Origin of the sequence: Exiguobacterium sp. ERU653 (genome assembly GCF_018617775.1) — a bacterium.
Classification (GTDB): domain Bacteria; phylum Bacillota; class Bacilli; order Exiguobacteriales; family Exiguobacteriaceae; genus Exiguobacterium; species Exiguobacterium marinum.
The window spans coordinates 1,840,824-1,895,618 of record NZ_JACSKV010000001.1; the positions used below are offsets into that span (position 1 = coordinate 1,840,824).

Sequence of the window (54,795 nt, forward strand, 5' to 3'; positions counted from 1 at the left end):
TTCTGTCGCCCCGTCCACATGGTCGAGCGTCCGCGCCGTTCCTTTGAGTGTCCGTTCCGGACCGTTGAACATGTAGCGGCTATAATACGTACTAAAATTCCCTTTCACGTCCACATAGAGCGTATTCGGCGCGAACGGACCTTTCGTATAATATAAATGAATATGTTCCGTGATGATTTGAAGTTCCGTCTCATCTTCAACCACTCGGAAATTTGGCACATCAAATTCCCGATTCCACGCAACTTGGGTGGCGCGGTCTTCAAAGACACCGTCTTCCGCGTACTCCATTCGAATCAACTGACTCGTCAACACGGTAAAGCGATAGCAGCTTCCCTGCACGATCGCCTCTCTTTTTGCTTTTGGTTTCATCCATGACTGATACACATGATTTTCTTCAAATAGGCGCATACATACGAGCGTTTCCGCTCTCCGTCACTTCCTTCCTGAAATAAGTGCAAACGTTTACACTAAATATGATAGCAATCTCATTTTTGGCATACAACTTTCCTTCCCCTTGAATCTGGACAGAAAACAAAAAGTCGCAAACGTTTCACGTTTGCGACACATTCTTATTGTTGAAGAGAAGGGGCCAAGCGGACACGCGTACCGGCATCCCCATATATGGCCGCTAATGCTTGATCGAGCGAGGTGATAATGGCGACCCGGTTCGTACCCGACTCCGCGAACTGCAGGGCCGCTCTTACTTTTGGCAACATGCTACCCGGAGCGAACTGTCCTTCCGCGATGTATGTTTCTATTTGTTCCTTCGACGCCTCTTGGAGCGCCATCTCACTCGGCTTCCCAAAGTTGACATATACATGTTCGACCGCAGTCAGGATGAGAAGCACGTCTGCATTGACGAGATCGGCTAGTTTCGCAGCGGCGAAATCTTTATCAATAACCGCCTCGATGCCGACATATCCTTCAGGCGTCTCCATGACGGGAATGCCACCGCCACCGGAAGCGACGACGATGTGACCTGATTCGACGAGTGTTCGAATGACCGTGTGTTCAGCGATTTTCATCGGTACCGGACTCGGAACGACCCGGCGATACCCTCGTCCTGCATCCTCTTTAAACACGTATCCTGTCGTTCGTTCAAGGTGAAGTGCCTCTTCCTCTGTATAGAACGGACCGATTGGTTTAGTCGGATGGTGGAACGCACTATCGTTTGGGTCGACAACACTACGCGTGACGAGAGAGGCCACTTCGCGTTCAAGGCCACGTGCACGTAGCGCTTTCGTCAATGCATTTTCAAACCAATATCCAATCATCCCTTGCGTCATCGCTCCACAAACGTCAAGGGGCATCGCTGGCGTTGCTGGACTATCTGAGGCAGCTTGTTGCAACATCAGATTCCCGACTTGCGGACCGTTCCCATGCGTGATGATGACGTCGACTCCTTCTGCGATGAGTGAGGCAAGAGATTCCGCTGTTGCCTCCACCGCTCGCATCTGTGCTTCAGCTGTAGCATCTTTCCCTTGTTGAATCGCATTACCACCCAAGGCGATGACCACACGTTTCTTTTTCATATCTATACCCCCCGATCAGATGACTGAGATATTACCCGATAGTATGCGAATGACTGCGAAGATGGCAAGTGCGGTCAAAACCCCAGCGACCATCCACTCTATTTTCGTGAGTGATTTAATTCCATTTTCACGCTGCGCTTTCATGTAGAGAAGAGTGCCCGGTGCATATAAAAGTGTTGTGAGAAGCAAATAGTCAATTCCTGCGGCATAGATGAGCCACAGTCCGTAAATGGACGCGACCAAACCAATCGTCAAATCGCGCATTCTCCGCTCACCTGCACTGTAGCCAATTCTATTTTTCGATACTTTTACTTGGTAAAATGCTGAGAACACGTACGGGATCAAAATAGCACTTGAAGCGAGTGAGAAGGCAAAGTTATACGCTGCATCTGAAATTAAGAACGTGAAGAGGAAAAGTTGGATCAATCCATTCGTCAACCAAAGTGCGTTGACTGGAGCCTGATTTTTGTTCTCTTTCGTGAACCATTTCGGGAAGACACCGTCTTTCGCAGCGACGAATGGGATTTCAGCCGCTAAAAGGGTCCACCCAAGCCACGCTCCTAGTACAGAGATAACTAGCCCTCCGTTGATGAGCATGGCTCCCCACGGCCCGACTGCAGACTCTAGCAGATAAGCCATCGCCGGTTGCGAGGCATTCGCCACGTTTTCGGGCGTCATGAGCCCAAGTGACATGACGGAAACAAGTAAATAGATGACGAGCGTTCCGAGTAACCCAATCACGGTTGCTTTCCCGACATCGGAACGTTTTCGAGCACGACCGGAAAGGACGACAGCCCCCTCGACACCGATGAATACCCATAAAGTCACAAGCATCGTTGAGACGACCTGGTCGCGGACGCTTCCCCATGAGAAGCCGCCTTGTCCCCAAAAATCGAAGGTGAAGTTTTCGAGATTGAAGAAGAACAAGCTAATCGTAATGAATGCAAAAATCGGAACGAGCTTGGCGATCGTCGTAACAATATTAATCATCGACGCCTCATGCACCCCTCGCAAGATGAGCGTATGCACAAGCCACAACATAATTGAAGCTCCGACAATCGAGGCAATGTTTTGCCCGCCTTCAAAAATCGGGAAGAAATAACCGACCGAACTGAACAGCAGTGTGGCATACGCCACGTTGCCGAGCCAAGCAGATAACCAATATCCCCATGCCGAGTTAAATCCGACGAATGATCCGAATCCGGCTCGTGCATAGCTGTAAACACCGCCATCCAAGTCAGGACGACGATTCGTCAAATTTTGAAAACTGAGACCAAGCGCAATAATCCCGATTCCGGTGATAACCCACCCGATCAAAATGGCACCCGCGTTCGCACCTCGAGCCAAATCTGCTGCCAGGTTAAAGGCACCACCGCCAATCATCGATCCGACGACAAGTGCCGTCAACGCTCCAAGACCTAACCGCTTATCTTGCTTGTCAGGATGTACTCCAGCCGAACCACCTGAGTCATGCTCCACTTTCGTAGACATTCTACTCATCCCTTTCGCTTATTATGAAACGGGAGGGGGATTTCCCCTCACCGTCCGTCAACGTTCAAGCCATTCGCGTGTCTCTGTGAGCGTTGCTGCCATCACCGCCTTGATCGTATGCATTCGGTTTTCAGCTTCATCAAATACGAACGAGTGACGACTCCGGAACACCTCATCTGTCACTTCCATCTCCGTCAATCCATACTGTTCATGAATCGCCCGACCAACTTCTGTTTCTAAGTCGTGGAATGCCGGAAGACAATGCAAGAACATGATATCTGGATTGCCACTCGTTTGAAGCATGTCCATGTTCACTTGATACGGTCGTAACAGCTCAATTCGTTCAGCGAAGGCCGCTTCCTCGCCCATCGATACCCATACATCCGTATAGACGACGTCCGCGTGATCCATCGCTTCCTCGATACTCTCCGTTAAAGTAATCACAGCACCTGTTTCAGCTGCGACTGATTTGGCATAATCGACAATTTCGTCAGACGGCCAAAGTGATTTCGGTGCGCAAATACGCATATCCATCCCTACTTTTGCGCCGCCGATCAAGAGAGTGTTGCCCATGTTATTTCGTCCGTCACCGACATACACAAACTTGATTCCGGCCAATTCTCCTTTTTGCTCTTTCACTGTCAAAAAGTCAGCTAAGATTTGTGTCGGATGATAAAGATCGGTCAAACCGTTCCAAACAGGTACACCCGCATCTTTAGCAAGACCCTTGACCGTCTCATGGGCAAACCCACGAAACTGAATCCCGTCAAACATACGACCGAGAACAATGGCCGTATCACGTACTGATTCTTTCTTCCCGAACTGGATGTCGTTCTTTCCTAAATATTCCGGATGCATCCCTAAGTCAATTGCGGCGACTGTGAAGGCACACCGTGTCCGAGTCGATGGTTTTTCAAAGAGAAGGGCGATATTTTTACCTTCACATATCCGATGTGGGATACCTTGTTTTTTTTGACGCTTGAATGCAGCAGACAAATCGATCAAATAATTGATTTCTTCACCAGAAAATTCGTTTAGCGATAAAAAGTGACGACCTTTCAAATCAAAATTGAACGTTGTAGACATACTGCTTCCTCCTTATCAAATTTAGATGTCTTGTCGAATAATTGGACAACTCATGCAACGTGGACCTCCACGTCCACGTGATAGTTCACTCGACATGATTTCGATTACTTCAACGCCTTCTTTACGGAGCAGTTCATTTGAAACGTAGTTTCGGTCGTATGTGACCACGACACCTGGAGCAATCGCGAGCGTGTTTGACCCATCGTTCCACTGTTCACGTGCTGCCGCAATCGGGTCGCCTCCCCCACAAGGAATCAAGGTTACTTCCTGTAATCCGAGGACGTCTTTTAATACTTTTAACAAATCAGTGTGTTGTGCGATTTGAAGTTCACCTTCTGCATTTAAGGAAAGTTCAAAAATATTCATTTTGCCTTCCGGACCTTGGATGAACGGATGGATGGTGAACTTATCATGATCGACCATTGTAAAGACGGTATCTAAGTGCATAAACGCACGTGATTTTGGAATTTCGATGGCGATTACTTTTTTGAAGCTGTCTCCATGCTTGAGTAAGTTGAGGGCGACACGTTCAATTCCTTGTGCGGTCGTACGTTCAGAGATTCCGATAGCGACAACTTCTTTCGACAAGACGAGTTCGTCTCCGCCTTCCATCGCAAATCGATAGTCGCGGTCCGACCAAATCGGAACATCATGTTTCGCAAAGCGTGGGTGATAGCGCATAATATACTGCGTGAAGAGTGATTCACGGCGACGTGCCGGCTCTTTCATTCGGTTAATAGAAAGTCCATGTCCGATCGCTGCGGCAGGATCTCGTGTGAAATAGAGGTTTGGCATTGGATCCAAAAAGAAGGGATACGTATCTTCAATCATTTCGTGCAAGTGGCGGCGTTTTTCCGGCTTGATTTCTGATTTCCGGATACCGGCCATCACCGTTTCAATCAGCATTTCGTTATCAAAATCCAGTAAATATTCTTTTAATGTTTCGTAAGAGCCGTTGATATTTGATTTAGACTCGGATAAGATGTCCGCGACAAACTTTTCGCGCACACCAGGGAGCGATAGCGTCTCAGCCATTAGTTTTTCAAGATAGAGAACTTCCACACCACGGTTTTGGAGCGCACTCGCAAAATAGTCGTGCTCTTTTTGAATGACCGGCAAATGGGGAATATCATCGAACAAGAGTCGCTCTAAATATTCTGGTGTGAGATTTTCTAATTCTCGACCTGGCCTTTTCAGTAATACCGTTTTTAATTCTCCAATTTCTGAATACACATGAATCGGATGTTTCAGCGTCGTATCTTGTGAAATCGGTTGATTTGTCATTGAGATCATCTCGCTTCCTCCTTGTGATTCGGGTGTTTAACTACCCTTACCTTATCACTTTACCAAATTTGTGAATGTCTAATCCGGCACTTCACCTGTTATTGATTCCACATATGTATGAATAAATCTTCATATTTGTGAATGAACAAACAATGCATAAAAAATCATTGTTATGGCAATGGGAAATATGATGTATGGACGATGTATATAATCGCTCTAAAAATGTTGAAAAAATTATTCAAAGAAAAATAGTCTAAAAAATGTTAAAGATCAGGATGTGACGACATGAAGGTAGAAGAAACGGAACAAAAGCAACATCAAGCAGAGCTTCGTGTATTGATTCAGAAGGGGGACCCAATCGACTTTCGGGATTTATTCCTCTCCCTTCACCCTGGTGAACAAGCCGACCTTTTTATCGAACTCGACCAGAATGAACGTACATTCGTGTATCGGGCCATTTCCCCCGAAGTTTTCACCGACTTATTCGAAAAGTTGACGTTAGATGAGCAGTGCATGTTCATCCAAGAAACACCCCAACCGTATGCTGTTCGTATCTTAAATAAGATGTATTCAGATAACGCAGCCGATTTGATGCATGAACTACCCGATTCATTCATGGATACGCTCTTTGAACAGATGGATGATATTGAGGAGCAAGAAGTAAGAGATTTGATGCAATATCCGGAAGAGACGGCTGGTTCTATTATGACGACTGAGTTTGTCGTTCTCCAAGCCGACAAGACGGTCGGACAGACACTTGCAGAGTTACGTGAACTCGGACCTGACGCCGAGACGATTTATTATCTATACGTCGTCGACCACACGCATCAACTTGTTGGCGTCGTCTCATTACGAGATTTGATCGTTGCGCCGCTCGATGCAAAAATTGAGGATATCATGGGTTTTCGTGTCATCTCGGCAAACGTCATGACAGACCAGGAACACTTGGCCCGTATCGTACAGAAGTATGATTTGTTGGCACTCCCGGTCATCGACGACCACCAGAAACTACTCGGCATCATCACGGTAGATGATGTATTAGACGTCATCGAGCGTGAAACGACGGAAGACTTTGAAGAACTATCCGCGGCGAAAGGGTCTTCTGATATCAACATGAGTCCGTTTGAGGCAGCAAAAAAACGCGCCCCGTGGATTGTCAGTCTCATGTTTCTTGGCATGATTACCGCCTCGACAATCGGCAGCTTTGAAGATACGCTCGAGACGATCGTGTTACTTGCCGTCTTCATGCCACTTGTCATGGGATCCGCCGGGAACGCGGCTACCCAGTCGCTTGTCGTCGCTGTTCGGTCGATTGCGCTCGGTACGATTAATCGTAAGAACGTCATGAAGATGATTCGACGCGAGTTCGGGACCGGCATCCTGTTAGGAATCGCTTGTATGATTGTCATCTTCGGGGTCATCACAGTCCTTTATGGCAACATGCTCATCGGCTTTATTGTTGGGATTTCGATTTTCGCCGCGCTCAGTGTCGCTACGATGATTGGTACAATCGTTCCACTTCTGATTAACCGATTGAAATTAGATCCCGCTGTCGCATCTGGACCATTCATTACGACGTTGATGGACAATCTAGGGCTCATCATCTATTTCACGGTCGCGACATCTATGCTTCAGTTTTTATAACGCTCGATTCCTCGAGCGTTTTTTTGATTTCGTCAAAACTAGATGACTAATTTCCAACTCGTTCGGGTATCCCTTACAAATACATATAAACAAAAGTAAAGATTGAGGGGATTCTATGACGTTTCAACAAGTACTCTACATACTCGTGACCGGCGCCTTGTTCATGGGGCTCGTCGCCTACGTCTCATATCGAATGACGAAAGGAAAAGTCGAAAGTGTCGATGATTACTTTTTGGCCGGTCGTGGACTGACAGGCGTCTTCATCGCGGGATCGCTCCTCTTGACCAACCTGTCAGCAGAACAATTGATTGGCTTGAATGGTCAATCCTTTGCCGGCAACATGTCTGCGATGGCATGGGAAGTCACAGCTGGAATCGCCGCCATCATCATGGCGCTCTTTTTGTTACCACGATTTCTCGGCATCGGAATTTCGACAATACCTGAATTTTTAAGTCAACGCTACGACGAGGATGTTCGTCGATTAACCGTGCTCTTGTTTTTATTAGGCTATATGTGCGTGACAATTCCATCTATGCTATATTCCGGTGGATTGGCAGTTCTCCAACTGTTCGATGTACCTACTCTGCTCGGTGTCAGCTTTGAACAGTCCCTTTGGTTAGTCATTTGGTTCATCGGCATCATCGGAGGCATCTATGCTATTTTTGGAGGACTTCGAGCGGTCGCTGTATCCGATACGTTGAACGGGATCGGTCTCATCATCATTGGTTTCCTCGTCCCGACGCTCGGTTTTCTCGCGTTAGGTGACGGAAATTTATTAGACGGAATGAAGACGATTGTCACGACGAATCCTGAAAAGTTGAACGCGATTGGTTCAGCCAATGATTCGGTACCTTTTCTCTCCATATTCACAGGAATGATTTTTGCGAACTTGTTCTACTGGGCACTCAATCAATATGTCATTCAACGAGCGCTTGGCGCAAAAAACTTGGCTGAAGGTCAAAAAGGAGTACTTTTTACCGGGTATCTGAAGTTACTTGTTCCAATCTTCATGCTGCTACCTGGCGTCATTGCATTTCATCTGTACGGAACAAACATCGAAAAGGTCGATCTTGCTTATCCGAGCTTGATTGCCGAGCTGTTGCCAATGTGGCTCATGGGCTTTTTCCTTGCCGTCTTGCTTGGAGCCGTATTCAGCTCGTTTAACTCGCTCTTGAATAGTATTGCGACGCTCTTTGTCCTCGATATTTATAAACCAAAATTTAAACCGGATGCCTCTGACCAAGATTTGATTCGCGTCAGTAAATGGTTCGGGACGTTCGTAGCACTTGTTTCTTTCTTTGTCGCCCCGAACCTCATGTATGCGCCAGACGGCTTGTGGGACTTGATCCGTCGCTTCACCGGCTTCTTCAATATCCCGATTCTCGTCATCGTTTTAATCGGGATGCTCGTTAAACGTGTTCCTCCAATCGCTGCGAAGACCGTCGTCTTTTTCCACGTCATCGCTTACTATTTCCTCGTGTGGGGAACGAAGCAATGGTTCGGTGTTGAAATCGGCATCAACTTCATCCACATTTACGGAATCCTCTTCGTCATCGAGACGGGAATCATGCTCGTATTTGCGCGTGTACGACCAATGCTTCAAGCGAATCCAATTCGAATCGAACTCGGTCGCGTCAAACCGTGGCGTCACACATTGTCGACATCTATTTTGCTTGTCGCTTCAATGGTATTCGTCTATCTCGTTTTCTCACCGGTTGGTCTCGCATATGCAGACGGGATTGTGTCAGGATGGTTCGCCCCGTTGACGATTGGACTCGTTATCCTGACTACGATTCTCGTTTGGGCTTCTTACCGATACGGAAATTCTCGTTATGAACGCTATTTGAACAAGCTAAGTGAAGAACCGGCTGAGATAGAAGAAGCCAGCAGCTAAAAAACAGACCTTCTTGAACTAAACGTCAAGAAGGTCTGTTTTTTGTTGTCGCTTCTGTTCATACATCGCATCATCCGCACGTTGCCAAAGTCCTTCGATTGATGCCGGATGAGATGCCCAAGCCAATCCGATTGCAACGGAAATCGATTCTTTTTGACAAGCCGCTTCAATTTGGCAAACCATTCGTTCACATGCGTCTTCAGGCATCATCTCAAGAAACAAGACGAACTCATCTCCTCCTAAACGGTAAACGGATGATTCAATTTCCTGAAGAATCATACCGACCCGTTTTAACAAACGGTCACCAGCAGAATGCCCTTCTTCGTCGTTCACGATTTTTAAATCGTTCACATCTAGCACGATGATTCCGACGTCACACGCTTTTCCATCTTGATCAATCGTCTCTTCAAACGCCCGACGATTGAAGACGCCGGTCAAACTATCGTGGCGACTTTCATACAGCAGACGTTCACGCTCCGTCATGGCTGCTTCGATGTTTCGAATCACACCTTGAACCGCTACGATTTCTCCATTTTCATAGATTGGGGTCGTGTATTCCTCGAACCACACGTAAGAACCGTCATTCGTGCGCCATCGTTGAAGAATCGCTTCTTCATAGTTGACGCGTCCCGCCACTTTATCGAGCAACAGTCGCCGATCGTCCGGATGGATTCTGCGAAAACATTCCCGTGCGTCGGAGTAACTCTGCATGACGGTCCCTTCCCCAAGATACAAATCTAGTGAAGGGCTGATGTAGCGAAAGCGCCATGCGGGTTTCGTTTCAAAAATATAAATGACATCTTTCGTTTGATTCCCGAAATGCATAAACGAAAGAGTCTGTGAGTATGGCTGTTGACGTTTATATAGCCACAATGCGATCAAAAATCCAACGAGTATCCCCCAAAAGAATAGCGTCATTGAATTCACTTCCTCTCTATTCGCCAATATCGTACCACGTTCGAAGTCAGACACCTGTATCAATTCCTGTTATTTGGTAAATGTTTTTTTGAATATTGAGTAAATTCATAAGAGGATTTGATACTCGTGCTATAGTCGAACTATACAAAACGACTCAACACTTGGAGGTTCCTTTGCAAAATTTCACGCATCTATCGTTGAACGAAACATTTTCTGGTGTCTATTCTGTCACGAGTCCGACAGAATCCATTCATCACTCTTTCGGCTACGCCAACCGCTCAGAACAGATTCAAAATGAAGTGACGACACGATTCGGGATTGCTTCTGGCTGTAAGTTGTTTACGGCAATCGCCATTTGTCAGTTGGTCGAACAAGGTCAACTGTCTTTTTCCACTTCACTTGATTCGTTTCAAACATTCGACTTACCAAACATATTGCCACAAGTCACCATTCATCAACTGTTGACTCATACGTCGGGTATCCCTGACTATTTTGATGAGTCCATCTCTGATTTCGAAGCATTATGGCGCGATGTTCCGATGTATCGTCTTCAACAGTTACGTGATTTTTTACCACTATTTCAACAAAAATTCATGAAAGATGAACCGGGGTCTCGATTCTCCTACAACAATGCGGGGTATATCCTGTTAGGGTTGATTGTGGAAGACGTGACCGGGCAATCTTTCACCGACTATATCGAACAATCGATTTTTCAGCCTGCCGGTATGATTGATTCCGGATACTTCTCGCTTGATGCCTTACCTGCCCAGACGGCGCTCGGTTATATCGACCACTCGAACGGCACGTGGCGCACAAACCAATATGCGATTCCAATCAAGGGCAGCGCAGATGGTGGCGCATATGTCACCGTTCAAGATATGGGCCGGTTTTGGGAAGCTCTTTTCTCACATCGTCTTCTTGACTCGTCTTCAACGTCCGTCCTCCTCACTCCGCATGTGACCGTCAATGACCGTGGCGAGTGTTATGGATACGGTGTTTGGATTCAACGTCATGCGACGGAAGAGATTTATAAGTATCATGTGATGGGGTATGATCCCGGCGTCAGTTTCCATTCTGGATACTACCCGAAAACCGCTACCATCTCGGTTGTTTGTTCAAATCAATCAGATGGTTCGTTTGACGTGATGAAACAAATTGAAGCACAGATTGGAGAGCGGATTGAATGAACATTCGTGCATATGTCTCGTCAGATTTTGAACACATCCAGCAACTCAATCGTGATGAAGGTTGGACCCAACTCGTCGAGCGGAATGAACTGACCCGTGAGGCATGGAAACAATCAAACGTCACCTATGTCATGGAATCTGAGAACGGGGAGATTGTCGCTTATTTGCGTGGATTGACCGATACGACAGTCACCTTGTTCGTCTGCGAATTATTGGTCGCTCCCGCACGTGGGCTCGGCGAACAGTTGCTCCAACATATCCATGCACTACACCCAACAACGCGCATCGAACTGTTGGCGAATCAACTCTCTCACACATATTACGAAAAGTTACGGTTCCGACCGTTTTATGGTTTTCGGAAAACCATTCACGAATAGGAGGAATGTATATGAAACTTGCTCTCGTCACGGGTGCATCGCGTGGTCTCGGCCGTGCCATCTCCCAAGAACTCCAATCTCGAGGTTATGAAGTTGTCGGTCTCTCGCGTTCACAGGCAGAAGAGGTTACGTATCAACAGCTGTCAGTCGACCTTTCAAACGTCTCTGGAATCAATTCAGCCATCGAAGAAATCACTCCGCTGCTAGAAACGGCTGATTCAATCCTTCTTGTTCAAAATGCAGCATGGATCGAACCGATTCATCGCGTCGGACAATTAGATGGTGATAAAGTGACCGCTCATGTCCATGCCAATTTGCTTGCGCCGATGCTATTGGCGAATGCGGTCCTCGCTTTCGATAAGCCGACTGAGTTAATTCATGTGACGTCTGGCGCCGCTAAACGTCCGATTTCAGGCTGGAGCGCTTACTGTGGCACGAAAGCAGCCCTCGACCATTTTACGAATACGTTAGCACTAGAACTGGAAGGAACACCGCATTGCGCAGCTCTATTCAATCCAGGTGTGATGGATACATCGATGCAGACCGAAATTCGTTCTTCTTCAGAAGACGCATTCGCCGACCTTGAACAATTCCGTTCATACGAGACGGAAGGGCGACTCCGATCTCCGGAGACGGTTGCTCGCGTTTTCGCAGAACAATTGATTGACCGCTCTCTTGAGAACGGCAAAACCTATTCGATTTATGACTTAATTAAATAATTTACCAGGTTAAAAATAGAGCCACCCCTCTCTAGTTAAACCGTCTACACTACATGCATAGACACGTGAAAGGGTGGAGCGTATGAAAACAATTGCCGGAGGATTACTGCTATTTGGTCTGTTCAGCTTAGCGATGTCGTTCACAATGATTGGGGATACCGCAATCGTTGGAGCGATGGTAAGCGGGGTTTCTATTTTATGCAGCGTCGGGTTATTATTCGGAGCAACCGAATTAAGTCGTATTCGTCATGACTTGCTTCACGACAAAAAAACGTCTTTCCCATCTGAATGAGGGAAAGACGTTTTTGATTCAATCTTCTTCGTATTCATCTAATAAATCATCGACATCGTATTCTTCGAAGTCGTCTTCGTCGATAAAGATATCGCGATCGTTCACAACGTGAATTGGGCCATTGGCCACGTCGATGCGAATCGTCCACGCCCAAGGAATGCGTAACCGGTTATAGACCCCTGTCCAGAATTCCATCGATTCTTGCTCATACTGTTCAAATTCTGTCAGGAGTTCTTTGAACGAAACACCCGATAACTGGAAGTTTGAATCCTGGAGCCGTTGAAGCGCATGATGTTTCGCTTCTAACTCGGCTGCCCGAACCATTTCTTCAGCGGTCGCCATCTCTAGGATCGTCCCGTCTGGTGGGAGAATATCGTATACGTTAAACAATTCGCCTTCTTCTACTTCTACATCATCAAACTCATAGTCATCGTGCCGCATACTACATTCCTCCTTACGCAATTTGAATCTTCTTTATTGTACCACTCTCTACCCGATTCCCCCTAAAGAATCGTGCATATATTTTATTTCGCACGGGAAAGATAGGTAGAGTGAAGATATCCAAAGGAAAAGAGGTTACACAGATGAATGAATCATTCCAAGCACTCGTGCTCGACCAACAGGATAACCACCTTCATGCCGAAGTAAAAGATGTCAAATCCGACGTGCTCCCAAAAGAAGAAGATGGGAACGTCTTAGTCGAAGTCCACTATTCTGCGTTGAACTATAAAGACGCACTCGGATTAACGGATTCAGGTAAAATCGTGAACCATTACCCATTCATCCCTGGATGTGAATTCGTCGGGAAAGTAGTCGAATCGGACCATCTCGACATTAAAGTCGGAGATGAAGTCATCGCCACTGGTTTTGGAATTGGAGAACGTCACTTCGGTGGTTTCAGTCAATATGCCCAAGTCCCGGGAAACTGGCTCGTCAAATTACCGAAGGGGATGACTATGCGCGATGCCATCGTTATCGGGACACCAGGGCTGACGGCGATGTTATCGATTGATGCACTCGAGCACGCCGGTGTCCGTCCTGGGGAAGAGGTACTCGTCACGGGGGCGACAGGTGGTGTCGGGAGTTTCGCCATTACGTTACTTCGCCGTCTTGGCTATCACGTCGTCGCCTCGACTGGTAAAACAGATTCACCTTACTTGCGTTCACTTGGTGTCGAGACCATCATCAATCGTAGCGAATTAGAAGGATCTGTTCGTCCACTCGCCAAACAGCGTTTTGATGCCGCCATCGATTCAGTTGGCGGAAATACACTCGCTAATATCTTGAGTCAAACCAGGTATGAAGGTGCTGTTGCCGCATGTGGTCTCGTGGGAGGAACCGATTTGCCGACGAGCGTTTACCCGTTCATCTTACGAGGGGTGAAACTAATTGGAATCGATTCAGTCATGCAACCAATGGCACGCCGTATGAACGCATGGGAACGTCTTGAAGAACTCATCGACACGAAAATGTTGAACGACATGATTCATGAGATTCCGCTACACGATGTCCCACGTCACGCCGAAGCGATGATGCGAGGAGAGTTGAGCGGTCGCACCGTCGTCCGCCTTCGTTAATCGAACAAAAAAGAGGCTGAATCGATCGTGTCGATTCAGCCTCTTTTCTCTCTATTCTCAATGGTAGTGGAATCAGATGGTAAATCCGGCCGGTGCATCTTTCACGACGACGAGCACTTTCCCTTTGTCTAATTTCTCTTCTAGTCGTTCTGACTCTTCTTTCGAAAAGCCAAGTTCTTGAAACTGTGCACGAAGTTCGTCCCCTTTTTTACGGAACACGTTTTTGGCGGCTGTCCCCAAACCGACGTCACTTGCCGAGACGGTGTTCGCATCAGCATTGTCCGCAACGCGTTTGCTTCGGTCATCGTCATGTGTAATGACGTAGATGTTGGATTCATCCACCCCATTTGATTTCATCGATTGAATGGCGGTAACGACTTCTTCATCGTTTGTAAATTCTTTGTACAAAACTGACATGTCTATTCTCCTCCTTCAATTCTACTACATTACTAGTGATTGCCTTCCTTACCGTTCTTCACACATTAAAAAACGATGACGTTTGTCATCGTTTTGTTAAACGGCAGGTTCCTGCCCTTTTCGCTTTTTCAATTCTTCTAATAAAATATCTGATTCGTTGAAAGGAATCGACTGGCGGCCGATTCGTTCGATGTGATCATGCCCTTTACCGACGACAACGACGCGCTTCCCTTCTAACGCTTGCATCACTGCGTGACGAAGTGCATCTTTCCTCGCTTCAAACGTCACATAGTTCGCATTCGGCTGAATCCCTTTGACTAAATCGCGAATGATGTGTTTTGGATTTTCCATACGAACATCATGCACGGTGACAATCACTTCGTTTGAATACTGACTTGCGATGCGTCCCATATCTTGGCGCTTCGTCGGGTCCCGATCTCCTGCTGCACTTAAGACGACGACGAGATCACGGTTGTCTTGTTGCAATGTAGACAAACATTTCTCTAGACCGTCTGGTGTATGGGCATAGTCAATATAAATCTCAGCATCCTCTGTAGCTAAACGTTCCAAACGCCCTTTTGGCAAGGTAAGTCCTGGAACATTTGAAACAATGGTCCGCAGCGCCATATCAGAAGTCGAAACGAGTCCAATGGCCGCTGCTAAGTTCGCTGCATTGAACGCCCCCATGAATCGAACGGGCACTTCGAGTTTGAAATCCTTCATACTGACGAGTACCGTCTCTTCACGCCAAATGACTTGAATGTCGGCATCTATCTCCTCTTTTGTACTATACATAATGGCTTGACGTGTCGGCGCAAACTCAGCCATGACATGACTAGCCGAGTCTTCTGCGTTTAACACGATTGCCTCACCGTTCGTCACTTCTACCTGTTCAAACAATCGCGCTTTCGCTCGGGCATACTCATCCATCGACCGATGATAATCTAAATGATCATGCGTCAAATTCGTAAACGCGGCCGCATGAAAATGAATCCCAGCCACGCGACCTTCCATCAATGCATGCGATGATACTTCGAGTACACAATCCGTGACGTCCGCATCAACCATATCCGCTAAAATGCGATGCAAGACGACAGCTTCTGGGGTCGTATTGGCCGTTTCAATCGTCTGATGATGAAAGTGCGCACCTATCGTACTAACGATTCCGGCACGTTGTCCTGAGAGACGCAATAAATCATATGTCAACGTCGCTGTTGTTGTTTTTCCATTCGTTCCCGTCACACCATATATGCGCATTCGATGAGAGGGGTGGTCATAAAAAGCACTCGCAACCGCTCCTGCCGTCTGCTTCGTATCAGCAACAACCACATTCGGTACGTCGAGATCGAGTGGATATTCTGAGATGACCGCACTCGCACCATTGACCACGGCGTCTTCTGCAAACTTGTGTCCGTCAACCGTGTAGCCGCGAATGCAAATAAAGACGTTCCCTGAACTGACCTTTCTGGAATCCGTTTCGACTCCGGTCACCCATGGATCAAAAATGTCATCCATCTCATTTATTAAAATGGCGGATAAACGTTTCGTTCTCATGCTGTGTACGTCCTTTCTCATGGGTGTCGCTAGGTTGATTAACCTTATCGTCATGGTACTAGATTTAAACGGCAATTGAGATGACAAATATATTACTTCCCTTTTTCAATGAAAAACAATCACTTCACGAAAAAAACCTAGACACTTCATTCAAGTGCTAGGCTCTTCCTTTTTATATTCACAAGCTGTTCGTTCGAGCAAGTTTCTATTATGATAAAAGAAATGGAACAAGAGAGGAACAAAGACAATGAGCTATGTATTATTACTGATTTTAGCGGTCTTTTTATTCGGTGCAATGATTTTTGCCGCACTCGCACTACCGAATCTTCGCAACATCCTATTCAATCGTGGCAGTTTATTCAATCAACAGAGCGAGAGGGTCACTTGCCCAAAATGTAAAACGTCATTTAAACGTGCTCCAGGTGATGCGCAGACTTGTCCGCATTGTTATCACACGTTTTAAGTCATTGCATATTCAACTGCCATTTTCCCTGTTCTTTTGTTTGAATGACCTCAAATTAGTGAAAGAAGAGAAAGGGTACTTTATCAAAGTAAAGTCCTTTTATCGTTTACAGTTGAGACACTCATTCTATATGAAAGGAATTGCATATGCTTCCTACACTTGATGAACGCCTAGTCGATCAAATTCGTCTAAAAAATCGACAAGCCTTAGAACATTTGTATTCACGCTATGAAAACCTACTCTATCGCTACGCGCTTCATCTTAGCAACCATCCGGCAACGGCGAAAGAAACTTTGACTGAGTTATTTTGCCGCATCTGGCAACAACGCCTCGATTTCAATACACGTGCGGAAGCGATTCGTTCAACTCTCACTCGTTCCTTAGAACAAATCATTTCATCAAATGAAAGATGAAACATTGGATTCTAACACTTCTAAAATGCCATCAGCATAAGTTTTTTTTGTCACTTTAGAATAAGCTTGTTTTGCTTGTGCTGTTGCATTTTTCAACAAATATCCATTCCCTACATGTGCTAACATGCCAAGGTCATTTCCACTGTCACCGAAAGCATAAGCATCTTCTCGTACGAAGGAAGAAGTTGTGCATACATATTCAATACTCGATTCTTTCCCGGCATATATCGGATAAAAATCAATATCAAACGCATCCGCCGGGTCACCTGCATTCGGATTGCATTGACTGATATTGACGGCAATTCCCTCTTCATCGGCTAGCATACGAAGCGACTCTCTCCAGGACCCGATTTGGTCACGGACGTAATAACTACGAATCCAAGGACTCGTCCCATTACCCGGTTGCTCTTCTAATTCAATTCGCATCTGTACAATTTTTGACACGATGCGCTCGACGCGAGAAGCAAAATCATTCGGGAATGAGTTTTGATATGCCTGTTCTATTGAAAACGTTCCGTCCGCATCAATTCGATACAATTCCGTCCCGAGACTCGAGGCGATGCGATGTGGCCAAAAACGAAGGTTCGCCTGCTTCGTTTTTTCCTGTATCGATTCGAGAGAACTTCCCGTTACCCACATCGTCGACAGTTGGGTCGAATGCCGTTCCAAAAAGTCTTCGAGCTGACGAACAGATGTCAATTGAGCAGATGAACACGCGTGCGGGAAATAGGTCTCGTCAAAATCAAAGCAAACGAGAATATGTCCTTCATTCGTAAATCGTTTCATTCTATCGTCTCCTTATCGTTTCCTCTTTCCTGTATAGTACAATGAAACAGAGGAGGTATCTTATGATTCAACGCATTTTACAATTATATTGCCAAGTGAGTAGCATGATTACAGGATTGATTATCGTCTTTGCTTTTCTCTTTGGTATTCGATCTTATTTTTTTTGGACAACCATAACCTCTACCCCAGTTGCCATCGGATTGATGCTGATGACAGCGATCTTGTTGAGTATCATCACCTATATCATCTCAGAGAAATTACGTTTGTTCATTTATAAAAAACTTCCGACCCAGTCATCTACATGTTCAATAAATAGTCACATAAAATAGGCATCTATTTTTTCGTTTTATACGTTAGATCAATACAAGGGACATCCCTTCTGCGCAAAGGAGTATGTTATGACTGACTTAGAATTATATGAGCGTGTCAGGCAAAAGGACAAAGAAGCGCTCGAAATATTGTACGATCGATATGAACGAATTTTATACGCTTTTGTCTTACAGCTGACAAAGGACCGTGATTTGGCCGAAGAAGCCATGCAGGAAGTGTTTATCAAACTTTGGCGTGGCGGCGGAGTCTACGATGAATCAAAAGGAAAGTTTCGTTCTTGGCTCTTCACGATGAGTCGTCACGTGGCAATTGATTTGATTCGTAAGCGTAAACCCGATTTACAGCTCGATGAATCATATGCTGAGGCCATCCCTTCTGAGTCACCATCCGTTGAGAAAGAAGCAGAGTGGCAAGAAGAACGTGCCCAAATCGAGACGGCCATGGCGACATTACCGGCCGAACAGCAGCAAGTCGTTCGGCTCATGTACTTCCAAGGGCTAAGTCAGCAAAAAATCGCTGATGCGTGCGGCATCCCGCTTGGTACAGTGAAAGGAAGGGTTCGACTGGCGCTGAAGCAACTGAGGAAACAGTTATCCCATGAATTCATCGGAAAGGAGGTAGAACAATGAACGCATGCGACCAATTGATTGACTATTTCAACCAACATCTATCGGAAGATGAACGAGCAAAATTTGAACAACACCTTGCATCTTGTAAAGACTGTCAAGAAGAGCTCGAACAACTCGAAGCACTTGTCGGTGGCGTCGCGTTCTTGTCTACTCCGATTGAACCACCGCGAGGTATGAAAGCGCGCGTCCTCGATCGTGTATTCGAAGAAGACAATGAGCCTATAACATCAACCGTGTCACCTGCTGCTGTTCCACCTGTGACACCTTTTAAACAGAGACGTGAACGGAAAAAAGCGCCTGTTTGGGGAATAGTCGCTTTGGCAGCGGCACTGCTTCTCTCTTTGATCGGAAACGGATATCTGCTCACCAATCAACCCGATTCACCTGGCATCGCATTGACCGAAACGATTCCACTTGAGGGTGAATCCGAAGGGACTGCTTATCTTGCAGAGCAAGATGGTACAACTCAATTGATTGTCCAAACGAACGGCTTATCCTCACTCGACGACAATGAGGTATATCAGGTATGGCTGTTAAAAGATAATGCCCCGATTCCAACAGGCGCTTTCGTCACAGACGACAAGGGCAATGGAACCGTCATCTATACGCTCGACTCAAGCGAAGTCGACGTCGATTGGGACACCGTCGCCGTCACGAAAGAACCGAACCGTGGCAACGAGACCCCGCAAGGTGAAATCGTCTTAATCGCCAGCCTATAATTCATCAACCGGACACATGAGTTGTCCGGTTTTTGTTATGATGTACCAAAGGAGTGATCGTGATGCGAAAACCTAAAGTCGGCATTGTCGGACTCGGAAACATCGCTCAAAAAGCGTATTTACCGATCCTTGCGAACCATCCACTGATTGACCTAGTTGGAGCCTTTTCTCCAAACACATCCAAGCGGGAAAGAATTTGCCAAACATTTCGGATGGCTCCGTTCGAGACGTTGAGTGACCTCGCCTCGTCCATCGATGCGGCATTCGTACATAGTTCGACTGAAACCCATTATGAAGTCGTGTCGTTTTTACTAAATCACGGCGTTGATGTATACGTCGATAAACCGCTCGCGTCAACCTTAGAAGAGGGGGAACGTCTCGTCGAACAAGCCGAACGTCTCGAGCGCAAGTTGATGGTCGGGTTCAATCGACGCTTTGCCCCGATGTATATACGCCTACAACAGGAATGTCAGCCCCACATGATTGATGTAGTGAAACATCGGGAGAGTGGAATCGGACCTCAAGATGTGACCTTCACCTTGCTTGACGATTATTTACACGTCGTAGATACGTTACGTTTCCTTGCCGGCAACGAATTACGACTCGTCTCGGGTCAAATCGAAGTAAACGACAAGCTTGAGCTCCATTTCGCGCGCCACGTCTGGCAAGATGAGCACGGGATGCATACGACGTCCATGCATCGCTCTGCAGGTGCGAATCACGAGCATGTCTCCATCATTCGCGATGGAGAACGATTGTCCGTTGATGAGATGGTCACACTGCACCGCTTCAAGGGAGGACGGCATGAAATCGAAACGTTTGGTTCATGGGAGTCAATGCTCACCCAGCGAGGTTTTCAAGGCGCGATTGATCATTTCGTTTCTGCACTTATCGATGATACAGAGATTTTAACAGACGGTCGTGTCGCTCTTGAGACGCAACGTCTTGTCACGAACTTATTCACATAAAAAGGAGGATTACACATGGATTTCTTTTTTTATATTATGGTCATGGTGATTGTCGTTTCGTCGGTCGGTGCCAATACGATCATTAAAACGAAAGAAGCACGTGTCGAAGAACGTCGCCTGAAGATTGAAGAAGAAAAACTCGCCATCCAGCGTCTCGAACTCGAAATGAAGCGCGAACAAGACAAGCTCGACCATCATGGATTTTAATCAAAAGCGGTCACTCTCTAAAATGAGGGCGACCGCTTTATCGTTACAGATGACGTTCTGAAATCTTCAGTTGTTGCCGTCGTTCCGTAAGCGTCGACCACGTCACAGCGGCTAGAACGAGTACGAAAATGTCCCTTTCCCTTCCCAACCGACGACAATGAGAACACCTACCGTTGCCAATCCGAGCGCTCCATTTTTGACAGGAGTCAGTCGTTCCTTCAACAGGATTCGGGCAAATAAGACCACGAAATCAGGAGTCGCTGCGGTTACAAACGACCCGGTATGTGCATTCGATAGCTTCGTTCCGATAAATTGAAATGAAATCGAAGCAACGTATCCAATGACATCGACGAGTCCGTTCCATTTCCAATCCGTCCGTCGAACCGAATCCCGCCCCATATAATCACCGCAAGGGTCAAACTGAGTGCTCCTAGCCATTCTTTCCTCATTTCCTCGCCTCCTCAATGACGACTATATGAGACGTCATCGCTTCAATTTCCTTCACTTACATTGTCAGCCATATGAAAAACGCTTACAATCAAGGTATAGATTGAATGGAAAGGAGGGAGAAAGGTGAAATTTGTCGGCCGTACGTATTGGACAACTGAACATTTGTACATTTTGCGTGCGATTTTTCACGATGTCGCTTAATCAAGGGACCCGTCTGTCCTTTTTTAGACATTGCTGAATATACGACAAAGCGCCTCTCTCTCTAAATCGAGCGCTTCTTTGCGCTCGGTTTTTTTGATAGGCCCTAACCTTAGGAGGAACCTATTATGTTAATCGATCTTCAACACATTCAAAAACAATACGGTGGGCACGCCGTTCTCACAGATACGAATTTATTTATGAATGAAAACGAACGAGTCGGACTCATCGGTCGAAACGGAAGCGGCAAAACGACACTGTTACGCATCATTGTAGGCTCTGAAGAACATGACGCCGGGACGATTTACCGTCGGCAACGACTCTCCATCGGCTATTTGGTCCAGCTTCCTGACTATCCCGAACGCAGTGGCCGTGACGTCCTGTACACTGCTTTTGAGGAAGTGATTCGCTTAAGCGAAAAGATGGCTCGTCTCGAGCAAGAGATGGCAACGTCGGAACAGCTCGAACGTCTTCTCGAATCATACGGTGCCATCCAAGCACAATTCGAGCATGCGGGTGGATATGTCTACGAGTCAAAAATCAGCGCAATGATTGATGGACTAAAATTGACCTCATTTGTGGATCAACCGTTCGATACGCTTAGCGGTGGTGAACGAACAAAAATCGGACTCGCCTTAGCTCTCCTACAAGAACCAGAGTTGCTCATCTTAGATGAACCGACGAACCATTTGGATTTAGAGGCGATGACGTGGCTCGAGTCCTATTTACAGGATTACGCCTCAGCGCTCCTCATCGTTTCCCATGATCGGGTTTTCTTGGATGCGATTGCCACGCGCATCGTCGAGTGTGAAGACGGTGAATTGACGAGTTATCCCGGAAACTATACCGATTTTGTCGCACAAAAAGAAAAACAGCTGCTCGACCAGTTCCATGCCTATACCGAGCAGCAAAAGAAGATTAAAAAGATGAAAGAAACGATTCGGCAGTTACGGCAATGGGCCAACGAAGGCAATCCACCGAATGAAAAGTTTTATCGTCGCGCCAAATCGATGGAAAAGGCACTCGAACGAATTGAACGAATCAAGAAACCACAACTCGAAGCCGATCAACCGAACATCCATTTCACGACGAACGGACGAACCGGACGCGACGTCTTTGAGGTGACGGATGCGACACTCCGTTACGACCGACCGCTTTTCGAAGGTGTGAATTTTTACACAGGCCACGGGGAGCGCGTCGCCATCGTCGGACCGAACGGAAGCGGAAAGTCTTCTCTTTTAAAGCTGTTGCTCGGTCAAGTCGCACCGCAAATCGGTACCGTCCGTCGAGCCGACCAAGCGAAAATCGGTTATCTATCACAACACATCACGTTCGATGAATCCCATCGATTAATGGAGGCGTTCCGGGACCGCATTGCAGTCGATGAAGGAAAAGCACGTCACCTTCTCGCCCAATTCTTATTTTACGGGGCGAGTGTGTTTAAACCCGTGTCGAACTTGAGCGGCGGGGAGAAGATGCGACTCATGCTCGCCATCCTCGTCCATGAAGAAATCAATGTCCTCGTCTTAGATGAACCGACGAACCATTTGGATATCGAATCGAGAGAAGCACTTGAAGAGGCGTTAGAACGTTTTCCTGGAACGGTCGTCACCGTATCACACGATCGCTACTTTCTGAATAAATTATTTCCGGTGACGTATTGGCTTGACGGGACGATGACACGTTTTGAAGGCAGCGTCGCCTATGCCCTCGAAAAACGCGAACACGACTCAAGCGAGCAACCTAAAACGGAGCACGCAAAACCATCGAAATCGATAAAGCAGACAAAAACCGCTTCGTCTACGGTGGATGAGGAAGCCCATTTGACACAATTAGAAGCAGAAAATCAAGCATTGCTTCAACAGATGAATGAATTGGATGATCTCGATGAGTTAATGGCACTCCAACGTCAAGTCGATGCGTTGCAGCAAGAGATCGATGACGTGATGACACGTTTACTCGAATCCTTTTAAAAAGAAGCGGCACCCGATTAAGGGCGCCGCTTCTTTTGCTCGAATCGAGTCTGTATGAAATAGCCGATGACCGCGATAGCCATCAATCCAATCGGTAACAGACGGTAAAGACCTTCCATCGTTCCCGTGGTCAAAAGAATCATGCCACTAAAGAACGTCCCGAACCAATATAACTTTGGCATGAGATCCCTCCATCCCTGCATTCACTCAATAGAATACCACAAGAAAAGCGCCCATACTCGGCGCTTTTCTCGATTCTCTAGTCCCCGGACTTTCATCCAACCAAGTTTCTACTCGATTGACCGTCCCATCTATGATTTGGTTCGACTAGAGATGTCCAAGTCAGCGTGACGCATCATTCGAATCGATGCATTGTCCATTGGTTCACCAGTTGTTTTCACATCCTAAAGAAAGAAATCGAACAAGTGACTCGTAGACGCTTTGATTGAATGGGCACAACAGGACTTGGTACCTATGTTGTCCACCTATGACGCGGATCATGTGGGATTCCTTATACAAACAGTATGTCTGGTATGTTTGCTTCGATAGCAAACAGAGGCCGACGCATCATCGTTTGGAATACACGATTCACGTTTACATGGACTTTCCCACCCTCTTTCTGCCATCAGCTACAGGTGACAAATATGCCCCCTGTTCCCCGACTCATTTCAGAAAGTGAATGGTTACATGTATACAATATCCGTTTTTAGCATCCTTCAATCCTCGTTCACGATTTCTCCATAATCATTTTATACATAATGTGTCAGCGCGTAGGCGACCCCATTTTCTTCCACGTCCTTTGTGATATGCGTACTCAAATCTTTTAACGGGTCAACCGCATTTCCCATCGCAATTCTTGTTTCGGCTACTTCAAACATCGATACATCGTTCAAATTATCTCCGATAGCGACGACATCACGCATCGAAACCTGATAATGATCAGCTAATTGTTTTAGCGCCTCACCCTTACTCGCATGAGGATGACCAATCTCAATCTTCGTCCATCCTGCTGTCGTAATCAAAATATCATCCCGTGGCTCATAGATTTTACGCAAGCGATGTAACTTTTGGCGATCGAACGAATAGACAAACACCTTATACACTTCATCTTGCGCAAAGTCGATGTCTTCCATCGAATCCATATACGTCAGACCGAATTGCTCATTTTGGATTTCAATCTCACGCTCCGCCCATTCGCGCGTGAACGATTGATCGTGAGGTAATACATCATCAAGTTCTCGTTTTAACAAGTCACTGCCTGACTGAAGGACTTTCACACCCGCATTCGTATAAAATTCGACGTACGCGTCATGCTCCTTGGCAATCTCCCACAGTCCGTTAACGACGAATTGGTCCATGGCGTGATAATAAATTCGCTTGTCCTCATAAAAGCCGATTGCTCCGTTTCCAGACAGAATTGGACAGACGAGATCACTACGCTTCAATAACTCTTCGATATCATGAATCGAGCGCCCTGAACAAATCGCTACGATGTCACCGTCCTCTTGTCGACGACGAATCGTGTCCCGGTTTGTATTTGTTATCACACCCGTACGCGATAGCAACGTTCCATCTAAGTCAATCGCAATCAATTTCATCATATCCCCTCCTCTTTATTTCTTTTCCCGAATCAAGTATTCAAAACACGATGGATTATATATCCTGTTTGCAATGTAGAGAATAGGGAATCGATTACTAGTCCTAAATAATAATTATACCGAAAGGAGACAACATGAAGGATTCTACACAAAAACCACGTTTGAACCGGGTGTTTTATATTTCAGCAAGTTTAATCGCCTTACTCGTTTTATTCGGAGCCATTGCGCCAACCGTATTTTCCTCGATTGCAGGATCTATTTTCAACTTTACGACTCGCTCGTTCGGTTGGTTCTACTTACTTGCTGTTTTCTTGTTTGTGCTCTTTTTAATCTTTTTGGCCTTTAGTAAATACGGAAAAATCCGTCTCGGTAAAGATGACGACCGCCCTCAATATCCTTTCTTCACCTGGATTGGCATGCTATTTTCTGCCGGATTTGGAGTTGGTCTCGTCTTTTGGGGTGTTGCCGAACCGATGAGTCACTTTTTCACGCCGCCGTACGCGGATACAGAGGCATTGACTGTTGAAGGCGCCCGCCTCGCGATGGCCTATTCGTTCTTCCATTGGGGTGTCAGTCAATGGTCTGTCTTTGCGATTGTCGGACTGATCATCGCCTATTTCCAGTTCCGACGAAATGCAGATGGACTCATCTCCACCAGCCTCTCTCCCCTTATTAAAGAGCGTCCGTATAAACAACCTTTAAATCAGACCATCGATATTTTAGCGGTCATCGCTACCGTCATGGGAGTCGCAACATCACTTGGTTTAGGTGTTCTTCAAATCAATGGTGGACTGAACAGTGTGTTCGGACTCCCAAATACCGCTTGGATGCAAGTCGCAATCATCGTCGTCTTGACCGCCCTCTTTTTAACCTCGACGACGACCGGACTCGATCGTGGCATCAAATGGCTGAGTAACATTAACTTAGGTACAGCGCTTGTGTTGATGGTCTTCGTCTTTTTTGCCGGTCCGACCATCTTCATTCTAGAGACACTTACGCTCGGTCTAGGTGATTACTTACAAAACTTCATTCGCTATAGCCTTCGTCTGCAACCGTATCAGCAAGGAACGTGGGTCCGAGATTGGACCATCTTTTACTGGGCATGGGCCATCGCTTGGTCACCATTTGTCGGGGCGTTCGTGGCACGTGTTTCTCGGGGACGGACGATTCGCGAATTCGTGGTCGGTGTCCTAATCGTTCCGCCTTTCATCGCGCTCCTTTGGATTGCCGTGTTTGGGGGTACCGCTTTACATCTAGATTTGTTTGAAGGTACTTCAATCGCGCAAGCCGTCGATGCGGATGTGACGAGCGCATTGTTTGTGACGTTTGCCGAGCTCCCGTTCAGCCTCATCCTGTCGGTGTTATCCATCCTGCTAATTTTGACTTTTTTAATCACGTCGGCAGACTCTGCCACATATATCATTAGCAGTATGACGACGAACGGAAGTTTGAACCCTCCCCTTCCGGTCCGAATCGCCTGGGGTGTTTTGTTAGGAGGAATCGCGGCGGTCTTATTGATTGCGAGCGGCCTTGAAGGACTGCAAACCGCTTCCTTAATTTCCGCCTTACCCTTCACCATCATCCTTTTATTGATGGTCTTCACACTATTCAAGCTACTCCGACAAGAGAATGTACGAAAAATAAAATAAGTTACACTCCTAAACGCTCAAGATCATGCTTGAGCGTTTTTTAGTTTGACTCGCCGACACCTCGTTGTTTGTTGACTTCCTTATGTCCGATTGCTACGATTTTGACAACGTACAAGCTTTAAAGGGGGAATATGGGGAGATGAACGATTTCACACGTGCTTACGCACAACAACTAGACAAACAAGACCCGCTCGCATCGTACCGGGAAGAATTTTATTTACCGGAAGACGGGATTTATATGGATGGAAATTCACTCGGTCTCTTATCGAAACGAGCCGAGCGAACACTTCTTGAGTCGCTTGCGGATTGGAAAGAACTCGGGATTGACGGTTGGATGTCTGGTCGTCATCCTTGGTTCAACTTGTCCGAAGAGTTGGCCGCACTGAACGCGCCGCTCATCGGTGGAAAGTCGGAAGAAGTGATGGTGACCGGTTCGACGACGGTGAACTTGCATCAACTCGTCGCCTCTTTCTTTAAACCAGAAGGCAAACGAACAAAGATTTTGGCAGACGCCCTCACGTTCCCGTCTGATATTTACGCTCTGAAGAGTCAGCTCGAATTGCGCGGGCTCGATCCTGTGGAGCACCTCGTTCAAGTGGACAGTCCGGACGGGCGCTTCTTAGTAGAAGATGATTTGATTGCCGCAATGACCGACGAAATCGCGCTCATCGTATTGCCGACCGTCCTCTACCGGAGTGGTCAAATTTTAGATATGCCTCGCCTAGCGAAAGCGGCGCATGAACGCGGTATTTTAATTGGATTCGATGCTTGTCACTCCGTCGGCGCCATCCCTCACGACTTCCATGAATGGGGTGTCGACTTCGCTTACTGGTGCAACTATAAGCATTTGAACGGAGGTCCGGGAACGGTCGGTGGCTTGTTCGTTCATGAACGTCACTTCGGCACGACACCGGGACTGGCCGGATGGTTCGGTTCGCGCAAAGATAAACAGTTCGATATGGACCATACGATGACACCGGCCGAACATGCGGGTGCATTCCAAATCGGGACGCCACACGTCATGAGTCTCGCTCCACAACTTGGCGCCCTCGAGATGTTTAATGAGGTCGGAATGGAAGCGATTCGCCAAAAATCACTCGCGCTCACGACGTATATGATGGATTTGATCGAAGAGATGCTCGCACCACACGGATTCTTCATCGGCAGCCCAACGGACACACGTCAACGCGGTGCCCATTTGAGCCTCGAACACCCAGAGGCGGCACGCATCTGTAAAGCGTTGAAAGAGCATCGCATCATCCCAGATTTCCGGGCACCGAACATCATTCGTCTCGCACCCGTCGCACTGTACAACACGTTCACCGATGTGTATGACGTGATTGTGACGTTGAAAAAAATCATGGATGACAAAGAATATGAGGCGTTTGAGAACGTCCGTGAAGTGGTCGCATAAGGGGGAACTGTCATGAGTGAACGCACGGAACATAAAGTGGAAAAATCGATTCAAACGGACTTTTCAAAAGACATGTCGTACGGGGACTATCTCCAGCTCGACCCGATTTTATCGAGTCAGCATCGCCTTTCCGACCATCACGATGAGATGCTGTTCATCATCATCCACCAGACGAGCGAGTTGTGGATGAAGCTCATCTTGCATGAATTGACAGCAGCCACGACGGCCATCACGAACGGCGAGCTCGAGCGTTCGTTCAAGATGCTCGCCCGCGTCTCGAAGATTCAGCAGCAACTCATCCAGTCATGGGGCGTCCTCGCGACGTTGACACCGGCCGAGTATTTAGAGTTCCGAGATCAACTCGGCTCGTCCTCTGGTTTTCAGTCTTACCAAAACCGACAGATCGAATTCGCACTCGGCTTCAAAAACGCACGGACGCTCAGTGTTTACGCACACGATAAAAAATTGTATCCATTGCTCGAAGGCTCGCTACAGGCTCCTAGCATTTATGATGTGACGGTCCGCGAAATGCATCGTCGGGGTCTATCGATTGATGCGAGCGTGCTCGAACGTGATGTCACCCAGGATTGGGAATGGAATGAAAGTGTCGAGAAGGCATGGGTCGAAGTCTATCGAGACGTCGATACGTATTGGGACTTATATGAGCTCGGTGAAAAGCTACTCGATATCGGGAGTCAGCAACAGATGTGGCGCTTTAACCACATGAGTACCGTGGAACGCATCATCGGACAGAAGATGGGGACAGGCGGCTCGTCTGGCGTGAACTACTTGCGTCGCGTGCTCGACCATCGCTTCTTCCCAGAGCTTTGGACGGTCCGGACATCACTATAAGAGGAGCTGAACGAAATGACTTGGATTGATGTATCACAGCCACTTCATGCCGATGTTACGACATGGCCGGGAGATACAAAATTTTCATATGAAATCGCGTGGCCGATGGCAGAGAGTGGTTCCGTCAATGTCGGGAAGATGACATTGAGTTTACATCTCGGGACCCACATCGATGCACCGTTCCACTTTGACGACCACGGGAAGCGCGTGATTGACCTCGATCCGTCCGTATATATCGGTCCAGCCCGTGTGATTCATCTACCGCATAAGGCAAAGATTGAAGCATCTGATTTGGATGGTCACGATTTGACTGGGGTCGAACGCCTCATCTTAAAAACGGATGGTTGGCCCGATAAGCACGTCTTTCCCGAGACAATCCCTGAACTGACACCCTCTCTTGCCGATCGTCTCGGAGAACTCGGAATCTTCTTGATCGGACTCGACTTACCGTCCGTTGATGCGATTGACAGTAAAGAGATGAGCGGCCATCACGCGTTAGCACGAAATGGTGTGCATATCCTAGAAGGACTCGTTTTAGACAATATCTTACCGGGAGATTACGATTTGAATGCCGTCCCTCTCCCAATCGTCGAAGGGGATGGAAGCCCCGTTCGCGCATTGCTTCGCCCTATATTGTAAAGAGATAGCCGGAACCGGCTGTCTCTTTTTTGATTAGACAGGGATAGTCCGACGTTTGGCGAAATAGATGAGAAACTCTATTTGAAGAGAGGACATTCGATGAAGATTCTATTATTATCTGGCGGTGATGGAAAAAGACTATGGCCACTTCCGAACAATTCGAATGCCAAGCAATTCATTCGTTTATTTCCTAACAGAAATGGAACGAAACAATCAATGCTTGAAAGAGTTTACAGTCAACTAAAAATACAAGATTTAGACACTAACACTTTCATTATCACAAATGTTCAGCAAAAGGACTGTGTCATTCATCAAGTTGGTACAGATACTAATATCATTTCCGAACCAACTCGTCGTGATACATTTCCCACTATCGTTCTCGGGGCAAGCTATGTGAACTACTCGCCACTTATTTGCTTCACAACTTGAAGTGGGAGCTTCTTGGGAAGACCGTGCTCTTACCAGCCACGGTTGTTTACCAAGCTCGTCGGGCAGTCCCTGCCCTGAATGGTTGTCAGTCGGCCAACATCAATAGGTTGAGGCTCGCATTGATGTCACGGTCATGGTGCGCGCCACAGGCACACGTCCATTCACGGACATCCATCGTCTTCTTCTCGCCTTTTGCTCCGCAAATGGAACAGATCTGGGTCGATGCGAACCATTGATCTGCCTTGATAAGCGTCCGTCCACAGAAGTTTGATTTGTATTCGAGTTGCCGGACGAACTCGTACCAACTGACATCTGCAATCGATTTGGCGACCTTGTGGTTCTTCATCATGTCCTTCGATGTCAATGTCTCCACGACGATGACTTGGTTCTCGTCAACGATCCGTCTCGACAGCTTGTGAAGGAAGTCCTTGCGTTGGTTGGCAATCTTTTCGTGTTTCTTAGCCAAAAGTAACTTGGCTTTTTCACGATTCTTGCTTCCGATCTTCTTTCGCGACAGCGCCCGTTGCGCCTTCTTGACCTTCGCTTCGGACTTCCGGAGAAGTCGGGGGTTGTCAATCTTCTCCGAGACCATCGCGTCGTTCGTCATGACGGCGAAGTGATCCAGGCCAAGATCAATCCCGACCTTGTTCTTGGCTGGGATCCACTTTTCCTCATCTTGATTGACGAGGATGGAGATGAAGAACTTGCCCGTCCTCGTCATCGAGACCGTCGCCGACCGGATGACGCCCTCGAACGGACGATGTTGTTCGAACTTCACGAAGCCGATTTTAGGAAGTCTCACCTTGCCGTTCTCGATGCGGATCGTGCCGTGCTGGTTGTTCGTCGTGTAGGAGGCGCGCGACCGCCGTCTCGATTTGAACACCGGGAAGCCGCCCGTCCCGGCGAAGAACTTCGCGAACGCGGTGTCGAGGTTCAGCTTCGCGTTCGCGAGCGCGAGGCTGTCCGCCTCGGCGAGGAACGGGAAGAGGGGCTTGTAGGAGGCGGGTGTCGCCGGTTTCCGTCTCATTCCGCTTCCCGCTTTCGCCTCCTCGCGGATGGCGATGCGGTCCTCAAGTAGCTTGTTGTAGATGAACCGGGCGCAGCCGATCGTCTTGATGAGAAACTTGGCCTGTGCAGGCGTCGGGTGGAGCCTATATTTGTAGCCTTTCAGCATGTCTGTCCCTCCTCCCTACAGAAGATTATGATATATCCTCCTCGTCCGATACCCGTGAAAGGGGAGGGAGAATCTGACGGAATAACGAACTTTTGTTCGTCATATCTGTCACAGGGGGGAAAGACGTTTGGACCGGGCGATTCATCTCCCACCTACGCCGGACTTCGCCCCGAGACGCTTAGAGGAGGGAGAATTCTCGCCTGATTTAGTTAAAACCTATGAACAACGATACACAATTTCTCAATTCCCCATATAAATAAAAATCACCTCACGAGCTCTACCCGAAATCAAGGCATCGTGAGGTTTCTACTGACTTATTTGATTAATTCGAGTTCAACTGGAATGTTTTCCTCTACTGTTTCACCTTTCAAGTGGTTGATTGCCGCTTCTACACCCAACTTTCCAATCTCAGTCGGTTTTTGCGCGACGGTCGCTGCCATTGTTCCCTCTTCGACTGCATTGACTGCATCGTCTGTCGCATCGAATCCGATGACTTTGACATCACTCATACCAGCCGCATCAAGCGCTTGTACGGCACCGAGTGCCATCTCGTCGTTATGTGCGAATACAGCGACGATATCTTTGTTGTCTTGTAAAATATTCTCCATGACCGTCAATCCTTCCGCACGGTCAAAGTTCGCAGATTGTTTCGCGACTACCTCGAGTTTCCCATCGATTGCTTCGTTGAACCCTTGACCACGGTCACGTGTCGCAGATGCCCCAGGAATCCCTTCGAGCTCGACGACTTTTTGACCTTCACCTACGAGTTCAACCATGTAGTCACCTGCCAATTGGCCGCCTGCAACGTTATCTGATGCCACGTGTGCGACGACGTCACCTGTTTCAGCGTTACGGTCTACCGTGATGACGGGAATGCCTGCATCGTTCGCTGCCTGTACTGCCGCACCGACCGCTTCTGAATCCGTCGGGTTGATGAGGATCAAGTCCATTCCCTTTTGAATCATGTCTTCAACGTCATTCACTTGCTTCGCAGCATCGTTTTGTGCGTCCGCTACAGTCAAAGTCGCATCCATCTCTTTTGCCTGCTCTTCTGCCCCTTCTTTCAATGCGACGAAGAACGGGTTGTTCAATGTCGAGATGGATAAGCCGATTTCATAATCCCCATCTTTCGTTTCCGTCTCAGAGTTTGATCCTGGTTGTTCAGTCGAGCAAGCTGCCATTAGTACCATTGTCAGTGCGAGTAGCCAAGCTGTCCATTTTTTCATGTTCCGTTTCCCCTTTCGCGTGTTACGCGTTTTGTCGACGATCAAGTAATACTGCAAACAATATAACTGCACCTTTTACGACGAGTTGGAAGAAAGATGACACGCCGAGAAGGTTCAATCCGTTGTTTAACGTTCCGATGATGAGTGCCCCAATCAACGTTCCGACAATCCAGCCTCGCCCACCCGCAAGACTCGTTCCCCCGAGAACGACAGCCGCGATGGCATCGAGTTCATACGACGTCCCAGCCGTCGGTTGTGCGGAGTTGAGGCGCGATGTCAAAATGATACCGGCGAGTGCTGCAAGCATCCCGGATAGCGAGTAAATCATGATTTTGACTTTATTGACGCCAATTCCCATCAATTTAGCTGCTTCTTCATTTCCACCAATCGCATACGTATGACGACCGAATGTCGTTTTTTTCAAGATAAAATAAAGGACACCAAATGCGAGGAGCATCGTCAATGCCGGCACTGGAATAATCCAGAAATAGCCGCGCCCGAGCATCTCGAACCAACCGGAATCTCCGAGACCCGTGATTGGTCGACCGTCCGTATAGACGAGCGTCAATCCACGGTAAATCGTCATCGTGGCTAATGTCGCGATAAACGGCGCCACTTTCCCGTACGTGATGACCGTACCGTTAAAGGCACCGAGAAGAGCACCTGCAATCAAACCGAGCGCAACGGCCATAACGGCATGTTGACCATCCACCATCATACCCGCTACCAATGCGGACGAGAGAGCTAAAATCGATCCGACCGATAAGTCAATTCCACCTGTCAAGATGACAAACGTCATCCCGAAGGCAATCAAGGCATTGATGGACACTTGTCGAAGTACGTTAAAGATGTTATTTAATGATAAAAATCCTGGTTCGAGCGCCGTCACTACGACGACGATGACGAGTAGACCAAACAATGGACCTAACTTTTGTCCCCATCCGAGTCGACCCGGGCGCTTCAGTGCGGTCGTTGCTTTCAATTCCATATCATTGCCCTCCTGTCGCATACGTCATAACTTTTTCTTGCGTCGCCTCTTGTTTCGTGAGCGTACCAGTGATAACACCTTCCCTCATGACGACGATGCGGTCACTCATCCCGAGCACTTCCGGTAAATCAGAAGAGACCATGATGATGGCAACACCTGATTCCGCGAGATCGCTCATGATGTTATAAATTTCTTTCTTGGCGCCGACATCGACGCCACGGGTTGGTTCATCCAAAATCAAGACATCCGGCTCTACGCCCAACCATTTGCCGAGCACGATTTTTTGTTGATTTCCTCCAGATAACGATTTCACTTTTTGTTCCATCGAATGGTGCTTGACCCGCAGTTTTTGCAAGTACGTCTCCGCGAACGTCGCTTCTTGATGTTTCGAGATGACGGACCCTTTCGTCCGCTTGTCGAGTGTCGGGAGTGACAGATTTTCTCGGAGCGAGAAGTCGAGAAGCAAGCCTTCGCCTTTTCGGTCTTCCGTTAAAAAGGCGATGCCATGTTTGATGGCGTCTGCCGGAGTTTTGATGCGAATCGGCTTCCCGTTCAGTTTAATGACTCCCCCTTTATGAGTGTCTGCCCCGAATAGGGCACGCATCACCTCGGTCCGTCCCGCTCCCATCAACCCTGAGAATCCGATGATTTCTCCTGCGCGAACGTTGAACGATACATTGTGGAACCGGTTACCTATTAAATCATTTACTTCGAGCACGATGTCCCCGAGCGTCGCAGTGCGCGTCGGATACCGTTCACCGATTTCACGTCCGACCATGTCGCGTACGGTTTCCTCAAAGGAAGTGTCTTGAATCATACGTGTTGAGATGGACTGTCCGTCCCGAAGTACGGTAATACGGTCACACAAGTCAAAAATTTCTTCCATCCGGTGGGAGATGTAGATGATGGATACTCCCTGGTCCCGTAATGCCCGTGATACGGCGAAGAGTGCCTGAATTTCGCGGTCCGTCAAGGCAGCTGTCGGTTCATCCATGACGATGACTTTCGCGTCCGTCATGAGCGCCTTCGCAATCTCAATCATCTGTTGCTGACCGACAGATAAATTGCGTGCCACTTCATTGACGTCCATGAAGACATTCAATTCTGCTAAATACTCCCGAGCCCGCCTCGCCATCTCTTGCTGTTTGATTGTCCCAAACGGCCCCGTCAGTTCTCGACCGAGAAACAGGTTCTCCGTCACCGTCATCTCAGGTAAGATATTGAGTTCTTGATGAATGAAGGCGATGCCTTCTTGCTCCGCTTCTTTTGGGTGCTTGAATTGCCGTCTCTTCTCATCGATCAGGATCTCTCCTTCATCTTGAGCGTGAAGACCGGTCATCACTTTCATCAACGTCGATTTCCCGGCACCGTTCTCACCCATGAGCGCATGAATCTCTCCAGGTAACAGTTCAAAATCGACTCCTTTTAAGACGGAGACTGGCCCGAACGACTTATGGATGCCTTTCAACTGAATATGCATCGAATCCCCCCTTAAAAAATGACCCCGGCGTGTAAGATAACGTTGGCGTAAGGTGTCGCTTCCCCAGTTCGAATGACGACTTTTGCTTTTGCGACTTCTCGTTTAAAGTCTTCATGCGAACACATGTCGATGCTCGTGTACCGTTCTTTCAGTGAATCCGCAATCGTCGGGTTGTGTGTGAGAATTTCCTCGGCAATTGTAATGCGCTCCACGACCATATCAGAGTCAACGGCATCTAGTACGTCTAAAAAAGAAGGTTCCCCGATGCGAAGACTGAGATCGACACGCTTCACACCGTCCGGAATCGGCAACCCGCAATCCGCGATGACGACTCGATCCGTATGTCCGAGGTCAGCAAAGATTTTAGCTAAATGACTATTCAAAATTCCTTGTTTTTTCATCACACGCGCTCCAATCGTTGTTGTACATCTTGCCGTGTCGGCATACCGCCTTGTGCACCAAAACCTTCGACACTCATTCCTGACGCGACCACAGCAAATCGAACAGCTGCCTCTAGGTCACCCTGTTCACCAAGTGCGACAGCAAGTGCCCCGTTGAACGTATCCCCGGCTCCTGTCGTATCGACGACGTTCGCTCGAATGGCGGGTACGTGTCGCACCTGTTTCCCATCGTGGAATCGAACGCCATGGACGCCTTCCGTGACAAGTAGCTTGTTCGGATAGCGTTCGAGAACGTCATCCACGGACATTCCGTTAAATAAGTCACGGCACTCATGTTCGTTCGGTGTCAGATAAGTGACTTGTTCAACCACTTCTGGCGGAAGCGGTTGAGACGGTGCCGGATTGAGTAACACTGGAATCCCTTTTGACTGACAATAAGACGTCACTTGTTTGACCGTTTCAATCGGAATCTCGAGCTGTAAGAGTACGAACGACTGCTCATCGAGAAGTTGATTCAGTTCATCCTCCGTGAAGACGACCTTCTTGTTCGCCGATTGGACGACGACAATCGAATTATCCTCTTCTGCCAATACGATGTGAGCTGTACCGGTCACTTCATCTGGTATAATGCGAACGTGCGTGACATCGACGTTGTGCTGTTTGAAGTTTTCCACAACCTGTTGTCCGAATGGGTCACTTCCGACACAGCCGACCATCTTTACAGCGCCGCCTAACTTGGAGGCAGCGACTGCCTGGTTCGCACCTTTCCCCCCTGGAACGGTACGGAACGACTCACCGATGACCGTTTCCCCTGCTCTTGGACGTTTGTCGGACGTGACGACGAGGTCCATCGATATACTGCCAATGACAACAATGCGTTTCATTCTTTATCTCTCCTTCCGCTTTGTCGTTTGTCTTTCAAGTAACGTGACCGGTAATAGCATCTCTTTCGGTCGCGTGTCTTTCTTCTCAATCAAGTCCAGTAATCGTTCGGTCGCGACTCGTCCCATCTCATAGATGGGTTGCACGATGGTCGTCAGTGGTGGAGACGTCATCTCACCTAGCTCGATTCCGTCATACCCGATGACCTGCAGTTCTTCCGGGACACGAATGTTCCGACGGACGGCTTCCTGCAACACAGCGGCCGCAATCACATCGTTCGCTGCGAAGATCCCATCGAACGGCCAGGAATGGTCGAATAGTTGTTGGGATGCTTTCAAAGCATCTTTAAACGTGAAAGTCGATTCGGTCATTCCGACAAGCCTGTCTCCTGCCGCTTCGACGAATCCTTCCGTCCGACGTTTGACTGTCTTTAAATGATCCGGACCGGCAATATGTGCCAGTCTTGTCGCACCACGTTCTAGCAACGTGTCGGCCGCCAACTTCCCACCCTCATATCCGTCAGATATAACCGCATCGATGCCCGCTTTCACGATTCGGTCAAGTGCGACCATGGGTAAATCTAACGTTTCGTAATTCGGATTGTGTGAATGGTTCGTCGTGATAATCAAGCCATCGACGTGCATCGTCTGCAGGGCAATCAAATACGTCTGTTCTTTTTCAAGTTGTTCGTCCGTGTTACATAAGACGACTTGATACCCGTGCTGATTTGCAACGTCCTCAATCGCCCGAGCCAACTGTGGAAAGAACGGGTTCGTGATGTCTGGCATGATGAGCCCAATCAAATTAGACGATTTTTTATAGAGTGAACGCGCGACTCGATTTGGTGCGTAGTTCAATTCCGCAATCGCCTTTTCAACCGCTTCTTTCGCCTCTTCGCTCACATATCCGCTTTTGTTCATGACGCGTGACACTGTCGCCACCGAGACGTTTGCGTGTTTTGCCACTTGCTTGATGGTCGCCATTTGACATCCTCCGTTCTGGAAACGCTTACAAAACCATCTTAATGTGTAACCGGTTACATATCAAGGGTTTTTTTATGATTTCATGAAAAAACACACTGAACTCATTCTCAGTGTGTGATTGAAACAGGGTTTAGTTGTACATAGACGAGGCAATCTACCGTTCGCCCATCGAGTCGGGTCAATTCTTGCGTTTTCGTGAACGCATAAGTGAACCCACATTTCTCAACGACGCGTCGCGATTGATCATTGAAGCTGAAATAGCCGCACCAAATCCGCTCTAGCTTTAACTCTTCGAATCCGAATCGAATCATCGCCTGAACGGCTTCCGGCACGTAACTATTCCCCCAATGATCTGGACTGAGCACATAGCCGATCTCACGTTGTGCATCATGTTGAATCGACGGATCCGGTCTTCGATCATGTAGTCCGATGCTGCCGATCACTTGCCCGGTCTCTTTCAAGACGATGGCCCATACATCGGCTTCCTCGATAAACAGTTGAATAACGTCCCTCGTTTCGTCAATCGATTCATGGGGTGCCCAACCCGCCATCGGTCCGACACGCTCATCTTTTGCGTAATGATACATATCTTCTGCGTCTTCTAACGTGAACGCTCGTAACATCAATCGTTCTGTCTCTAGAGTGATCATATCAACCCGTCCTTTTACTTTGAGTTGTTTCCTCCACCGACCTAATGGGAAACGTTAGGCGAGGAGGTATAACGATGCCATTTGATTATGATTTAAACTTTGATGAAATCGACTTCCGACAACAACCCGAACTGTACCGGGTCGGTCGTGGCGAACAAGGTGTGTTACTCGTCGAGCCATATAAAAGTGAAATTTTGCCCCATTGGCGATTCAAGACGCCAAAGATTGCCAAGCAATCCGCTGAAGAAATCATGGAATTGTTTGAAGCGTATCGCGCAAACGATGATTTCGTCGGGATGGATATGGCCCGAAAGTTCATCCAAATGGGCTATACACGGGCCCGGCGCTATGCCAATTATAAAGGCGGTCGTAAATATAAAGAAGACGGTGACATTCATGAGCGTCAAATCGATGAGGAGAAGGCAGAGTCCGCTCGTATCTTCAAAACGTATTGGGATCAGCTCCGTGCCGATGACGATTATTTACGACGTAAAAAGGCACATCAAAAACAGTACGGGTGAACTACTCGCCACAAGCGGAACAAATTTGCGTTGATGCGTACCATTGATCTGCCTTGATGAGTGTCCGTCCATAATCGCCTGATACGTCATCATCTCCTCAATTCCTTCTTCAGAGGGAGTTTGATTATAAAAGTCATAAGGAGCTACGTAGGTCCATTCTTGAATTCGACTTGCCCATTCACGTGTCATTGCTTGGTGATGCATTCGTCTCCCCTCCGTGCTCTTTTGCTCGGTTTACTATGTAAAAAAAGATGAGGTTTCCCCCATCTTTATTTTCGAACCCATTCTGCCGTCATCGCGACATCAGCCGTATGCATGAGATTGTGGATTGGACATCGTGCTTCGACGCCTTTCCGTAATTCCGCAATCCGCTCATCCGATTCGGTCGTGTCGAGTACGATTTTCATATGAACCGACTCGAAGTAAGTGCGCACACCTTCCATCCCTTGGAACCCTCGTGGATCGAGTGTCCCTTCCGTCACGAACTCGACCCCTTCATACTCAAAGCTCATGTCCTGGGCGACATAAGCAATCATGACGGTCGTACAAGACGATAATGCTCCGAGAAGATATTCGAGTGGGTTCGGCCCCATATTCGTTCCACCGAGTCGCTCCGGCTCATCTACGATAAAAGGGGTGTGTTCTCCTACACGCACAGTCGTCTTGACGCCTCCAGCCTCTCCTTCGGCGCGCATCGTCACTAACGGTCTTTCTGACATGTTCCATCCTCCTCTCAATGATTAACCATTTCTATGTTCCCGTTATGTTGGACCATGTAACGCCTCATCATAAACCGCATAATCATTTTTGCCGTCTTGTTTGATTTGGTACATCGCCTGGTCTGCTTTATGAATCAATGTATCTAAATCAGTTCCTTGGTCCGGGGCATGACTGACTCCGATACTCGCCCGGATTGGAATCGTCACATCCGACGTTTGGTACGGGTTCTGATTTAACGTCAGCTGAAGTTCGTGAATAAATGCAAGCACTTCAGAATCTGTTAAATCGACTAAATAAATATAGAACTCATCTCCTCCGACACGGGATGCCAAGCCGACGTCTCGTGCCGAAGCTTCCAACAGTCCACCTAAATGTGTTAAGAAATGATCACCGATTTGATGGCCATACGTATCGTTGACCGCTTTGAAACCGTCCAAATCGATGACCAGCAAAGATAGTCGCGAGGCACTCAGGAGCGCATGGTCTGCTTGTTCATAAAACGCACGGCGATTAGCCAATTTCGTAAGTGGATCATGGTAGGCGAAAAAGCGGATCGTCTGCTCGGCCTCTTTGAACGAATGGACGTCCCGAATGATGATCATCCCATGAATCGTTCGATCGATATCGACAAAGTCCCCATCGATAACGACGTACCGTTCTTGTCCAGACTTCGTCATAATTTTCGTTTCGAACTCTATAAACTTTTTACGTGTCCGAAAGTGTTTGGTGTAGTGTTCCATCCACTCTGCTTTTTTCTTTTCTGGCAACAAATCGACAAACCGTTCATTCACGACGCGGACCGTATGAAACAATGTTCGCGCAGCCGGATTCGCACTTTCCACCCTACCATCCGGGTCAATCAACAAGATAGCGGATGGATTTAAATTATAGAGTGTCCCATATCGTTTAACATAAGAGGTTAAGAAGTCTAAACGATTCATCGCGATGACGAGCGCCACCGCCCAAACGAGCCCTCCATACATATAAGAGTACGGTGGAATAAATCCACGGAATTGAAAATAACCGAACACGATGTCCCACACCAATATGACTAATGCCGTCCAAAATAACATCCGTAATACCCGCTGATGTTCCCTACGTTCTGTTCGTCGTAACGCATAAAAAATAAGAAAGATAATCAGGGTGTGAAAAATATTCCCGACAGTTAAGGTAACCAAATAGGATGAATTGAACTCAGGATAAATCCAAATTCCGACCTGTTCGAACCGTTGACTGTTCGTAATATTTTCTCTCTGCACGTACGTCAACACGATTGGAATCAATGGCAAGTAGACAACCCATGGATACAGCCAACGTGGCGCCTTCGCACCGATACCCGTAATGTTCAATATGAAATGAATGGAGAAGATAAAGATCAAGATGCCGGCATTCCCAAACCAATAGGCAATGAGTGCCGGACTATATTCAATCGGAGAAAGATGGCGAACGAATTCCGCTAAGAAAAGCATCGAATAGCCAAACACAAACAGGCTCAGCAAACGATGCTCGACTTTATTCGGATTTCGTTGAAAGACATCGAGTGCTAAAAAGCCGAGTAAAAATGACGGCAACAAATAGACCGCCAGATAAATGAACATCTCGGTCATGCGGAACCTCCTCACCTATTCATAATTCTTCATTTCGCTATTCTGCTGACTTTTCCCTCTTTAACGCGACAAAAAACGGGATGAGCCACATCCCGTTCTTCATTCGACACATTATAACGTTTCTTCGATTGGGGTATCCCCTTTAATCAAATCAATCGCTTTGTTCTGCGCATTTGCATGGTTATGGAGGACATGCACCAAGAATGATGCCACGTCTTCGCGTGGAATCTCTCCACTTCCCTCGAATTGCGTGTTCACTTTTCCCGTTCCCGCATCATCTGTCAATGCGCCCGGACGAACAATCGTGTATGTGAGTCCACTCTGTTCGAGTAAGCGATCGGCATGATGCTTCGCTACGTAGTACGGCTTCATCGAATCTGGCCAAGCTGAGCGATCCTCTGCTTTTAAGGCACTGAGCATGACGAAGTGTTTGATGTTCCCGTTCGCTTGTGCTGCTTCGATACTCTTCGCTGCACCATCTAGGTCAATTAAAAGGGTTTTGTCTGCTCCAGTGCTTCCACCAGAACCAGCCGCGAACACGATGACGTCCATCCCGTCGATTGCCTTTTCCAAGTCCGCTACTGAACCTTCGAGGTCGCCAAGTACAGCGTTGTATCCTTTTGACTTGAAGTCATCGAGCTGCTCTTCTTTACGAACCATCGCTGTGACGTGATGCTTCCCTTCATTGTGTAACTTTTCTACCAATTGATGGCCAATCTGGCCGTTTGCACCGATAACAAATACGTTCATCTGTCTTCCTCCTCAAAAATTGAATTCAGAGACAAGCGAAACGCCGGGTAGCTTCTGCTACATCCGGTGCAGAAGCGATGGCGGAGATGACGGCAACACCGTCTGCCCCGTCATCAATAATAGCAGGGACATGATCGGGACGAATGCCCCCAATCCCCACAATCGGCAGCAGTGGATAGTGTCGACGAACTTGTTGAATCAGTTCCGTGCCACGCACAATCCCTGCATCCAGTTTACTTCGCGTCTCATGAATCGGACCGATGCCGACATAATCTGCGAACGGAAGAGCTGCACTGACTTCCTCCATCGTATGGACCGACACCCCTAACCATTTATCAGGTCCTAGCCGTTCTCGAACTTGTTTGGCAGGTAAGTCATCTTGTCCGACGTGGATGCCATCCGCGTCAATCGCGAGCGCCAATTCAACATCGTCGTTGATGATGAACGGGACCTTTGCTTCTCGACATTCATGTTGGAGCGTCCTTGCCATCGCTTCTTTTTCATCTCCATACAATGCATCTTTACCTTTTTCGCGAAATTGAAAACATGTCACACCACATCGAAGTGCCGTTTTGACGGTCGTCACCAAATCGGATGCGTCCGTCGTTCCACACACAAAGTAAAGGCGAAGCTGCTTAGCGAGCGCTTGTTTCGTACAGAACGTCAACGGTAATCACCTCTTCTTTCGCTAAACGATGTCCCCAGTGATTAGTCGGTCCATGACCTTGCCCAATCGATAATCCATGTGCAATCGCCTGATGAATGAATCGTTTTGCGTCAACGACCGCTTGACGTAGTGTCTTCCCATACGCTAGTTCAGCTGTCAATGCGGCAGAGAACGTACATCCCGTCCCGTGCGTATCTTTCGTTTGGATTCGAGGTGCTTTTACGCGGAACGCTTCAGACTCGGTCACGATTAAGTCAACGGCTTCTACATCATTCGAATGTCCGCCTTTGATAATCACGATATCGACGCCAATGGCTCGAATCACCTGCGCTGCCTTCATCCGGTCTGCCTCGGTCCGAATCTCCATCCCCGCCAACACTTCTGCCTCTGGAATATTCGGGGTCACGATGGTCGCCTGTGGCAACAGCTTCGTGCGAAGTGCTTCGACCGCACTAACTTGCAACAAAGAGGCGCCCCCTTTCGCTACCATGACAGGATCGACGACAACATGTTCGAAACGATATCGTTCGAGCGCCTTCGCCACCGCTTCAATTCGTTCAGCGTCCACCAACATCCCGGTTTTACAAGCGGTGATGCTAAAATCATCAGCTACCGCATCGATTTGTCGGGTAATCATTTCCGTGGAAATAGCCTCAATTCCATGTACCCCTAGTGTGTTCTGGGCTGTGATTGCAGTCAGCACGCTCGTCCCGAATACGCCGAGCTCTTGAAACGTTTTGAGATCGGCTTGAATGCCGGCTCCTCCGCCTGAATCAGATCCTGCAATTGTCAAAACTTGAGGTTTCATCATGTCGACACCTCGATTCGATTCGTCGGAATTGTATGTTGCGTCAATTGATGGAGGGCATTTAAAAAGTGAATCGGAAAGTCTCCCGGTCCTTCTGCTCGCTCACTCGCTAGCTCACCGGAATAAGTATAGCCTGACATGGCGGTCACCGTCGCTTTAAGGGCGTTCTTTTCGACTGCTAGACAAGCTCCGACCACTGCACTGAGTAAACATCCCGTACCGGTCGTCTCAGTCATGCGTTTCGTCCCGCCGTGTATTTCCATGACGACGTTCCCGTCGCTGACCATATCTTCTTTTCCAGTCACGGCCACGACACATCCGTATCGTTTCGCTGCTTCAAGCGCCAATTGTCGCGGTTCGCATGCACCGTCTCCAACATCGACACCACGAGCTGCCCAATCGACACCAATCAACGTCGCGATTTCTCCTGCATTTCCTCGAATGGCCGTGACACGCACGTGACGCAAAATACGTTCGACCACATCTCGTCGGAATGACGTCGCCCCGACTCCGACCGGGTCGAGTACAATGGGGCATCCTGCCTCGTTCGCCGCCTGCCCTGCACGAATCATCGTGGCTTCGGTCATCGTACTAAGTGTCCCGATATTTAACACGAGCGCATCACTTATAAATGTCATCTCTGCCACTTCTTCGATTGCATCCGCCATGACGGGAGAGGCACCGATGGCGAGCAGTCCATTCGCCGAAAAATTCGCCACGACTGTGTTCGTGATGTTGTGAACGAGCGGTGCCTGCTTCCGAATCTCACTCCAAATCTCATGTCTCATTGGTTGACCTCCTGTGACAATGTCCACGACTCAAGTGTCCAAGCCATTTCCCAAAAAGCGACTTCGTAATAGCAACTCTTCAAGAACAGTTTCGTATAACGCACACGCTCTTCTTCTGTCGCTTGTCCTGCGAGCTCATCTAATCGATCGATTTGTTCTTCCACCAATTCGCGGAACCACTCTGAGCCATACGTCGCAATCCAGGCCGAATAAATCGGATGATCAGGACGCTTGTCTTTAAGACGTTCGCCAATCTCGTAATACACCCAGTAGCACGGAAGGATCGACGCGAGCACGTCCCCGAGTGTCGGTCCTGCCTGTTGCATATGGAGCGCATACGCATAAGCGGTCGGAGCCGGCTCGAATGTCGCCAATTCGACATCCGTTACGTCGAGCATCGTAAAGAACTCTCGATGAAGTGAGAGTTCCGCCTCAATCGTGTGTAAGGCATGTGTTAAAAAACGGCTTGATAGTTCCATCGTCGGTGCGAGCGTCGCCCCCTTCGCCTGCACTTTCGAAAACTGATTCAAATAATAAGAGTCTTGCATGACGTAATGTCTGAACTTCTTCTCATCGAGCGTTCCTTCTCCGAGTGAACGGACAAACGGGTGATGAAAGCTTGCTTCAAACAATCCATCTGCTTCCTGACGTAAGTGATCTGTAAATTTCATATGAACTCCCCCTTATAACAGATAAAAGACGCCGCCTCCCATAACGGAAGCGGCGTCTCGAACAGTCATATCTAGGTGAAGCCATATGAGTCGTTTCGCCCACTTCCCTACGCTAGCGTGAACTAGATCAGGTTCAAAGGGTCTGGACCATGTCCATCTCAGCCGCGTAACGCGACTCCCCTAGTGGCAAACATTATGAAATTCAGTCGTCTTCGACCACATTCTATCAATTTTTTCATCAATTGCAAACCTTTTCCGATCCCGTTTTTCATTCTTCGCTTCGGGAATGGGTAAGGAAGCACATTGATAAGAAAAGGATGTGGACAGAATGAATACGATTTTATTGACGATTGCATTACTCTTCATCAGCTTGAACGTGTTTTGGTTTTTCAAACGTCAAACGTATAAACAGACAGGATTTGATGGGAGGTTGTTCGCTCAGTTATTCGTCAGCCTATTTGGTGTCATGTTAGGGTTCACGTTGATTTATTATGCGCTATCTCGCGATTCAGTCATTCTTGTGACCTCCCTCGAATCCATGAATGCTGTCGAACCGACTTGGGAAAACCTCCTGTACTTCAGCGGGGTCACCCTACTATCGATTGGCTTTGGTGATTTGTTGCCAATCGGATTGACCCGATTATTCGCTATCATCGAAGGCGCAATCGGTATTTTATTACCGAGTGCCTTCTTCATCAAATCGATGTATCAGAAAGACGAGTGAAGATTTTCTAGCGTCCGGTGATGAGCAAAAACATATTGAACGCGACGAGACCAAGAGGAAGCATCGCAACCAAAATGATTGGCCATTTCTTTAAACGAATGCCGACAAAGAGGACGAGACTTCCGACTAAAAGGGCAATAAATGTCGTATATGGATTCATGAAAAAACGCTCCTTTCTCTATAAGGAGCGTTTCCCGGCTCTCGCCGTCATTAATCGTTCGAATGTCGAAGTGTTGCACATGCAGCACGGACGCGTCTCGCTTCTTCCTCCTGAAATACGAAATGGCCTTGTTCGGCGACGCGTTGCGCGCAAAAGAAAAAGAGTGATTGTAATCGGTCATGCGTGTCCTCAATGGCGCTCAGTTCAGCCGAGGCATACGTCGCCCCGAGCATCTCCCATAACTCTTCCGGTAAATGGTCGCGCATCCCGTCCCCTGACTTCCCAAGATTCACCGAGAAATCTGTCGCATAACCGATGTTCCATTCCATCATCTGACGGAGCATATTCCGCATGATGTCGAGGTGGTCGAGCGCATATAGCACTTGATGCCGCTTGATTCCTTTGACGACATAGAGCGACACCCACCAAAACTCATTCCAACAAGCCGCATACTCGTCAGCAGACGGATGTTTCACACGATACGATGTGTCTGACGGCGTCACATCTGGATGATCATCTCGGTCAAAGATGATTTGACTGAGCGAGTCGGCTTCGAGCATCGCTTCAAGTTGATCAACACACCGAATCGTCAAATCAATACGGTGTCCGTCTACATATTGCACTAAAAACGTTACATGTCGTTCGGGATCAGACGTCTCAGGTGTCTGCATAATCAAGACCTCTCCAAACATGTCGATCCATGAGCGATCGGCCGCAACCGCTCTTACATCTTCTACGTAAAAGGCAAGATCGACATCCTGATACGGGTCTGGTCGGATGTTCGGATTGACGAGCGAGCCGTTCAAGACGACCGTTCGGATGTATTCACGTTCTGTTGCGAACGCAACCAGCTGTTCAATGATTTGTTCCGGCTTCATTCTACAATCGCCCCCAATGAGCGCGCGACTTGGATCGCCTGCATCGCGTCTAATTTTGTTTGCTGTAACGTCACGTTCGAAAAATCAACCCCATCGACGAGTGCTCCTCTGAAGTCGGCACCACGACACACCGCATGTTGAAGTGTCGCCCGGGACAAGTCCGCCTGATACCAAACCGTCTCGGTCAAGTCAGTTCCGTACAGGTCCGCCTCAATTAAACGTACATGGGACCAATCCATCTTTTTGAGCGACACGTGACGAAGATTGACGAACGACCAGTCCCCCTCTTTTACAAGAACGCCTTCAAACTGACTTTCTTCAAAAGATGACCCGGTCATTTTACATTGTTCAAACTCACTCGTGAACAAGTTGGCACCATGAAACTGACAGTTCAAAAATGAACTGCTGACATGACGGGACGCGTTCCATTTCGAATCCGTGAAGTCACAATTGATGAACTGACAGCGCTCCGTTTGTAGTTCTGTTGCATCGACGTATGTGAAGCGACAGTTCTCGAACGTGACGTGTGACAGTTCTTCGTCTCGGAGTGTCACGTCACGGAAATCTTCGTCTCGATATTGCGTATGTGGTTGAAACATATGATCTCTCCTTCAGGTATACTAGAACAGATTACAAAGATTGGAAGTGATATAGATGGACATCGTATTTCCGACTGAACACGGCGTCTTCAATTACCGCGTTGCCGGTATTTTTGTAAAAGACGACCATTTATTGATTCACCGAAACGTCCGGGATGACTTTTGGGCATTACCCGGGGGGCGCGTGACGCTCGGTGAAGAAGCCGCAACCGCGCTCGCACGCGAGCTTCATGAAGAGTTGAACATGCATGTGACCGATACCTCGTTCGCTTTCGTGCACGAGAATTTATTTACGTACAACGACCAACCGTTTCATGAGATTGGACTGTACTTTTATGTAGATGGTGACCTCCCGCTCCAAGACGGCGATTTTTACGGACCTGAAGGAGATCACCTGATTTATCGTTGGCAAAAGCTTGACCGTCTCCAAGACGTCACGCTCTATCCAGAAGTATTGGGTCAACTCCCGAACCGTTTGCCAGTTCATTCACTAAACCCGTCTTGAACTTAGAGAAGCGATTTCAACTCATGTAAATGTCGAATCTCATACGTCGACTCCATCGTCGCGGCCACTTCTTTCGGATTGAACCAGCACGTATCTAGACCATACATCCGCCCACCGGCGATATCTGCCGTGACCGAGTCGCCGATGATTAAGCCTTTCTCTGGCGTTACATTTGGAATTCGGTCGAAGACATAGTCAAAGAACGGCTTCATCGGTTTTTGCGAGCCGGTCGCATCCGATACGAAGACGTCTTGGAAGTACGGCAATAGTCCCGATGACTCTAACCGTTTGAATTGAGTCTCCGTCACGCCGTTTGTGACGATATAGAGCGGATAGTCAACGCTCAGCGTTTGTACAATTTCTAACGCACCATCGATCATGTGTACGCCTGCATGTAAATAGTCACGATACTGCTGTTCGACATATGGTCCATCAACCGTAAGACCGAGCGAATCGAATAGTTTCGTGTGACGACCGACGAGTACTTCCTCGCGGTCTACTTCCCCACGTTCAAATGCGCGCCACAGGACCGTGTTGATGTCGACATAGCGCGACTTCACCTCATCCGTCATCCGGACATTGTAGGATGCGAGCAATTGCTCCAAGGCGACGTGCTCACTTTGTTTAAAGTCTAATAGCGTGTCATCAATATCAAATAAAATGGCTTCATAACGTTTCATGGTTCTTTCTAACCCCTCTCTTCGTCTAACTGTACAGGAAGTAGAAACGAACATCAAAAAAAGGGGGATAAACGTAATCCCCCTTTATCTTTTCTTGACGATGAACCGGATGGCTAAAACATCAGACTTGATTCTCTTTATTTTTCTTGGCCCAGACAAGAAAGAAAATTGCCATTCCGATGAAAAAAATCAACATCGAAAAAATCAATTGTTGCTCAAGTGGTAAACTCGTGCGAGCAAACGCATATTGCGGTCCAAATAAAAGAATCGGAATGATTAGATTAATCCATGTTTTTGTCCATACAGAGACGATGAGTAATGTAATTACACCAATTCCGAACAATACAAGTTGACCGACCGGACCGAAAACAACCGTCGGAGTTTCAATGAAGATATCAAGCACCATCAAACCAAGAAATGATAACATTGGAATCGCAGCAAGCACGACATAGGTTACACCGTTTTTGAATTTGCTTTCCTTCGAGCGAACCGCCATAGTACGGAAAGCTTGTGAAGCAGCTAATAAGAAAAGGATTGCTACAAGTGGGAAACCAATCATTTGGATTGTTGAGAACGTCATCTCACCTTCAATGAAATTGCCAATAATAATGTATGCGAACAGGTTTGAAATCATCATCACAATGACTTTGATAAATTCATTCATGTCGAATGCCATCTCATGACCAATATACTGCATGTAGGATTTCGGACTTTGTCCAATGACATCGTCCACATCCTTCCCTGCTTGCTCCGCTTCTAACAAGTGATCCTTTAACTCAAAGACAATATCTTTCACCTCAGTCTCGGACTTCCCGCTCGACATGAGGTATACCGATAAATCATCTAAAAAATCACGACTTTTCTTTGAAAGTTCCATCTTTATTCTCCTCCCTGAGTACGCGGTCGACACCGCTTGAAACTTCTATCCAACGTTGTTTAAAGGCTAGTAATTCTTGTTGACCCACTCCCGTTAAAATGTAGTACTTCCGCTTTGGGCCTCCGGATGGAAGTTCTTTTTGAACCGTCTCGACCCATCCTTCTTTTTTCATCCGTAGCAGAACGGGGTAAATACTTCCTTCGCTCACCATTGTAAATCCATACGCCTGTAACTTTTCAGACATCTCGTAACCGTATGTCTCACCTTTACCAATAATGGCTAATAGACACCCTTCAAGCAGACCTTTTAACATTTGACTCATTGCCATGGCGTAACCTCACTTTCAATCAACTATCTTGTTATACATAATAGTAATGGAAACTAACCCCATTTACAACTACTTTGTAAAACAAGTTAGTTACACTTTTGGATGTTTATTTTTCTAAAACAAGTGAATACTTCTTATGGTGAAGAAAAAATAAAGGAGTGTTCAAATATGCATACAGATTTTACGAACATGTACATCAATGGTGAGTGGGTAAGCGGATCAAGTGAAAAGTCGATCGACAACGTCAATCCGTTCTCGAACGAGACTCTCTTCTCGATTCGTTCAGCGGATGAAGATGACTTGAATCGTGCTTATGAAGCAGCGAAAGCGTCTCAAACGGACTGGGCTGACATGGTTCCCCAGGCACGCCGTGAGTTGATTGAGAAGTTTGCCCAGCTGACGATGGACAATAAAGACCTAATCGTTGACTGGCTCGTGAAAGAGTCTGGGAGTACACGTATCAAAGCGGAAAGTGAATTCGCCGCATCGATGGCCATCATCAAAGAAGCCGCGACGTTCCCATTCCGTATGGACGGGCTCATCAAACCTTCAATCGTCCCGAATAAAGAAAACCGAGTATATCGTAAACCACTCGGGGTCATCGGCATCATCAGCCCGTGGAACTTCCCGCTCCATTTGGCTGTCCGCTCGATTGTGACGGCTCTTGCGACCGGAAATACGGTCGTCGTCAAACCGGCTACAGCGACACCGGTCACAGGTGGTCTCCTATTCGCATCCCTCTTCGAAGAAGCCGGTCTCCCGAAAGGTGTGCTCAATGTCGTCGTCGGACGAGGATCTGAAATCGGCGATGCGATTGTCGAACATCCGATCCCACGTCTCATCTCGTTCACAGGTTCGACCGAGGTCGGGCAAGGAATTGCGGAGAAGGCAGGTCGTCTGCTGAAGAAAACAGCACTTGAGCTCGGTGGAAATAACGTGTTCGTCGTGCTCGATGATGCCGACCTCGACCGTGCCGTCGAATCAGCCGTCTACAGCAAGTTCTTCCACCAAGGACAAATCTGTATGTCGACGAACCGAATCCTCGTCGCTGAATCGATTCACGATGAATTCGTGGAGCGTTACGTCGAGCGCGTCAAACAGTTGAAAGCGGGTGACCCGAACGAAAAAGATACGCAAGTCGGTCCACTCATCGACCACGACCAAATCGATCGCATCTTAGACCAAATTGAGAAAACGGTCGATGCCGGTGCGACCGTTCACACTGGTGGGAAAGCAGGTGGTAACGTCCTCGAACCGACCGTCCTCAGTGGCGTCACGAATGACATGCCGCTCGCGAAAAATGAAATCTTCGGTCCGGTCGCGGTCATCCTTTCGTTTAAAGATGACGAAGAGGCGTTACGTCTCTCGAACGAATTACCGTATGGATTGAGCGGTGCCGTCCACGGCTCGGTTTACCGTGCGACCAATTTTGCACGAAAAGTCGAAACCGGTATGATTCACGTCAACGACCAGTCGGTCAACGATGAACCGCACATGCCGTTCGGGGGCGAGAAAAACTCTGGTCTCGGACGCTTCAACGGCGAATGGGTACTCGAAGAGTTCACGACGCTTCAATGGGTGTCCATCATGCATGAACGTCGCGAGTATAAACCGTTCTTTTCTTAATACAGTCAATACGAAAAAACCAGGCTTGTCGGCCTGGTTTTTGTGTTGATTCTTCATTCAATGATCTCACGAAGTCGATTGGGGCTTTTCAATCACGACTTTTCCATGTTCATCTAGGAGAGGTGTCATCCCACTCAATCCTAATCCACTAGTCATTATGTAATGAACGCCCGTATAGCGATCCATGACAATCTTAATGATCCCACCACTCATATGCTGTTTCGACTTCAATACAAATCGTTGTCCCACGACATACCTTCTTCCTCTTTTTCAATTTAGAATGCCTTCACAATCATCTCATATCCACACGGAACATATACCATTTTTAACCATTTGAATCATTCTAAGAGCTCATTTACATCCTTGATGTGTTCTTCATCAACTTTGAAATACTCACTACTTTCCATACCTTTTGAAAAAACGAACTCGTCGCTGTCAGTTATCCAAAAGTTCACCATCAATTCCATTGTCGATTCAGCCGGATTATTGATGGTCACTACATATTGAGGAAGCCCTTCTGGACGTTCATTTGTGATTGAACTCGTTTCAATAAACATTTTAAATTCCTCAATTTCATCGTCATCCGTCATCCTATTTTCAGAGTACACAATCGTTTGTTCATCAGTATAATTTCCAACAACTAGCTCCCGATCTTGTTGACCACATCCCATTAAAATAAATAACGGGATCACACTGAAGAAGGTAATCATTTTCTTCAAAGACATGTTCTCCCTCCTCCATATTTTAAATACGCTTACATATTATCATAGGCCATACTTTACAAAAAAGACGAACCAGGTCGCATTTCACGCCCCAATTCGTCGACAGTCTAAATCTTTAAGTTAGATTTTCTTCACGAACTCCGACTTCAGTTTCATCGCGCCCAGTCCCTCGATTTTACAGTCGATATCATGGTCACCTTCTACGAGTCGAATCCCCTTCACTTTCGTCCCTTGTTTGACGACAAGCGAGGTCCCTTTCACTTTCAAATCCTTGATCACGGTGACGGTGTCTCCGTTTTGAAGCGGGTTTCCGTTCGCATCTTTGATTTGGGACGCCGCTTCTGCTTCTACCGCCTCGCTCGGTGACCATTCATAGGCACATTCCGGGCATACGAGCAATGGACCATCCTCGTACACATAAGATGATTGGCATTTTGGGCAACTTGGGTACTCAGTCATAATGTTTCCTCCATTCGATTCACTCGTTCCAGTATATCGTATGGTGGTTCAGTCTTTCTAGACCGTTCATTCTTCTGTAGGCGATGCAGGGCCTTCTAAATCAAGTTGATAAAACGATAAATCAAGCCATTTTCCGAACTTATATCCGGCCTTTCGAATCGTACCGGAATGAACAAATCCAACTTTTTCATGAGCACGAATACTCGTCACGTTCGACGCGTCAATTCCCCCAATGACCGTCTTCATCCCTCTCGTTTCGGCGATACGGATGATTTCTTTTAAGAGCTTGTTACCGATTCCTTTCCCGCGATAACCGGGATGCACATACACGGAATGTTCGACCGTGTAATGGTATGCCGGCCATGGACGGAACGGTCCAAACGTCGCAAATCCCATGACGACATCATCCTCTACCCATACGATGACCGGACAGTCTTGCACTTTCTTTTCCTCATACCAGGCCACTCGATTCTCGAGCGTCACCGGTTCATAATGATAGACGGCTGTACTGTTCACAATTGCGTCATTATAAATATGTAAAATCATTTGAAGATCATCTCGGCGACAGTTGCGAATCATCCCCACACCACCTCTTCGTTTTTTTCATTATACGAATCTCATCTTCAAAAGACACGAAAAAAGTGACCGGTTAATCAAACCGGTCACTTCGGTCATGCGGCCAAGCGGTCACACATCGAGGCACATTCTGTACAGACTCGCGCGCATTCCTGACAATGTGCATGCTTATGTTTCTCGCACTCTTGTGCACATGCTTTACAGATGATTGCACAAGCTCGAGCAAGTTCCGGAACAAATGCCGAATCACGCGTCATCGCCTCAGCAAGAAACGAACAGGCAGCAGCACATTCTCGGTCGAGTCGAATACAATCGACCATCATCTGTACATCTTTTTCCTCTAAACAAGATTCTAGACAATAGTTGCATGTCTCCACACATTCATGGAGCATTTCGAGTTCATTCGCATAAATTCGATGAGCCATACATCATTCCCCTTTCTCTTCTCCTTAAGCTCTTGACACGTTACTCTTCTTCCCTAATCGACAAAAGAAAAACGACCCGCTTCAAGAATCCGGATCGTTCACGAACTTGCGATATAAGCACGCAATTCGATTGAGAAACGTCGCATCATATTGTTTCGGCATGAAACGAAAGCGATAAAGACGATACATCCGTTTCAAATCTTCCCACTGATGATCGATTTGCTGGCCTTGTCTGAATCGTGCCAAATCGATTAAAAAAATTTGTCCGTTCGGGGTCAAAATAATATTTCTCAAATGAACGTCCGATGGGGTCAATCCGAGTAGCCTCGCTTGACGAAGTGATTCGTCCACTGCACTGATGTAAGTCGAATCAATCCAAATCCCCTCCGTCAGACACTCAAATAGCGTCTTTCCTTCGATGTAATCCATCACTATATATGACGCACCGGACTCATAGCACTTCGGAAAGTAAGGAAGTCCCTTTAGTTTTTCATAGATGGCCGCTTCTTCGGTTGCGATTTGTTCGTAACCTGGGAAGAACACTTTAATGACACGATCCTTTTCCTTTAAACGAAGCACGGCCGCACTTCTTCCAATCCCATGTAAATGAAGCTCTGGGTGCATCGCCATCACCTGAAACGAGTCGCCTATCCGATCGAAGGTGACGTCCGCATATTGTTCATAGTTACTCATCTGTCACGCCTCTTTTCTGTTTCTCATTATTATCATAGCTTATTCAAGCTCATTTGACTCTAAAATCCGCTTGGATGATCGCCAAGTGACGTTCTTTCTCTAAAGACGTATAATGAATGGCGAGTGAAAACTAAGGAGGAGTTATTATGCAACGCATCGCTTTAACAGAGGAACTATCATTTTCACGTGTCGTTCACGGAATGTGGCGTCTCGCTGATTGGGATATGACCCCGCAGGAACGCCTTACATTCATCGAACAATGTATCGAACTCGGCATCACAACTTTTGACCATGCTGACATTTATGGGGGTTATACATGCGAAGGGTTGTTTGGGGAAGCGTTAAAACTCAAACCTGAACTCCGTGACCAAATGGAGATTGTTACAAAAACGGGCATCAAATTGACAGGATCATTCAATCCGGGTCAAACGCTCAACTATTACGATACGACTAAAGAACATATCATTGCGCAAGCGGAACGGTCGTTGAAAGAACTCGCCATTGATTATATCGATACGCTACTCATCCACCGTCCAGACCCGTTGATGAATCCGGATGAAGTCGCTGAGGCGTTCATCACGTTACGCGATAGCGGTAAAGTACGCGAGTTTGGTGTATCCAACCATGTACCAGCCACACAGAACTTGCTCCAATCACGTTTGCCGTTCCAACTCGTGACAAATCAACTTGAACTGTCTCCGATGCAATTGAAGCACTTCGAGGATGGATCCGTTGACCTTTGTCATGAAAAACGGATGCCACTCATGGCCTGGAGTCCACTAGCCGGAGGTCAGCTCTTCAAAGATGAACAGTATGCGCCACTTCGTGAAAAACTTGAAGACATTCGTTCACGTCATAACGCGAGCGGGATTGACTCAATCGTGTATGCATGGCTTATCAAACATCCGGCGAACATCATGCCGATCATCGGATCAGGAAAAATCGAGCGTGTTCAGACAGGTGTCGATGCTCTTCAAATCGACCTCACACGTGAAGAATGGTTTGAAATTTTGAAGGCGGCACGCGGTCGAGATGTTGATTGAAGGAAACTTCATCAAATAAATTCCACACAATTAGAAAGTGATCATTTAGATGAAATATCGACTTTTTTCAATATCTCATGATATCAACGTTTTTTCGTCAAAAACCGACATGAGAAAAAAGTAAAAAAGTAAAATTAAGACATAATTGGTTTTATCCCCCGTCCAGTTCAAGTTGGACGGGTTTTTTGTTTTTTTTTCGAAATAACACTTTAATTTTCCTAAGACTAAAGTCACAAAAAAATGGTGCTAGAATGGTGAAAGTGATTCATTGAAGGAGAGTACCGATGTGAAAAAGTACCTGATTTTCAGTACCCTCGTTATCCTGATTTTTTTATTCGGATGCGAGGAAGAACGCGCACTCCGTCTCCAACCCGCTCCTGAATATTATCAAGGACGTGCCTTGTTACCAAATGGACAACAAATCGAAATTCCAGAATCCGATCGCGCAACCATTATCGAATTGTGTCAACCAGACAACGCGACGCCAACGATTCC

General features: G+C 47.4%; 65 protein-coding genes, 1 pseudogene and 1 riboswitch (2 of these 67 running past the window's edge). Of the genes and pseudogenes, 25 read left to right on the forward strand and 41 right to left on the reverse strand.

Annotated features, from left to right (window positions below; translation table 11 throughout):
• The 5 genes from KNO95_RS09315 to arcA all read right to left on the reverse strand — a co-directional run.
• Positions 1-408, reverse strand: the beginning of a protein-coding gene (locus KNO95_RS09315) for a glycoside hydrolase family 31 protein (protein ID WP_214703087.1). 1,935 nt of this gene lie to the left of the window's left edge; 408 of the gene's 2,343 nt are visible here — the first part of the coding sequence; the start codon lies at positions 406-408; the stop codon falls past the left edge of the window.
• A 161-nt stretch (positions 409-569) separates the two neighbouring features.
• Positions 570-1,532, reverse strand: a complete 963-nt coding sequence (gene arcC / locus KNO95_RS09320; RefSeq protein WP_214703086.1) for a carbamate kinase — start codon at positions 1,530-1,532, stop codon at positions 570-572.
• A gap of 15 nt (positions 1,533-1,547) precedes the next feature.
• The gene (gene arcD, locus KNO95_RS09325; protein ID WP_034770817.1) at positions 1,548-3,023 is read right to left on the reverse strand and encodes an arginine-ornithine antiporter; all 1,476 of its coding nucleotides are present in this window, start codon (positions 3,021-3,023) and stop codon (positions 1,548-1,550) included.
• 57 nt (positions 3,024-3,080) lie between these two features.
• Entirely contained in the window at positions 3,081-4,109 is a 1,029-nt protein-coding gene (gene argF / locus KNO95_RS09330; RefSeq protein WP_026824950.1) for an ornithine carbamoyltransferase, read from the reverse strand.
• A 21-nt stretch (positions 4,110-4,130) separates the two neighbouring features.
• Complete coding sequence (gene arcA, locus KNO95_RS09335; RefSeq protein WP_026824949.1) at positions 4,131-5,360, reverse strand: arginine deiminase; 1,230 nt, start codon at positions 5,358-5,360, stop codon at positions 4,131-4,133.
• Between the two features lie 318 nt (positions 5,361-5,678).
• Between arcA and mgtE the strand changes: the two genes are divergently transcribed.
• Positions 5,679-7,037 (forward strand): magnesium transporter, encoded by a 1,359-nt coding sequence (gene mgtE, locus KNO95_RS09340; protein ID WP_214878828.1) that lies wholly within the window; start codon positions 5,679-5,681, stop codon positions 7,035-7,037.
• A 115-nt stretch (positions 7,038-7,152) separates the two neighbouring features.
• Positions 7,153-8,931, forward strand: a complete 1,779-nt coding sequence (locus KNO95_RS09345; protein WP_214878829.1) for a solute:sodium symporter family transporter — start codon at positions 7,153-7,155, stop codon at positions 8,929-8,931.
• Positions 8,932-8,949: 18 nt separating this feature from the next.
• On the opposite strand, the gene KNO95_RS09350 is transcribed toward KNO95_RS09345, so the two are convergent.
• On the reverse strand, positions 8,950-9,849 hold the full coding sequence (locus tag KNO95_RS09350; protein ID WP_214703084.1) for a GGDEF domain-containing protein: 900 nt from the start codon (positions 9,847-9,849) through the stop codon (positions 8,950-8,952).
• A gap of 173 nt (positions 9,850-10,022) precedes the next feature.
• Here KNO95_RS09350 and KNO95_RS09355 point away from each other — a divergent pair, with 173 nt between their 5' ends.
• The 4 genes from KNO95_RS09355 (at position 10,023) to KNO95_RS09370 (ending at position 12,424) form a co-directional block, all read left to right on the forward strand.
• Entirely contained in the window at positions 10,023-11,036 is a 1,014-nt protein-coding gene (locus KNO95_RS09355; protein ID WP_214878830.1) for a serine hydrolase domain-containing protein, read from the forward strand.
• Complete coding sequence (locus tag KNO95_RS09360; RefSeq protein ID WP_214703082.1) at positions 11,033-11,413, forward strand: GNAT family N-acetyltransferase; 381 nt, start codon at positions 11,033-11,035, stop codon at positions 11,411-11,413. Before KNO95_RS09355 ends, KNO95_RS09360 begins: the two co-directional genes overlap by 4 nt.
• Positions 11,414-11,424: 11 nt before the next feature.
• Positions 11,425-12,132, forward strand: a complete 708-nt coding sequence (locus KNO95_RS09365) for an SDR family NAD(P)-dependent oxidoreductase (protein WP_026824944.1) — start codon at positions 11,425-11,427, stop codon at positions 12,130-12,132.
• Positions 12,133-12,214: 82 nt separating this feature from the next.
• On the forward strand, positions 12,215-12,424 hold the full coding sequence (locus KNO95_RS09370) for a hypothetical protein (RefSeq protein WP_026824943.1): 210 nt from the start codon (positions 12,215-12,217) through the stop codon (positions 12,422-12,424).
• Positions 12,425-12,442: 18 nt separating this feature from the next.
• Here KNO95_RS09370 and KNO95_RS09375 read toward each other — a convergent pair whose 3' ends face one another.
• Complete coding sequence (locus tag KNO95_RS09375) at positions 12,443-12,865, reverse strand: hypothetical protein (RefSeq protein ID WP_051545936.1); 423 nt, start codon at positions 12,863-12,865, stop codon at positions 12,443-12,445.
• A gap of 143 nt (positions 12,866-13,008) precedes the next feature.
• On the opposite strand from KNO95_RS09375, the gene KNO95_RS09380 reads away from it, so the two are divergent.
• Positions 13,009-14,001 (forward strand): MDR family oxidoreductase, encoded by a 993-nt coding sequence (locus KNO95_RS09380; RefSeq protein ID WP_214878831.1) that lies wholly within the window; start codon positions 13,009-13,011, stop codon positions 13,999-14,001.
• A gap of 72 nt (positions 14,002-14,073) precedes the next feature.
• On the opposite strand, the gene KNO95_RS09385 is transcribed toward KNO95_RS09380, so the two are convergent.
• Positions 14,074-14,418, reverse strand: a complete 345-nt coding sequence (locus tag KNO95_RS09385; RefSeq protein WP_214700369.1) for a YflT domain-containing protein — start codon at positions 14,416-14,418, stop codon at positions 14,074-14,076.
• 96 nt (positions 14,419-14,514) lie between these two features.
• A complete protein-coding gene (locus KNO95_RS09390) occupies positions 14,515-15,972 on the reverse strand; it encodes a UDP-N-acetylmuramoyl-L-alanyl-D-glutamate--2,6-diaminopimelate ligase (protein WP_214703080.1) in 1,458 nt (485 codons plus the stop codon).
• Between the two features lie 247 nt (positions 15,973-16,219).
• On the opposite strand from KNO95_RS09390, the gene KNO95_RS09395 reads away from it, so the two are divergent.
• Both KNO95_RS09395 and KNO95_RS09400 read left to right on the forward strand, forming a co-directional pair.
• Entirely contained in the window at positions 16,220-16,435 is a 216-nt protein-coding gene (locus KNO95_RS09395; RefSeq protein ID WP_084483559.1) for a zinc ribbon domain-containing protein, read from the forward strand.
• A gap of 146 nt (positions 16,436-16,581) precedes the next feature.
• Positions 16,582-16,848: an RNA polymerase sigma factor gene (locus KNO95_RS09400; protein WP_214878832.1), complete on the forward strand. Its 267-nt coding sequence runs from the start codon at positions 16,582-16,584 to the stop codon at positions 16,846-16,848.
• Here the strand turns inward: KNO95_RS09400 and KNO95_RS09405 are convergent.
• Positions 16,834-17,634, reverse strand: coding sequence for an HAD family hydrolase (locus tag KNO95_RS09405; protein ID WP_214878834.1), 801 nt, complete (start codon positions 17,632-17,634; stop codon positions 16,834-16,836). The genes KNO95_RS09400 and KNO95_RS09405 overlap by 15 nt on opposite strands.
• 398 nt (positions 17,635-18,032) lie before the next feature.
• On the opposite strand from KNO95_RS09405, the gene KNO95_RS09410 reads away from it, so the two are divergent.
• From KNO95_RS09410 to KNO95_RS09425, 4 genes are all read left to right on the forward strand, one after another.
• Positions 18,033-18,593 carry an RNA polymerase sigma factor gene (locus KNO95_RS09410; protein WP_214703077.1) on the forward strand — a complete coding sequence of 187 codons (561 nt, stop codon included), beginning with the start codon at positions 18,033-18,035 and terminating at the stop codon, positions 18,591-18,593.
• On the forward strand, positions 18,590-19,312 hold the full coding sequence (locus tag KNO95_RS09415; protein WP_214703076.1) for an anti-sigma factor: 723 nt from the start codon (positions 18,590-18,592) through the stop codon (positions 19,310-19,312). The genes KNO95_RS09410 and KNO95_RS09415 overlap by 4 nt, the downstream gene beginning before the upstream one ends.
• 62 nt (positions 19,313-19,374) lie before the next feature.
• Positions 19,375-20,280: a Gfo/Idh/MocA family protein gene (locus KNO95_RS09420; RefSeq protein ID WP_214878836.1), complete on the forward strand. Its 906-nt coding sequence runs from the start codon at positions 19,375-19,377 to the stop codon at positions 20,278-20,280.
• Between the two features lie 15 nt (positions 20,281-20,295).
• The gene (locus tag KNO95_RS09425) at positions 20,296-20,487 is read left to right on the forward strand and encodes a hypothetical protein (protein WP_214703074.1); all 192 of its coding nucleotides are present in this window, start codon (positions 20,296-20,298) and stop codon (positions 20,485-20,487) included.
• A 111-nt stretch (positions 20,488-20,598) separates the two neighbouring features.
• Here KNO95_RS09425 and KNO95_RS09430 read toward each other — a convergent pair whose 3' ends face one another.
• Positions 20,599-20,925, reverse strand: coding sequence for a DMT family transporter (locus KNO95_RS09430; protein ID WP_251125113.1), 327 nt, complete (start codon positions 20,923-20,925; stop codon positions 20,599-20,601).
• Positions 20,926-21,263: 338 nt separating this feature from the next.
• Here KNO95_RS09430 and abc-f point away from each other — a divergent pair, with 338 nt between their 5' ends.
• Positions 21,264-23,108, forward strand: coding sequence for a ribosomal protection-like ABC-F family protein (gene abc-f, locus KNO95_RS09435; RefSeq protein WP_214703073.1), 1,845 nt, complete (start codon positions 21,264-21,266; stop codon positions 23,106-23,108).
• 17 nt (positions 23,109-23,125) lie between these two features.
• On the opposite strand, the gene KNO95_RS09440 is transcribed toward abc-f, so the two are convergent.
• Both KNO95_RS09440 and KNO95_RS09445 read right to left on the reverse strand, forming a co-directional pair.
• Entirely contained in the window at positions 23,126-23,290 is a 165-nt protein-coding gene (locus KNO95_RS09440) for a hypothetical protein (RefSeq protein ID WP_026824932.1), read from the reverse strand.
• A 567-nt stretch (positions 23,291-23,857) separates the two neighbouring features.
• Entirely contained in the window at positions 23,858-24,706 is an 849-nt protein-coding gene (locus tag KNO95_RS09445) for a Cof-type HAD-IIB family hydrolase (protein WP_214878837.1), read from the reverse strand.
• Positions 24,707-24,840: 134 nt separating this feature from the next.
• Between KNO95_RS09445 and KNO95_RS09450 the strand changes: the two genes are divergently transcribed.
• The 5 genes from KNO95_RS09450 to KNO95_RS09470 all read left to right on the forward strand — a co-directional run bounded on the left by KNO95_RS09450 (position 24,841) and on the right by KNO95_RS09470 (position 29,689).
• Positions 24,841-26,355 (forward strand): BCCT family transporter, encoded by a 1,515-nt coding sequence (locus KNO95_RS09450; RefSeq protein ID WP_214878840.1) that lies wholly within the window; start codon positions 24,841-24,843, stop codon positions 26,353-26,355.
• 139 nt (positions 26,356-26,494) lie between these two features.
• On the forward strand, positions 26,495-27,769 hold the full coding sequence (gene kynU / locus KNO95_RS09455) for a kynureninase (RefSeq protein WP_214878842.1): 1,275 nt from the start codon (positions 26,495-26,497) through the stop codon (positions 27,767-27,769).
• A 12-nt stretch (positions 27,770-27,781) separates the two neighbouring features.
• Positions 27,782-28,621 carry a tryptophan 2,3-dioxygenase gene (kynA, locus tag KNO95_RS09460; RefSeq protein ID WP_196431377.1) on the forward strand — a complete coding sequence of 280 codons (840 nt, stop codon included), beginning with the start codon at positions 27,782-27,784 and terminating at the stop codon, positions 28,619-28,621.
• A gap of 15 nt (positions 28,622-28,636) precedes the next feature.
• A complete protein-coding gene (gene kynB / locus KNO95_RS09465) occupies positions 28,637-29,260 on the forward strand; it encodes an arylformamidase (protein WP_214703055.1) in 624 nt (207 codons plus the stop codon).
• Between the two features lie 99 nt (positions 29,261-29,359).
• Positions 29,360-29,689 carry a sugar phosphate nucleotidyltransferase gene (locus tag KNO95_RS09470; protein WP_214878844.1) on the forward strand — a complete coding sequence of 110 codons (330 nt, stop codon included), beginning with the start codon at positions 29,360-29,362 and terminating at the stop codon, positions 29,687-29,689.
• 85 nt (positions 29,690-29,774) lie between these two features.
• Here KNO95_RS09470 and tnpB read toward each other — a convergent pair whose 3' ends face one another.
• The 8 genes from tnpB to KNO95_RS09510 all read right to left on the reverse strand — a co-directional run bounded on the left by tnpB (position 29,775) and on the right by KNO95_RS09510 (position 37,473).
• Positions 29,775-30,863 carry an IS200/IS605 family element RNA-guided endonuclease TnpB gene (gene tnpB, locus KNO95_RS09475; RefSeq protein ID WP_214878846.1) on the reverse strand — a complete coding sequence of 363 codons (1,089 nt, stop codon included), beginning with the start codon at positions 30,861-30,863 and terminating at the stop codon, positions 29,775-29,777.
• A 314-nt stretch (positions 30,864-31,177) separates the two neighbouring features.
• A complete protein-coding gene (gene rbsB, locus KNO95_RS09480; RefSeq protein WP_214703050.1) occupies positions 31,178-32,089 on the reverse strand; it encodes a ribose ABC transporter substrate-binding protein RbsB in 912 nt (303 codons plus the stop codon).
• Positions 32,090-32,111: 22 nt separating this feature from the next.
• Positions 32,112-33,077, reverse strand: a complete 966-nt coding sequence (locus KNO95_RS09485) for an ABC transporter permease subunit (protein WP_084483555.1) — start codon at positions 33,075-33,077, stop codon at positions 32,112-32,114.
• Position 33,078: 1 nt separating this feature from the next.
• Positions 33,079-34,557 (reverse strand): sugar ABC transporter ATP-binding protein, encoded by a 1,479-nt coding sequence (locus KNO95_RS09490; RefSeq protein WP_026824920.1) that lies wholly within the window; start codon positions 34,555-34,557, stop codon positions 33,079-33,081.
• Between the two features lie 11 nt (positions 34,558-34,568).
• Positions 34,569-34,958 carry a D-ribose pyranase gene (gene rbsD / locus KNO95_RS09495; protein ID WP_026824919.1) on the reverse strand — a complete coding sequence of 130 codons (390 nt, stop codon included), beginning with the start codon at positions 34,956-34,958 and terminating at the stop codon, positions 34,569-34,571.
• Entirely contained in the window at positions 34,958-35,842 is an 885-nt protein-coding gene (rbsK, locus tag KNO95_RS09500; RefSeq protein WP_026824918.1) for a ribokinase, read from the reverse strand. The genes rbsD and rbsK overlap by 1 nt, the downstream gene beginning before the upstream one ends.
• A gap of 3 nt (positions 35,843-35,845) precedes the next feature.
• Positions 35,846-36,823, reverse strand: coding sequence for a LacI family DNA-binding transcriptional regulator (locus tag KNO95_RS09505; protein WP_214703030.1), 978 nt, complete (start codon positions 36,821-36,823; stop codon positions 35,846-35,848).
• A 107-nt stretch (positions 36,824-36,930) separates the two neighbouring features.
• Positions 36,931-37,473, reverse strand: a complete 543-nt coding sequence (locus tag KNO95_RS09510) for a GNAT family N-acetyltransferase (protein ID WP_214703028.1) — start codon at positions 37,471-37,473, stop codon at positions 36,931-36,933.
• A 74-nt stretch (positions 37,474-37,547) separates the two neighbouring features.
• Here KNO95_RS09510 and KNO95_RS09515 point away from each other — a divergent pair, with 74 nt between their 5' ends.
• Positions 37,548-37,994 carry a DUF4385 domain-containing protein gene (locus KNO95_RS09515; protein ID WP_214703021.1) on the forward strand — a complete coding sequence of 149 codons (447 nt, stop codon included), beginning with the start codon at positions 37,548-37,550 and terminating at the stop codon, positions 37,992-37,994.
• Positions 37,995-38,001: 7 nt separating this feature from the next.
• Here the strand turns inward: KNO95_RS09515 and KNO95_RS14545 are convergent.
• From KNO95_RS14545 to tenA, 8 genes and pseudogenes are all read right to left on the reverse strand, one after another.
• Positions 38,002-38,067, reverse strand: a pseudogene (locus KNO95_RS14545) (RNA-guided endonuclease TnpB family protein); the annotation flags it as partial.
• Positions 38,068-38,263: 196 nt separating this feature from the next.
• Complete coding sequence (locus KNO95_RS09520) at positions 38,264-38,713, reverse strand: OsmC family protein (RefSeq protein ID WP_026824913.1); 450 nt, start codon at positions 38,711-38,713, stop codon at positions 38,264-38,266.
• 42 nt (positions 38,714-38,755) lie between these two features.
• A complete protein-coding gene (locus tag KNO95_RS09525; protein WP_214878847.1) occupies positions 38,756-40,321 on the reverse strand; it encodes a diguanylate cyclase domain-containing protein in 1,566 nt (521 codons plus the stop codon).
• Positions 40,322-40,432: 111 nt separating this feature from the next.
• Complete coding sequence (locus tag KNO95_RS09530; RefSeq protein WP_214703009.1) at positions 40,433-41,071, reverse strand: SDR family oxidoreductase; 639 nt, start codon at positions 41,069-41,071, stop codon at positions 40,433-40,435.
• A 25-nt stretch (positions 41,072-41,096) separates the two neighbouring features.
• Entirely contained in the window at positions 41,097-41,738 is a 642-nt protein-coding gene (gene thiE, locus KNO95_RS09535; protein ID WP_214703007.1) for a thiamine phosphate synthase, read from the reverse strand.
• The gene (gene thiD, locus KNO95_RS09540) at positions 41,707-42,546 is read right to left on the reverse strand and encodes a bifunctional hydroxymethylpyrimidine kinase/phosphomethylpyrimidine kinase (RefSeq protein WP_214878848.1); all 840 of its coding nucleotides are present in this window, start codon (positions 42,544-42,546) and stop codon (positions 41,707-41,709) included. Before thiD ends, thiE begins: the two co-directional genes overlap by 32 nt.
• A complete protein-coding gene (thiM, locus tag KNO95_RS09545) occupies positions 42,546-43,334 on the reverse strand; it encodes a hydroxyethylthiazole kinase (RefSeq protein WP_214878849.1) in 789 nt (262 codons plus the stop codon). Before thiM ends, thiD begins: the two co-directional genes overlap by 1 nt.
• On the reverse strand, positions 43,331-44,005 hold the full coding sequence (gene tenA, locus KNO95_RS09550) for a thiaminase II (RefSeq protein WP_026824908.1): 675 nt from the start codon (positions 44,003-44,005) through the stop codon (positions 43,331-43,333). Before tenA ends, thiM begins: the two co-directional genes overlap by 4 nt.
• A gap of 87 nt (positions 44,006-44,092) precedes the next feature.
• A riboswitch (TPP riboswitch) is annotated at positions 44,093-44,197 on the reverse strand.
• Positions 44,198-44,333: 136 nt separating this feature from the next.
• On the opposite strand from tenA, the gene KNO95_RS09555 reads away from it, so the two are divergent.
• Positions 44,334-44,729, forward strand: a complete 396-nt coding sequence (locus tag KNO95_RS09555) for an ion channel (protein ID WP_214703001.1) — start codon at positions 44,334-44,336, stop codon at positions 44,727-44,729.
• A gap of 7 nt (positions 44,730-44,736) precedes the next feature.
• On the opposite strand, the gene KNO95_RS09560 is transcribed toward KNO95_RS09555, so the two are convergent.
• From KNO95_RS09560 to KNO95_RS09570, 3 genes are read right to left on the reverse strand one after another with little or no spacing between them, the layout of a single operon-like run.
• Complete coding sequence (locus KNO95_RS09560) at positions 44,737-44,889, reverse strand: hypothetical protein (protein ID WP_012727577.1); 153 nt, start codon at positions 44,887-44,889, stop codon at positions 44,737-44,739.
• Positions 44,890-44,939: 50 nt separating this feature from the next.
• Positions 44,940-45,767 (reverse strand): aminoglycoside 6-adenylyltransferase, encoded by an 828-nt coding sequence (locus KNO95_RS09565; protein WP_214702999.1) that lies wholly within the window; start codon positions 45,765-45,767, stop codon positions 44,940-44,942.
• Complete coding sequence (locus KNO95_RS09570) at positions 45,764-46,366, reverse strand: pentapeptide repeat-containing protein (protein WP_214702998.1); 603 nt, start codon at positions 46,364-46,366, stop codon at positions 45,764-45,766. The genes KNO95_RS09565 and KNO95_RS09570 overlap by 4 nt, the downstream gene beginning before the upstream one ends.
• 55 nt (positions 46,367-46,421) lie before the next feature.
• On the opposite strand from KNO95_RS09570, the gene KNO95_RS09575 reads away from it, so the two are divergent.
• Positions 46,422-46,871 carry an NUDIX hydrolase gene (locus KNO95_RS09575; protein WP_214700404.1) on the forward strand — a complete coding sequence of 150 codons (450 nt, stop codon included), beginning with the start codon at positions 46,422-46,424 and terminating at the stop codon, positions 46,869-46,871.
• Positions 46,872-46,873: 2 nt separating this feature from the next.
• On the opposite strand, the gene KNO95_RS09580 is transcribed toward KNO95_RS09575, so the two are convergent.
• The 3 genes from KNO95_RS09580 to KNO95_RS09590 all read right to left on the reverse strand — a co-directional run bounded on the left by KNO95_RS09580 (position 46,874) and on the right by KNO95_RS09590 (position 48,756).
• Positions 46,874-47,551: a YjjG family noncanonical pyrimidine nucleotidase gene (locus KNO95_RS09580; protein WP_214878850.1), complete on the reverse strand. Its 678-nt coding sequence runs from the start codon at positions 47,549-47,551 to the stop codon at positions 46,874-46,876.
• Positions 47,552-47,672: 121 nt separating this feature from the next.
• The gene (locus KNO95_RS09585; protein WP_214702992.1) at positions 47,673-48,428 is read right to left on the reverse strand and encodes a DUF1129 family protein; all 756 of its coding nucleotides are present in this window, start codon (positions 48,426-48,428) and stop codon (positions 47,673-47,675) included.
• Positions 48,403-48,756 carry a PadR family transcriptional regulator gene (locus KNO95_RS09590; RefSeq protein ID WP_214878851.1) on the reverse strand — a complete coding sequence of 118 codons (354 nt, stop codon included), beginning with the start codon at positions 48,754-48,756 and terminating at the stop codon, positions 48,403-48,405. Before KNO95_RS09590 ends, KNO95_RS09585 begins: the two co-directional genes overlap by 26 nt.
• Before the next feature lie 168 nt (positions 48,757-48,924).
• On the opposite strand from KNO95_RS09590, the gene KNO95_RS09595 reads away from it, so the two are divergent.
• Positions 48,925-50,382, forward strand: a complete 1,458-nt coding sequence (locus KNO95_RS09595; RefSeq protein ID WP_214878853.1) for an aldehyde dehydrogenase family protein — start codon at positions 48,925-48,927, stop codon at positions 50,380-50,382.
• Positions 50,383-50,448: 66 nt separating this feature from the next.
• On the opposite strand, the gene KNO95_RS09600 is transcribed toward KNO95_RS09595, so the two are convergent.
• From KNO95_RS09600 to KNO95_RS09625, 6 genes are all read right to left on the reverse strand, one after another.
• On the reverse strand, positions 50,449-50,631 hold the full coding sequence (locus KNO95_RS09600; protein ID WP_026824899.1) for a DUF6440 family protein: 183 nt from the start codon (positions 50,629-50,631) through the stop codon (positions 50,449-50,451).
• Positions 50,632-50,720: 89 nt separating this feature from the next.
• Positions 50,721-51,107: a hypothetical protein gene (locus KNO95_RS09605; protein ID WP_214878855.1), complete on the reverse strand. Its 387-nt coding sequence runs from the start codon at positions 51,105-51,107 to the stop codon at positions 50,721-50,723.
• Positions 51,108-51,224: 117 nt separating this feature from the next.
• Complete coding sequence (locus tag KNO95_RS09610) at positions 51,225-51,563, reverse strand: zinc ribbon domain-containing protein YjdM (RefSeq protein ID WP_214878856.1); 339 nt, start codon at positions 51,561-51,563, stop codon at positions 51,225-51,227.
• 66 nt (positions 51,564-51,629) lie between these two features.
• Positions 51,630-52,142: a GNAT family N-acetyltransferase gene (locus tag KNO95_RS09615; protein ID WP_026824896.1), complete on the reverse strand. Its 513-nt coding sequence runs from the start codon at positions 52,140-52,142 to the stop codon at positions 51,630-51,632.
• A 92-nt stretch (positions 52,143-52,234) separates the two neighbouring features.
• Entirely contained in the window at positions 52,235-52,564 is a 330-nt protein-coding gene (locus KNO95_RS09620) for a four-helix bundle copper-binding protein (protein ID WP_026824895.1), read from the reverse strand.
• An 81-nt stretch (positions 52,565-52,645) separates the two neighbouring features.
• Positions 52,646-53,257, reverse strand: a complete 612-nt coding sequence (locus KNO95_RS09625) for a protein kinase family protein (RefSeq protein ID WP_214702988.1) — start codon at positions 53,255-53,257, stop codon at positions 52,646-52,648.
• Between the two features lie 146 nt (positions 53,258-53,403).
• Here KNO95_RS09625 and KNO95_RS09630 point away from each other — a divergent pair, with 146 nt between their 5' ends.
• Together KNO95_RS09630 and KNO95_RS09635 are read left to right on the forward strand one after the other, a co-directional pair.
• Positions 53,404-54,300 carry an aldo/keto reductase gene (locus KNO95_RS09630; protein ID WP_026824893.1) on the forward strand — a complete coding sequence of 299 codons (897 nt, stop codon included), beginning with the start codon at positions 53,404-53,406 and terminating at the stop codon, positions 54,298-54,300.
• 286 nt (positions 54,301-54,586) lie between these two features.
• Positions 54,587-54,795, forward strand: the 5' portion of a protein-coding gene (locus KNO95_RS09635) for a hypothetical protein (RefSeq protein ID WP_214878858.1). It continues 1,057 nt past the right edge of the window; the window shows 209 of its 1,266 coding nt (coding positions 1-209); its start codon is at positions 54,587-54,589; its stop codon lies off the right edge, out of view.

What these genes read in the sequence shown, in the direction of transcription:
- KNO95_RS09590 (WP_214878851.1), bottom strand. Translation starts at nt 48,756, where the DNA reads ATGGCAATGAGTCAAATGTTAAAAGGTCTGCTTGAAGGGTGTCTATTA.
- thiD (WP_214878848.1), bottom strand. Translation starts at nt 42,546, where the DNA reads ATGAAACCTCAAGTTTTGACAATTGCAGGATCTGATTCAGGCGGAGGA.
- KNO95_RS09625 (WP_214702988.1), bottom strand. Translation starts at nt 53,257, where the DNA reads ATGAGTAACTATGAACAATATGCGGACGTCACCTTCGATCGGATAGGC.
- KNO95_RS09485 (WP_084483555.1), bottom strand. Translation starts at nt 33,077, where the DNA reads ATGGAATTGAAAGCAACGACCGCACTGAAGCGCCCGGGTCGACTCGGA.
- KNO95_RS09360 (WP_214703082.1), top strand. Translation starts at nt 11,033, where the DNA reads ATGAACATTCGTGCATATGTCTCGTCAGATTTTGAACACATCCAGCAA.
- KNO95_RS09430 (WP_251125113.1), bottom strand. Translation starts at nt 20,925, where the DNA reads ATGGCTAGGAGCACTCAGTTTGACCCTTGCGGTGATTATATGGGGCGG.
- tnpB (WP_214878846.1), bottom strand. Translation starts at nt 30,863, where the DNA reads ATGCTGAAAGGCTACAAATATAGGCTCCACCCGACGCCTGCACAGGCC.
- KNO95_RS09400 (WP_214878832.1), top strand. Translation starts at nt 16,582, where the DNA reads ATGCTTCCTACACTTGATGAACGCCTAGTCGATCAAATTCGTCTAAAA.
- kynA (WP_196431377.1), top strand. Translation starts at nt 27,782, where the DNA reads ATGAGTGAACGCACGGAACATAAAGTGGAAAAATCGATTCAAACGGAC.
- KNO95_RS09515 (WP_214703021.1), top strand. Translation starts at nt 37,548, where the DNA reads ATGCCATTTGATTATGATTTAAACTTTGATGAAATCGACTTCCGACAA.
- KNO95_RS09560 (WP_012727577.1), bottom strand. Translation starts at nt 44,889, where the DNA reads ATGAATCCATATACGACATTTATTGCCCTTTTAGTCGGAAGTCTCGTC.
- KNO95_RS09580 (WP_214878850.1), bottom strand. Translation starts at nt 47,551, where the DNA reads ATGAAACGTTATGAAGCCATTTTATTTGATATTGATGACACGCTATTA.
- kynU (WP_214878842.1), top strand. Translation starts at nt 26,495, where the DNA reads ATGAACGATTTCACACGTGCTTACGCACAACAACTAGACAAACAAGAC.
- rbsB (WP_214703050.1), bottom strand. Translation starts at nt 32,089, where the DNA reads ATGAAAAAATGGACAGCTTGGCTACTCGCACTGACAATGGTACTAATG.
- KNO95_RS09405 (WP_214878834.1), bottom strand. Translation starts at nt 17,634, where the DNA reads ATGAAACGATTTACGAATGAAGGACATATTCTCGTTTGCTTTGATTTT.
- KNO95_RS09510 (WP_214703028.1), bottom strand. Translation starts at nt 37,473, where the DNA reads ATGATCACTCTAGAGACAGAACGATTGATGTTACGAGCGTTCACGTTA.
- KNO95_RS09505 (WP_214703030.1), bottom strand. Translation starts at nt 36,823, where the DNA reads ATGGCGACCATCAAGCAAGTGGCAAAACACGCAAACGTCTCGGTGGCG.
- thiM (WP_214878849.1), bottom strand. Translation starts at nt 43,334, where the DNA reads ATGAGACATGAGATTTGGAGTGAGATTCGGAAGCAGGCACCGCTCGTT.
- KNO95_RS09470 (WP_214878844.1), top strand. Translation starts at nt 29,360, where the DNA reads ATGAAGATTCTATTATTATCTGGCGGTGATGGAAAAAGACTATGGCCA.
- KNO95_RS09380 (WP_214878831.1), top strand. Translation starts at nt 13,009, where the DNA reads ATGAATGAATCATTCCAAGCACTCGTGCTCGACCAACAGGATAACCAC.
- arcD (WP_034770817.1), bottom strand. Translation starts at nt 3,023, where the DNA reads ATGTCTACGAAAGTGGAGCATGACTCAGGTGGTTCGGCTGGAGTACAT.
- KNO95_RS09375 (WP_051545936.1), bottom strand. Translation starts at nt 12,865, where the DNA reads ATGCGGCACGATGACTATGAGTTTGATGATGTAGAAGTAGAAGAAGGC.
- KNO95_RS09390 (WP_214703080.1), bottom strand. Translation starts at nt 15,972, where the DNA reads ATGAGAACGAAACGTTTATCCGCCATTTTAATAAATGAGATGGATGAC.
- KNO95_RS09445 (WP_214878837.1), bottom strand. Translation starts at nt 24,706, where the DNA reads ATGAAATTGATTGCGATTGACTTAGATGGAACGTTGCTATCGCGTACG.
- KNO95_RS09555 (WP_214703001.1), top strand. Translation starts at nt 44,334, where the DNA reads ATGAATACGATTTTATTGACGATTGCATTACTCTTCATCAGCTTGAAC.
- rbsK (WP_026824918.1), bottom strand. Translation starts at nt 35,842, where the DNA reads ATGAAACGCATTGTTGTCATTGGCAGTATATCGATGGACCTCGTCGTC.
- KNO95_RS09420 (WP_214878836.1), top strand. Translation starts at nt 19,375, where the DNA reads ATGCGAAAACCTAAAGTCGGCATTGTCGGACTCGGAAACATCGCTCAA.
- kynB (WP_214703055.1), top strand. Translation starts at nt 28,637, where the DNA reads ATGACTTGGATTGATGTATCACAGCCACTTCATGCCGATGTTACGACA.
- KNO95_RS09425 (WP_214703074.1), top strand. Translation starts at nt 20,296, where the DNA reads ATGGATTTCTTTTTTTATATTATGGTCATGGTGATTGTCGTTTCGTCG.
- mgtE (WP_214878828.1), top strand. Translation starts at nt 5,679, where the DNA reads ATGAAGGTAGAAGAAACGGAACAAAAGCAACATCAAGCAGAGCTTCGT.
- KNO95_RS09365 (WP_026824944.1), top strand. Translation starts at nt 11,425, where the DNA reads ATGAAACTTGCTCTCGTCACGGGTGCATCGCGTGGTCTCGGCCGTGCC.
- KNO95_RS09415 (WP_214703076.1), top strand. Translation starts at nt 18,590, where the DNA reads ATGAACGCATGCGACCAATTGATTGACTATTTCAACCAACATCTATCG.
- arcC (WP_214703086.1), bottom strand. Translation starts at nt 1,532, where the DNA reads ATGAAAAAGAAACGTGTGGTCATCGCCTTGGGTGGTAATGCGATTCAA.
- argF (WP_026824950.1), bottom strand. Translation starts at nt 4,109, where the DNA reads ATGTCTACAACGTTCAATTTTGATTTGAAAGGTCGTCACTTTTTATCG.
- KNO95_RS09565 (WP_214702999.1), bottom strand. Translation starts at nt 45,767, where the DNA reads ATGAAGCCGGAACAAATCATTGAACAGCTGGTTGCGTTCGCAACAGAA.
- KNO95_RS09605 (WP_214878855.1), bottom strand. Translation starts at nt 51,107, where the DNA reads ATGTCTTTGAAGAAAATGATTACCTTCTTCAGTGTGATCCCGTTATTT.
- KNO95_RS09630 (WP_026824893.1), top strand. Translation starts at nt 53,404, where the DNA reads ATGCAACGCATCGCTTTAACAGAGGAACTATCATTTTCACGTGTCGTT.
- KNO95_RS09395 (WP_084483559.1), top strand. Translation starts at nt 16,220, where the DNA reads ATGAGCTATGTATTATTACTGATTTTAGCGGTCTTTTTATTCGGTGCA.
- KNO95_RS09440 (WP_026824932.1), bottom strand. Translation starts at nt 23,290, where the DNA reads ATGCCAAAGTTATATTGGTTCGGGACGTTCTTTAGTGGCATGATTCTT.
- KNO95_RS09345 (WP_214878829.1), top strand. Translation starts at nt 7,153, where the DNA reads ATGACGTTTCAACAAGTACTCTACATACTCGTGACCGGCGCCTTGTTC.
- abc-f (WP_214703073.1), top strand. Translation starts at nt 21,264, where the DNA reads ATGTTAATCGATCTTCAACACATTCAAAAACAATACGGTGGGCACGCC.
- KNO95_RS09520 (WP_026824913.1), bottom strand. Translation starts at nt 38,713, where the DNA reads ATGTCAGAAAGACCGTTAGTGACGATGCGCGCCGAAGGAGAGGCTGGA.
- KNO95_RS09530 (WP_214703009.1), bottom strand. Translation starts at nt 41,071, where the DNA reads ATGAACGTATTTGTTATCGGTGCAAACGGCCAGATTGGCCATCAATTG.
- KNO95_RS09525 (WP_214878847.1), bottom strand. Translation starts at nt 40,321, where the DNA reads ATGACCGAGATGTTCATTTATCTGGCGGTCTATTTGTTGCCGTCATTT.
- rbsD (WP_026824919.1), bottom strand. Translation starts at nt 34,958, where the DNA reads ATGAAAAAACAAGGAATTTTGAATAGTCATTTAGCTAAAATCTTTGCT.
- KNO95_RS09595 (WP_214878853.1), top strand. Translation starts at nt 48,925, where the DNA reads ATGCATACAGATTTTACGAACATGTACATCAATGGTGAGTGGGTAAGC.
- KNO95_RS09575 (WP_214700404.1), top strand. Translation starts at nt 46,422, where the DNA reads ATGGACATCGTATTTCCGACTGAACACGGCGTCTTCAATTACCGCGTT.
- KNO95_RS09385 (WP_214700369.1), bottom strand. Translation starts at nt 14,418, where the DNA reads ATGTCAGTTTTGTACAAAGAATTTACAAACGATGAAGAAGTCGTTACC.
- KNO95_RS09610 (WP_214878856.1), bottom strand. Translation starts at nt 51,563, where the DNA reads ATGACTGAGTACCCAAGTTGCCCAAAATGCCAATCATCTTATGTGTAC.
- KNO95_RS09570 (WP_214702998.1), bottom strand. Translation starts at nt 46,366, where the DNA reads ATGTTTCAACCACATACGCAATATCGAGACGAAGATTTCCGTGACGTG.
- KNO95_RS09410 (WP_214703077.1), top strand. Translation starts at nt 18,033, where the DNA reads ATGACTGACTTAGAATTATATGAGCGTGTCAGGCAAAAGGACAAAGAA.
- KNO95_RS09585 (WP_214702992.1), bottom strand. Translation starts at nt 48,428, where the DNA reads ATGGAACTTTCAAAGAAAAGTCGTGATTTTTTAGATGATTTATCGGTA.
- KNO95_RS09370 (WP_026824943.1), top strand. Translation starts at nt 12,215, where the DNA reads ATGAAAACAATTGCCGGAGGATTACTGCTATTTGGTCTGTTCAGCTTA.
- KNO95_RS09615 (WP_026824896.1), bottom strand. Translation starts at nt 52,142, where the DNA reads ATGATTCGCAACTGTCGCCGAGATGATCTTCAAATGATTTTACATATT.
- tenA (WP_026824908.1), bottom strand. Translation starts at nt 44,005, where the DNA reads ATGAAATTTACAGATCACTTACGTCAGGAAGCAGATGGATTGTTTGAA.
- KNO95_RS09620 (WP_026824895.1), bottom strand. Translation starts at nt 52,564, where the DNA reads ATGGCTCATCGAATTTATGCGAATGAACTCGAAATGCTCCATGAATGT.
- KNO95_RS09350 (WP_214703084.1), bottom strand. Translation starts at nt 9,849, where the DNA reads ATGACGCTATTCTTTTGGGGGATACTCGTTGGATTTTTGATCGCATTG.
- KNO95_RS09450 (WP_214878840.1), top strand. Translation starts at nt 24,841, where the DNA reads ATGAAGGATTCTACACAAAAACCACGTTTGAACCGGGTGTTTTATATT.
- KNO95_RS09490 (WP_026824920.1), bottom strand. Translation starts at nt 34,557, where the DNA reads ATGCATATTCAGTTGAAAGGCATCCATAAGTCGTTCGGGCCAGTCTCC.